Raw genomic sequence first — 57671 nt, 5'->3', positions numbered from 1 at the left:
ACGGAAGATATGCAACCGGGGGATACGACCAGCCCTTACGGCACGTCGAAGTCTATGGTGGAGCGCATTTTGACGGATATCCAAAAGGCCGATCCGCGTTGGAGCGTGATTTTGTTGCGCTATTTCAACCCTATCGGTGCGCATGAAAGCGGTTTGATCGGCGAGCAGCCAAACGGTATCCCAAACAATCTGCTGCCTTATATCTGCCAAGTGGCTTCAGGCAAGCTGCCGCAGTTGTCTGTTTTCGGCGATGACTACCCTACCCCAGACGGTACGGGCATGCGCGACTATATCCATGTGATGGATTTGGCGGAAGGCCATGTGGCGGCGATGCAAGCGAAAAGCGATGTTTCGGGCGTACATCTGTTTAATTTGGGTTCGGGACGTGCTTATTCGGTATTGGAAATCATCCGTGCCTTTGAAGCGGCCTCCGGCTTGACCATTCCGTTCCAAATCAAACCGCGTCGTGATGGCGATTTGGCCTGTTTCTACGCCGACCCTGCCTACACCAAAGCGCAGACCGGTTGGGAAACCAAGCGCAATTTGGCGCAAATGATGGAAGACTCATGGCGTTGGGTCAGCAACAACCCAAATGGCTACGACGATTAAGTTGACCTGATACAGGCCGTCTGAAAGAGATGTTTTCAGACGGCCTCTTTATCTGAAAAACACACTTTCTGTCTGCTATAATCCATTTATATTTTTTGGCTATCCTCTGAAATTTATGAAAAAAATCCTTGTTACCGGTGGCGCGGGCTTTATCGGTTCTGCCGCTGTCCGTCATATTATCCAAAACACCCAAGACTCTGTCGTCAATGTCGATAAGCTGACTTATGCCGGCAATTTGGAATCTTTGACTGAGGTAGCCAATAATCCTCGCTATGCTTTTGAGCAAGTAGATATTTGCGACCGTGCAGAACTCGACCGCGTATTCGCACAACACCAGCCAGATGCCGTGATGCACTTGGCTGCGGAAAGCCATGTCGACCGCTCTATCGATTCGGCAGGCGAATTTATCCAAACCAACATCGTCGGTACATTCAATCTGCTTGAAGCGGCCCGAGCCTACTGGCAACAAATGCCGTCTGAAAAACGCGAAGCCTTCCGTTTCCACCATATTTCTACCGATGAAGTCTATGGCGATTTGCACGGCACAGACGATTTGTTTACCGAAACCACGCCATACGCGCCGTCCAGCCCTTACTCTGCCTCTAAAGCGTCCAGCGACCACCTCGTCCGCGCATGGTTGCGTACATACGGTTTGCCAACCATCGTAACCAACTGTTCCAACAACTACGGCCCCTACCATTTCCCGGAAAAACTCATTCCTTTGATGATTCTGAACGCGCTTGACGGCAAACCGCTGCCTGTTTACGGCAACGGTATGCAAATCCGCGACTGGCTGTTTGTCGAAGATCATGCCCGCGCGCTATATCAGGTTGTTACCGAAGGTGTTGTCGGCGAAACCTATAATATCGGCGGCCACAATGAAAAAGCCAATATTGAAGTCGTCAAAACCATCTGCACCCTGCTGGAAGAGCTTGTTCCTGAAAAACCGGCCGGCGTGGCGCGTTATGAAGATTTGATTACTTTCGTACAAGACCGCCCCGGCCATGACGTGCGCTACGCCATCGACGCCGCCAAAATCGGCAGAGAGCTGGGCTGGAAACCGCAGGAAACATTCGAATCCGGCATCCGCAAAACAGTGCAATGGTATTTGGACAACAAAACCTGGTGGCAAAACGTATTGAACGGCAGCTACCGTTTAGAACGTTTAGGCACCGGAAAATAAGTTTTCAGACGGCCTGTTCCCATATTAGGCCGTCTGAAAATCACGCAAACACACACTACTCAGGAGAAAACCCATGAAAGGCATCATCCTTGCCGGCGGCAGCGGCACACGCCTCTACCCCATTACGCGCGGCGTATCCAAACAACTGCTACCCGTGTACGACAAGCCCATGATTTATTATCCCCTGTCCGTATTGATGCTGGCAGGAATCCGCGATATTTTGGTGATTACCACGCCCGAAGACAACGCCTCTTTCAAGCGCCTGCTCGGCAACGGCAGCGATTTCGGCATTTCCATCAGCTATGCCGTGCAACCCAGTCCGGACGGTTTGGCACAGGCATTTATCATCGGCGAAGAATTTATCGGCAACGACAATGTTTGCTTGGTTTTGGGCGACAATATTTTCTACGGCCAATCGTTTACGCAAACATTGAAACAGGCCGCCGCCAAGACCCACGGCGCAACCGTATTCGGTTATCAGGTCAAAGACCCAGAGCGTTTCGGCGTGGTTGAATTTGACGAAAACTTCAACGCCCTGTCTATCGAAGAGAAACCGCAACAGCCCAAATCCGATTGGGCGGTAACCGGCTTGTACTTCTACGACCGACGCGTCGTCGAGTTCGCCAAACAAATCAAACCGTCCGCCCGCGGCGAATTGGAAATTTCCGACCTCAACCAAATGTATTTGGAAGACGGTTCATTGTCGGTGCAACTTTTGGGACGCGGTTTTGCATGGCTGGACACCGGTACTCACGAGAGCCTGCACGAAGCTGCTTCATTCGTCCAAACCGTGCAAAACATCCAAGACCTGCAAATCGCCTGCCTGGAAGAAATCGCTTGGCGCAACGGTTGGCTTTCCGATGAAAAACTGGAAGAGCTGGCGCGCCCGATGGCAAAAAACCAATACGGCCAATATTTGCTGCGCCTGTTGAAAAAATAATGTTTGAGGCCGTCTGAAACTTTTCAGACGGCCTTTAGATGAAAGATAAAATGATGAACATCATTGATACCGCCATTCCTGACGTAAAACTGCTTGAGCCCCAAATCTTCGGCGACGCGCGCGGCTCTTTTATGGAAACCTTCCGCGACGAGTGGTTCAAAACCCAAGTCTGCAACCGCACCTTCGTGCAGGAAAACCATTCCAAATCCAGCAAAGGCGTATTGCGCGGCCTGCACTATCAAACTGAAAACACACAAGGCAAACTCGTGCGCGTGGTTGTTGGCGAAGTATTCGACGTGGCCGTCGATATGCGTAAAGACTCCCCTACTTTCGGCAAATGGGTAGGCGAAATTCTGTCCGCAGAAAACAAACGCCAACTGTGGGTACCCGAAGGTTTCGCACACGGCTTCTATGTACTGAGCGATGAAGCCGAGTTCGTCTATAAATGTACAGACTATTACAACCCCAAAGCCGAACACTCGCTGATTTGGAATGATCCGACCGTCGGCATCGACTGGCCGTTACAAGGCGAGCCGAACCTGTCGCCTAAAGACTTGGCAGGCAAAGTATTGGCTGAAGCAGTCACGTTTTAAGACTATTCAGGCCGTCTGAAAGAATGTTCCTCTTTTCAGACGGCCTACAATCCATTAATAACAATAATCGACGAAAACGCATTGTGAAAAACGCCTACATCCCCTCTCGCGGCATCCGCAAAATCCCCCATCTCTCCACCCTATTGCCCGAGTTTCATATCTGCAAAGATGGAAAAGGAGCAGAGGCTGTTGTCGGCTGGGGTTTGCGCCCGACGACACACAAAGCGCGTGCGTTTGCCGCCGAACACCAGCTTCCCTTTATTGCTTTGGAAGACGGCTTTTTACGATCGCTCGGACTGGGCGTCGCCGGTTATCCGCCCTACTCCATCGTCTATGACGACATCGGCATCTACTACGACACCACCCGTCCTTCGCGTTTGGAACAACTGATTCTCGCCGCCGATACCATGCCGTCTGGAACCTTGGCTCAGGCGCGACAGGCGATGAATTTCATCCTGCGACACCACCTGTCCAAATACAACCACGCGCCCGAGCTTTCAGACAATCATCCTTTACGTTCCCCATCCAAGCCTGAAACTGTCCTCATCATCGACCAAACCTTCGGCGATATGGCCATCCAGTATGGCGGCGCAGACGCCTCTACGTTTGAACTGATGTTTCAGACGGCATTGAATGAAAACCCGCAAGCCGATATCTGGGTAAAAACCCATCCCGATGTTTTGTGCGGCAAAAAACAAGGCTATCTGACACAGCTGGCGCAGCAACACCGCGTCCATCTTTTGGCAGAAGACATCAATCCGATTTCTTTGTTGCAAAACGTCGATAAAGTTTATTGCGTTACCTCGCAAATGGGTTTTGAGGCGCTTTTGTGCGGCAAACCGCTGACCACTTTCGGCCTGCCGTGGTATGCCGGATGGGGCGTAAGTGACGACCGCCATCCTGAAATCAACCGCCTTGTCCAAACCCAGCGCCGCGCTCCCCGCAACTTGCTGCAGCTCTTCGCCGCAGCCTATCTGCAATACAGCCGCTACCTCAACCCCAATACCGGCGAAGCAGGCTGCCTCTTTGATGTCATCGACTATCTGGCGACGGTCAAACGCAAAAACGACAAATTGCGTGGCGAATTGTATTGCGTCGGCATGTCTTTGTGGAAACGCGCGGTTGCCAAACCGTTCTTTAACGTACCCTCATGCCGTCTGAAATTTATCTCTTCCACCCAAAAACTGGCCGGGGTCAAACTGTCCAATGATGCACGCATCCTTGCCTGGGGCAACGGCAAAGAGGCCATCGTCCGTTTTGCCGAACAACGCCACATCCCCCTGCTGCGGATGGAAGACGGCTTTATCCGTTCGGTCGGGCTTGGTTCTAATTTAGTCCCGCCGCTGTCGCTCGTTACCGACGATATGGGTATTTATTTCAACGCCGAAACCCCGTCCCGTCTTGAACATATCCTGCAAAACCAAAACTTCGACAATCAAGACTTTCAGACGGCTTTGAAACTGCAAAAAATGCTGACCGAAAACCACATCAGCAAATACAACGTCGGCAGCTCGGACTTTACTGCTCCATCAACCGACAAAACCGTGATCCTCGTTCCCGGTCAGGTTGAAGATGATGCATCTATCCGCTACGGTTCGCCCCAAATCTACCGCAATCTGGATTTGCTCCGTACCGTACGCGAACGCCATCCCGATGCCTATATCATCTACAAACCGCATCCCGATGTCGTCAGCGGTAACCGCATCGGCCATATCTCCCCTGAAGATACGGCACGATATGCTGACCAAACCGCCGAACAAGCCGACATCCTGACTTGTCTCCAACACGCAGACGAAGTTCACACCATGACTTCGCTGACCGGTTTTGAAGCCCTGTTGCGCGGCAAAAAAGTCAGCTGCTACGGCCTGCCTTTCTATGCAGGCTGGGGGCTTACCCAAGATCTGCTCCCCATTCCGCGCCGCAGCCGCAGGCTTGAGCTTTGGCAGCTGATCGCCGGCACGCTCATCCACTATCCCGACTACATCCACCCCGAAACCCATCAGGCCATCAATGCGGAAACCGCTGCCCAAATCCTGATACGACAAAAAAATATGCAAAAAAACAACAACGGATTACATCGCGGGTACTTTGCCAAAAAATTAGGTAAAGTCAAACAACTATATCGATCTTTTAAATAAATGCCATCAAAATTAACAATGCGTCATAAACCGGCTTCAATTGCGGCATCATTGCCTTTGCATCGTTAATACGCTTGGCGTATGCTTAAAAGTTCAACCCAAAACTATTACACAAAAAACAAAATCACATTGCGACATGAAACAGCCCGTCCTCCAAAACAACCTGCAAAGCCTGCTTGAAAGCGCAGAAAACATCCTGCTGCTTCAAGGCCCTGTCGGCGATTTTTTTCAGCGCCTCGCCGACTGGCTGACCGCAAACGGCAAAACCGTGCATAAATTCAACTTTAATGCAGGCGACGACTATTTTTATCCGCCTACTCAAGCGCATACCGTTGCGTTTAACGACAGCTACGATGCCTTTCCCGAATTTTTGCAAAAATACATCATTCAACATCACATCCAGGCCGTTGTCTGCTTTGGCGACACACGTCCCTACCATCTCCTGGCCAAACGAATTGCAAACGAAAACCAAGCCAGTTTCTGGGCATTTGAAGAAGGCTATTTCCGCCCCTACTACATCACATTAGAAAAAGACGGCGTCAACGCATTTTCCCCGTTGCCGCGCCGTACCGACTTTTTTTTGGAACAATTCCCCAAGCTGGCCCAGCAAGAATACAAAGCGCCGACGCCGGTACGCGGCGGGTTTATGCCCATGGCCAAAAACGCCGTCCGTTACTATATCGAATTGTTCCGCAACCCGAACAAGTACCCGAACTACATCCACCACCGCGCATCCAATGCCGGCCATTACCTCAAACTGTGGTCGATCTCCATCCTCAAGCGTTTGAACTACTATATTGAAGACATCCAAATCGCTAAACGCGTGGAGGCGGGCAAATACGGCAAGTTTTTTATTGTTCCCTTGCAGGTATTCAACGACAGCCAAGTCCGCATCCATTGCGACTTTTCCAGCGTCCGCAGCTTCCTGCTCCATGTTTTGGCCTCCTTTGCCGCGCACGCGCCTGCCGATACCAACCTCATCATCAAGCATCATCCGATGGACCGCGGCTTTATCGACTACTCGCGCGACATTAAACGCTTTATCAAAAAACACCCCAAACTCAAAGGCCGTATCACTTACGTCCATGATGTCCCCCTGCCCGTTTTCCTGCGTCACGGCCTTGGCATGGTTACCATCAACAGCACCAGCGGCCTGTCCGGATTAATCCACAACATGCCTGTCAAAGTCCTCGGCCGTGCCTATTATGATATTCCCGGCATTACTGACCAGAATACCTTGGCAGAATTTTGGAATCATCCGACACCGCCTGACAAAGAGCTGTTCCATGCCTACCGTATGTACCACCTCAACGTGACCCAAATTAACGGCAACTTCTACAGTCAGGTGTTTTTTCCCAACAAAAACACCTCCGACTCTTCCACACCGACAACCTGATTTAGCGAAAGAAAAGTTCAGGCCGTCTGAAAACATTTCAGACGGCCTGAAACAATCAATACCTTGGCTACTGCCATGTAAATAAAACACAAAAACCTGCATTTATCATTAACAATAAATTACAAAAACAGTATAATGACCGAGCTGTCATAAGCGCATACCGACTCAATCTGGGCCCTTTGTAACGCACAAAATATGGATGTACCCCTAGGCAAAACAATATAACAAGCCAAGCATCCTAAAGATACGCCAGCAAGGCAATACACTCTGCAAAACTATGCCGAGCAATATTTTTACAAAGCCATCGACCGGCATCGCCGCCTATATGCCGCAGCATCCGTCTTCCACTTTATATCCGCCCGCAAACCATGACCGCCGCTCCTGATATCCTCTACCGGCAAGCCGCCGCCCTTTTGGAACAATCCCATACTGCCCAAGCCCTGCCCCTGTTGCAACAGGCGGCAGAGCAGGGTTATGCGGAAGCTGCTTTCGCATTGGGCAACCATCTGCTGCAAAACGGCCAACCGGAGCAGGCACTTTCATGGTTGGAAACCGCCGCGGCCCAACGCCATCCCAAGGCACTCTTTACCCTGCTGCAACAACGCGAACACAACGGCACCCCGACCGGACAGCTTCTTAACGAATACGCCTGGCTGGGTGAGCAAGGTCACCCCGAAGCCCAATTAATCCTCATGCGTTACCACGCGCAACGCAACGATCCACAATCCCTCTACTGGGCGGAGCTTGCCGCCGCCCGATATGCCGCGCCTGCGTATTACCATCTGGCACGCCATCATCAACGCCAAGGCGACGTTGCGACAGCCATCGAACAATACGAAAAAGCGGCCGCGCTCGGCGTGACTGCCGCCTGTTGGCAACTCGGTCAAATCTACTTCTACGGCACGGGTATCCATCCAAACCACGCACAAGCCGAACATTATCTCGAACAAGCCGCGCAAGCCGGCCATATCGCTGCACAAACCCTACTGGCCGACCTTCTTGCCGCCCAACGCCGACCCGAAGCCTTGGAATGGTATCGTCGTGTCGCCGATAAAGAGCAAGCGGAAGCTCAAGCCAAGCTGGCCCAATATGCCCTGACCGGCGAACTTTCCGAACGAGACCCGTTCCAAGCGGCGCGCTATGCCAAAGCCGCCGCCGAGAAAAACCATCCCGAAGCCCTGAAAATCATGGGCGACCTCTACCGCTACGGCCTCGGCATCAAAGCCGACAACCATGTCGCACATGCTTACTACCACCATGCCGCCGCGCTGGGTTCTGCCGCCGCCGCACAAAAACTCATCAGCGATGCCGCGCTGTACCATCCGCAACAATACGAACAAATCAAAACAGCCGCCCTGCAACAGCAACAAACCGAGACCGCATACCGTTTGGCTGAAGCACAAGCCCGCGCCATCGGCCGTCCTGCCGACTACAATGCCGCGCGCAAAAATTACATGGAAGCAGCCGAGTTCCATCATAAAAATGCGGCGGCAGCCTTGGGCCGCATCTACCATTACGGCCTCGGTACGGCGCAAGACCCTCGGGCGGCCGCCCACTGGTACGCCATCGCTGCCGAACAAAACCACCCTTCCGCCCAATACCACCTTGCCTGTTTCTACTATCACGGGCAAGGTGTAAGCTGCCATGTTCCGACTGCCTGCTACTGGCTGCAGGCCGCCATCGGCAACGGGCATACCTCGGCCGGGTTATTAACATCCCTCTTGGAACAATGGCGCCGCGAAGCGCATCATGCCATCGGGGAAAAGGCCGTCTGAAAAGATTTACACACGCATTTTTTGACAATCTTTAACTATTCCCCTAATATTTGCCAGTTATTTTTCACGGACAAGCCATCGTTTTCATTTCTTTCCGGAAACACCTTGTCCGCGCATCAATACCATGACACTCGGCGGATAACGCCAAGCGTTGAAACACACTGCATCCGGAAAGAAACGGATACTCGGAAAAACATTTCTAGGAGGTGAAACAACATGGAATGGGAATTCAACAGTTATTACACACTGATTGCCGCCACGCTCGTGTTGCTGGTTGGTAAATTTCTGGTTCAAAAAATCAAATTCTTAAGAGACTTCAATATTCCCGAGCCGGTCGCCGGCGGTTTGATTGCCGCTATCGTCCTGTTCGCCCTGCACGAAGCCTACGGCGTCAGCTTCAAATTTGAAAAACCGCTGCAAGATGCGTTCATGCTCATCTTCTTTACATCCATCGGTTTGAGTGCTGACTTCTCCCGTTTGAAAGCGGGCGGTTTGCCTTTGGTTATCTTTACCGCCGTAGTGGGTGCATTCATCATCGTCCAAAACTTCATCGGTGTCGGCTTGGCGAGCGCATTGGGCTTGGATCCGCTGATCGGCCTGATTACCGGTTCGATTACCCTGACCGGCGGTCACGGTACCGCCGGTGCATGGGGTCCTGACTTTGAAAGCAAATTCGGCCTGACCGGCGCAACCGGCTTAGGTATGGCTTCTGCAACATTCGGCCTGGTATTCGGCGGCCTGATCGGCGGTCCCGTTGCACGCCGTCTGATCAACAAAATGGGCCGTAAACCTATCGTCAAAACTGCCAAATCCGACGACAACGATGCTACTGACGACATCTTCGAACAAGCACAGCGTACCCGCCTGATTACGGCTGACTCCGCTGTCGAAACGCTCGCGATGTTTGCCGCATGTTTGGCTTTTGCCGAAATTGTCGACAGCTACGACAAAGCCTTCTTCGACCTGCCTAAATTCGTATGGTGTCTGTTTGCAGGCGTGGTCATCCGCAACGTCCTGACTGCCGCCTTCAAAGTCAATATGTTTGACCGTGCCATCGACGTATTCGGTAACGCCTCCCTGTCCCTCTTCCTGTCTATGGCTCTTCTGAACCTGAAACTGTGGGAATTGACCGGTCTGGCAGGCCCTGTGACCATCATCTTGGCCGTACAAACTGTCGTGATGATTCTGTACGCAACCTTCGTTACCTACGTCTTCATGGGTCGCGACTACGACTCTGCCGTATTGGCGGCAGGCCACTGCGGCTTCGGTTTGGGTGCTACCCCGACTGCCGTTGCCAACATGCAGTCCATTACCCAAACTTTCGGTCCGTCTCACAAAGCCTTCTTGATTGTGCCTATGGTGGGTGCGTTCTTCGTTGACTTGCTCAACGCCGCCATCCTCTCCGGCTTCATCAGCGTCATCAAAGGCTGATACGTCCGACATAGAAAAGCACTTGCCGCATTTACTTGCTGCAAGTGCTTTTGTTATGATAAGCACGTCAGGCCGTCTGAAAGGCCGTCATCTTCAGGAGTACCCATGTACAAAAAAACCGCTTCCGTATTGATTTTAAGCACGATTCTTCTTGCCGCATGCAGCAAAGAAGAGCCCAAAGCCGCACTTGATTGCGCCCAACCGGCCACACTGCAAAACATCCGTACCACCATCGAAGACACCCTCAAACAACAAGCGCGCTCCTTTGCCCGTAATGACAACCGCCAATTCGTCGATGCCGACAAAATCATCGCTGCCGGCCTCGAATTAGAAACCCTGCTTGAAGACCCCAAAGAAACCGAAGACGACGGCAAAGCCATCTGCCGCGCCAACCTCAAAATCCGCATTCCCGACACCATCCTCAAGACGGCCATAGACAACAGCCCGCTGATTTACGGCAGCACCCCGTTGTCCGACATGCTCGAACAAAAACTGATGGGCAGCAACCTGACTTTTGAAAACAACACGTTCAGCACCACCCTGCTCTACACCCCCGACAAAGACGGCAAACCGGTTTTCGAAGACAATACCCTGAGTTCCACCGCCCAAACCCTTTCCGCCACCCTGCTTCCTTACGGCGTGAAAAGCATCGTCATGATAGACGGCAAACCAGTATCCAAAGAGCAGGCCATCAAGCTGCTGCAAAACCAAAACACGGAAGAACCGCCGACTGTCAATCCGCAAGACATCCTTGAAAACAACGCCGCCAGCCAAGCCGTCGGTTTGACCGATGATGACGACGATTCAGACTACGAAGTCCTGCACCCTGACCGTGAAACTCCGCGCAACGAGCCGCCCGGCCTCAGCCAAAGCGAACTCGACAACGCGCGTGCGCAAAACCGTCAGGCAGACGGCGAGATCAACGACCTCTGGGGCGGCTTAGACAGCGATGTCAAACAACAAATCCTCGGCGAACAACGCGCCTGGATTCAAAGCAAAAAACTCAACTGCCAACAAGCCGCCGCGTCCGCAGACAACGCCGCACAAGCAGAATACCTGCGCCTGCAGTGTGAAACCCGCATGACCCGCGAACGTACGCAATACCTGCGCGGCTATTCCATCAACTAAAACCGATAAGGCCGTCTGAACATTCAGATGGCCTACAAGAAAGCACATCACATCATGCAATACCGAATCCACCGTGAAGGCGATGCCCAAAACACACCCTCTTCAGCCTCCACACCCGTCGACAACTGGGAGCGCAACACCCTGCGCGAAGTCCTTCTCGCCGCCTACCAAGAACAACGCCGCGCCCGTATTTGGCGCAATATCTGGCGCGGCGTCGCCGTCCTTATCTTCCTCAGCCTGATCTTCGGCCTCGCGGAAGAAGATGGAAAAACCACGAGCATCCAAGCCCGCAGCGAACACACCGCCGTTATCGACCTGACCGGCGAAATCGGCAACGACATCGACGACCAAGTCCAAATCCTGCGCGACAGTATGGAAGTCGCCTACAACAACGGCAACGCCAAAGCCATCATCATTCGCGCCAACAGCCCTGGCGGTTCGCCTGTCGTGTCCAGCATAGCCTTTAACGAAGTCCGCCGCCTCAAAGCCGAACACAAAGACATCCCTGTTTACCTCGTTGCCGAAGACATGTGCGCTTCCGGCTGCTACTACATTGCCGCCGCAGCCGACAAAATTTACGCCGACCCTTCCAGCATTGTCGGCAGCATCGGCGTGATCGGCGGCGGTTTCGATTTTACCGGCCTGATGGACAAAGCCGGTGTCAAACGCCGTCTGAGAGCCGCCGGCAGCAACAAAGGCATGGGCGACCCTTTCACGCCTGAAACACCGGCACAAACCCAAATCTGGGAAACCATGTTGGGCGATATCCACCAAGAATTTATCAAAGCCGTCAAACTCGGCCGCGGCGCAAGGTTGAAAGACAAACAGTATCCCGATGTTTTCAGCGGACGCATCTACACCGGCAAAGAAGCCAAACAGGTCGGCCTGATTGACGACTTCGGCAGCATTTACAGCGTCGCCCGCGATGTCGTCAAAGCCCCCAATCTGGTCAACTACACGCCGCAAGACGATTTCAGCAAAATGCTCAGCCGCCGCTTTGGTACGGAAGTGAAGGCCAAAGTCAAAGAAACTTTGTCTGAAATTTGGTAAACCAAAAAACTGAAAGGCCGTCTGAAACCCAAAACATGGGGCTTCAGACGGCCTTTTAATATGGTTTTTAAAATAAAACGCTGATTATTGTCCAAGCATCCATCGGCTTCATCAAATCGGCAGGCAGATGCTCCCTGATGATGCTGTTACAGGAACACATTACGCCTGCGAACGATTAAACCTTCACGCTTCAGACGGCCTGCTGCATATTGTGCGCCATATCAAGCGCGGCGAGGACGGCGGTCATCAGGCTGCCGGAGTCGGCTTTGCCCGTACCGGCCAAACCCAATGCCGTGCCATGATCGACGGAAGTGCGGATAAAGGGCAGGCCGAGGGTGATGTTCACGCCTTCGCCGAAACCGGCGTATTTGAGCACCGGCAGCCCTTGGTCGTGATACATAGCAAGGACGGCATCGGCATCTTTGAGCAGGAAGGGTTGGAACACGGTATCGGCCGGATAAGGGCCGCGTGCGTCTATGCCTTCGGCCTGCAGGGCATGAAGCGCCGGAATAATGGTGTCGATTTCTTCGTGTCCCAAATAGCCGCCTTCGCCCGCGTGGGGGTTGAGGCCGGTAACGAGGATGACCGGTTTGGCTATGCCGAACTTATGGCGCAGGTCGTGTTCAAGAATGCGGATAACCGACTCGATTAAAGGCTTTGTGATGGCGGCGGAAATGTCTTTCAGCGGCAGATGGGTGGTCACCAACGCCACGCGCAGGCCGCCGCCGGTCAACATCATGACGACCTGTTCGGTATGGCTTTTTTCGGCGAGGTATTCGGTATGGCCGCTGAAAAAGCCGTTGCCTGCGTGGGCATCGTTGATGATGCCTTTATGCAGCGGCGCGGTAACCATACCGGCAAACAGGCCGTCTGAAATGCCCTGATACGCCGTATCCAGCAGCCGGAGCACATACGCGGCATTGGCAGGATTGAGTTCGCCCGCCCGACACTCGGTATCTAAAGGAATATGCAGGACTTCGAGTTCACCCTTAGGCAACGGATCAGCCGCTTGGGCTTGGAAGTCGCGCAGGATGACGGATTTGCCGAGCTGTTCGGCCCTTTGCGCCAACAGGTTTTTGTCACACAAAACAACGGGGCGGCAAGGAAGATCGGCGAAAGCCAAATCGAGGCAGATGTCGGGGCCGATGCCGGCCGGTTCGCCGGAAGTGATGGCGAGAATGGGAGCAGTCATGGTGTTTCTCGGTACGGTTTGCAGTATTTAGACAACGTCAGGCAAAATGCCTGCCCTACTTTTGCAGATTAACACAAATACAAAAAGGCCGTCTGAAAACAGTTTCTGCTTGGTCAAACTGTTTTCAGACGGCCTTGGCTGTTTACCGTTTTACACTTAAGAACGGTGGCCGATCATGCGGTACAAAACGTCGTGGCCTTGAATGCGGTGGACGACAACCATGACGATGTGGCCGGCGACAAGTGCGAAGAGCAACCAGCCGAGTTTGCCGTGCGCCATATTGCCGAGGTTGGACATCCATTCGATTTTCTCAGGCGAACCCTGCATCACTTCGACACCGAATACTTTCAACGGGCCGCGACCGCCACCGTATTGGCGGATCATGCCGATAACGGGAACGGCGAGCATGAGGACGTAAAGGGCAAGGTGGCCTGCTTTTGCGGCAAAGCTGTCGGCGGCAGGACGTTTGGACGCATTGAGCAAAGCCCAAACAATACGCACAGCAATCACCAGCAACGTGATGAAACCGATGGATTTATGCACGCCGAAGAGCGATTTGACCCATTCTTCGCCATCGTAGACGGTCCAAACGGTAATGGTGGAGAGGATGCCGATGAAACCGAGTACGGTCAGCCAGTGCAACGCGCGCGCGACGGCATCGTAGGTTTGTGGGCGTGTAGCGGTCATAATGTTTCCTTGTTTTTGATTTGTTTGGTTTTTTGAATCGGCGGCATTGTAACAAAAATGCCCAACCAATTATGTTGCCTTTTTGAAGAGATTTCATAAATATTTGAAAAATTTGAAGAAACGGCGGTTTTATCCGTAAGGCTGCCCAGGCCGTCTGAAAACAAGGGCAGGAATACCACCTTCTATGCCGAACTCGGGCTAAAATAGGCGTTTTTATTCTCGGGTACGCATCGATGCAGGTTTGGATTCGGCGGTTTGCGCTGTTGCTTCTGCCTTTGGGTTTCTTGGCGGTCATGGTGGCCGCGCCTTTGCTGTCGTTGGCGTTTTACGACGGCGAAGGCGCTTGGGCGGAAGTGGTGGCTGATGACTATATGCGCCTGCGCTTGGGCTGGACGGTGGCGCAGGCAATTTTGACCTGCGTCTTGGTCACGGCTTTGGGCGTGCCTGCGGCGTGGGTGTTGGCTCGGATGGACTTTGCCGGACGGCGCACGGTTTTACGCCTGCTGATGCTGCCTTTTGTGATGCCGACTTTGGTGGCAGGCATGGGCGTGCTAGCCTTATTTGGCGCACACGGCATGCTGGCGGCAGGTTGGCAGGACACGCCGTGGTTGCTGATTTACGGCAACGTGTTTTTCAACCTGCCGGTTTTGGTGCGCTCGGCGTATCAAGGATTTGTACGTGTGCCGCAGGCGCGGTTGCTGTCGGCGCAATCTTTGGGCGCGGACGCGTGGCGGCGGTTTGTCTGGGTCGAATGGCCGGTGGTGCGTGCGTGGGTTGCCGGTGGCGCGTGTCTGGTGTTTTTATATTGTTTTTCAGGCTTCGGACTGGCCTTGCTGCTCGGCGGCGAACGTTTTGCAACAGTGGAAGTGGAAATCTACCGGCTGGTGGCGTATGAGTTGGACATGGCGCGTGCGTCGGTGTTGGTGTGGCTGGTGCTGGCGGTTACGGCGGCGGCAGGCGGTTTGTATGCGTATTGGAGCAGGCGCGTGGCTGTGGGTAAGTCGGTCTCGCCTTTGCCTCCGCGTGCGCCGATATGGGCTTGGGAAAAATGGCTGACGGCAACGGTATTGACCATGTTGGCAGTGTGCTGCCTGCTGCCTTTGGCGGCGGTGTGGCTCAAGGCGGTATCGGCAGGCTCTTCGTGGTCGGTTTTGTTTGAAGCGCAGACTTGGGCGGCTGTGTGGAACACCATCCGTTTCTCTGCGGCAGCGGTGGCGGCGGCGACGGTTTTGGGCGTGCTGTATGCGGCGGCGGCACGGCAAATGGCGTGGTTGCGCGCGCTGATGTTTTTGCCGTTTATGGTGTCGCCCGTGTGCATCGCGTTTGGCGTATTGTTACTTTATCCGCAGTGGACGGCTTCGCTGTGGCTGCTGACCGCGACTTACGCGCTGTTGGCGTATCCGTTTGTAGCCAAAGATGTACTGGCCGCGTGGGACGGTTTGCCCAAAGATTACGCGGCGGCGGCGCGCACTATGGGCGCAAATGGTTTTCAGACGGCCTGTTATGTCACCGCACCTTTATTGAAACCGGCTTTACGGCGCGGCCTGACTTTGGCTTCGGCAACGTGTATCGGCGAATTTGCGGCCACATTGTTCCTGTCGCGCCCCGAATGGCAGACGCTGACCACTTTGATTTACGATTATCTCGGACGCGCCGGTGCGGACAATTACGGACGGGCGATGGTGTTGACGGCGGTATTGACCGCTTTGGCTTTAACGGCATTTTTGCTGGTAGACGAAGCGGAAGGGCAAAAGGCCGTCTGAACGCGGTCGGCCCAAATTCCCTTCACTTTCACTACACTATTGCCGCGCCTTGTATCGAAAATTGATTGAATCCGCTATATAATTTGTTTTTAACCGCACTCAACACGACCCTATCATGACCGACTTAGAAACCAAACGCCTTGAAACCCAAGCTATGCTGGACAATGCCGACTTGCTGTTTGACCAAGAACAATGCCGCGCAGCCTTGCAAAAAGTTGCCGACGACATCACTCGCGACTTGGCCGACAAATACCCCCTGCTGCTGCCTGTCATGGGTGGCGCGGTGGTGTTTACAGGACAGCTGCTGCCGCTGTTGCGCTTCCCTCTGGACTTTGACTACGTCCACGTTTCCCGCTACGGCGACAAACTCGCGGGCGGCGCGTTCAACTGGAAACGCATGCCCGACCCCGAGCAAATCAAAGGCCGTCATGTCGTCGTTTTGGACGACATCTTGGACGAAGGCCACACCATGGCCGCCATTCAGGAAAAACTGTTGGAAATGGGCGCGGCGAGCTGCCGTGCGGCCGTATTTGCCAACAAGCTGATCGACAAAGAAAAACCGACCCAAGCCGACTATATCGGTTTGGACGTACCCAACCGCTACGTCTTCGGCTACGGCATGGATGCCGCCGGCTGCTGGCGCAACCTCGGCGAAATCTACGCCTTAAACAACAAATAAAACCAAGGCCGTCTGAAAGGTTTTCAGACGGCCTCAAACCAACACTAGGAACACATCATGATCGGCCTGCTTATCATCACGCACGAAACCATAGGCGAAGCCTACCAAGGGCTGACCCATCATTTCTTCCCCAACGGCTTTCCCGAAAACGTCCGTATTCTCGGCGTTCAGCCCAATGAAGACCAAAACGACATCATCAATAACGCCATCGCCGCCTTGCAGGAATTTCCCGACAACCGCGGCGTACTGATCATGACCGACATCTTCGGCGCCACCCCGTGCAACGCCGCACGCCGGCTGGTGCGCGAAAACAAATCCGCCATCCTGACCGGCCTCAACGCCCCGATGATGATTAAAGCCATCCAATACTCATCACAAGCCGAAAACCTCTCCGACTTCACCGAAACCGTCAAAGAAGCCGCCATCCGGGGCATTTTCGCCATTACATCCGCACCCGAAGACCTGGTGTGCAAAGAAAACGGCTAAGGCCGTCTGAAAACATTCACTTTACAACCATTAGGGGACATCCATGCTCAAACAAGAAATCGAAATCATCAACAAACTCGGCCTGCACGCGCGCGCCTCCAGCAAATTCACCCAAACCGCCTCCCAATTCCAAAGCGAAGTCTGGGTTACCAAAAACGGCAACCGCGTCAACGGCAAAAGCATCATGGGCCTGATGATGCTGGCCGCCGCCAAAGGCACCGTGATTGAGCTGGAAACAGACGGCACAGACGAAGCCGCCGCCATGCAGGCATTGACCGACCTCATCAACGACTACTTCGGCGAGGGCGAATAATGAGCATCGTCCTACACGGTGTGGCCGCAGGCAAAGGCATCGCCATCGGCCACGCCCACCTCATCACGCGCGGCGCGGCGGAAGTTCCCCAATACGACATCGATCCCGACAAGCTCGAGGCCGAAGTCGCCCGTTTCGACAACGCCATCAAAGCCACGCGCAAAGAATTGGAACAATTGCGCAGCGCGATTCCCGAAAACGCCCCGACCGAATTGGGCGCGTTCATTTCCCTGCACCTCATGCTGCTGACCGACGTTACCCTCTCGCGCGAACCCATCGACATTTTGCGCGAGCAGAAAATCAACGCCGAATGGGCATTGAAACAACAAAGCGACAAGCTCGCCGCCCAGTTCGACAGCATCGACGACGACTACCTGCGCGAACGCAAACAGGACATGCTCCAAGTCGTCCGCCGCATCCACAACAACCTTGTCGGCCAAAGCAACGAAATCAACCTCGCCGGCAACCTGTTTGACGACACCGTCCTCATCGCGCACGACCTCTCGCCTGCCGATACCGTACTATTCAAAGAGCAGCACATCACCGCCTTCGTAACCGATGCCGGCGGCCCGACCAGCCACACCGCCATCTTGGGCCGCAGCCTCGATATCCCGTCCGTCATCGGCCTGCACAACGCCCGCAAACTCATCACCGAAAACGAAATCGTCATCGTCGACGGCATCAACGGCGTCCTCATCATCGATCCCGACGAAGTCGTCCTCAACGAATACCGCCGCCTCGCCCGCGAATACCGCAGCCACAAGCGCGAACTCAACAAAATCAAAAAAACCGCCGCCACCACCGCCGACGGCATCAACATTGAGTTGCTCGCCAACATCGAATCCGCCGAAGACATCAAAGCCCTGCACAACTTCGGCGCAGACGGCGTCGGCCTGTTCCGCAGCGAATTCCTCTACCTCAACCGCGACAACATGCCGACCGAAGACGAACAATACGAAGTCTATGCCGGCATCGTCAAAAAACTCAAAGGCAAAAACATCACCATCCGCACCGTCGACTTGGGCGTCGACAAAAATCCGCGCTGGTTCGGCCAAAACAGCACGCCCAACGGCAGCCTCAACCCCGCACTCGGCCTGACCGGCATCCGTTTGTGTCTCGCCGAGCCGGTCATGTTCCGCACCCAAATGCGCGCCATCCTCCGCGCCGCCGCCCACGGCCCCGTGCGCATGATGTGGCCGATGATTACATCCATTTCCGAAGTGCGCCAATGCCTTATCCATCTGGACACGGCCCAACGCCAACTGACCGAACGCGGCGAAACCTTCGGCCCGGTCAGCATCGGCTGCATGATTGAAATCCCGTCCGCCGCCATGACCGTCGGCAGCATCCTCAAGCTCGTCGATTTCGTTTCCATCGGCACCAACGACCTGATTCAATACCTCCTGTCGGTCGACCGCGGCGACGACAGCGTCAGCCACCTCTACCAACCCGGCCACCCTGCCATCCTCAAAACGCTGCAACACATCATCCGCACCGCCAACCGTATGGAAAAAGGTGTCTCCATCTGCGGCGAAATGGCCGGCGATACCGTCTTTACCCGCCTGCTGCTCGGCATGGGCTTACGCCGCTTCTCCATGAACCCCAACAACCTGCTTTCGGTTAAAAACATCATCCTGCACAGCCACACCGGCCATCTCGAAAACGATGCCGCCAAAATCCTGCGCTGCGAAGACCCGGAAAAAGCCGAAAAACTGATTAAAATCCTCAACCAAAGCGAACAGAATGAAGACAAGGCCGTCTGAAATTCGCAAAATATCCGAAACCGACAAAAGGGCGTATTGAACACGCCCTTTTTATTTTTCCCCATTTTGGGTTGACACCCGATTTTCCCCAAGCCTTTCCTATTTCGTCATTTCAAAAACCAACTTTTTTCACTTTTCCCAAATACTGCTTACAGGCCGTCTGAAAAATATAGGGCGCAAGTAAAATAAAAGTTTTTATGCCCACACCAAAGGCCGTCTGAACCCTGATTGCAAGGTTTCAGACGGCCTTGTTTTCAACCGAATACCTTTTATTTTTTTGCAATAAAAAACCCTTTGCCTATCCATTCCAGCTACTGCCCACCATGGCTTTAGGCACCCCATATCATTCCTTTTTACTAGGTCTTCAGTACACCCAAGCCCTATATAAACACTATCCCTTCGTTTTAATGATGCAACTTTTTATTTCGAAATATGTCTATCCCTACATTCACTTGAAAAAAGATTCAATACCTTGTAAATTTATAAAAAGATAGTAATTATCATCATATTTTAAAGGAATGATTCATGAGATTTACGCAACTTTCTGCTTTGATTGCCGCCGCAGCTTTATCAATCGGCTCCGTATCCGCTTTTGCCAAACCCGTTCAGCTGACCGATACCGTCGGCCGTAAGGTAACTGTCGACCTGCCTGCCAAGCGCGTGGTGTTGGGCTTCTACTACCAAGACTACATGGCCATCGGCGGTAAAACCGCGCTGGACAACGTCGTCGGTTTCTCCAAAGCAGTTTGGGCCGACTGGGCGCCGCCAAGCTGGGCGGCATTCAGCAAAGCCGTGCCTAAACTGAATCAGCTGACCGACGTGGGCGAAGTGGAAGTCGGCACGTTCTCGATTGAGAAAGTATTGGCACTGAAACCCGATTTGCTGGTTTTGGCCGAATGGCAATACAAGGCTTTGGGTTCCGATCTCGACCGCATCAACAAAGCCGGCATCCCCATCGTCGTATTGGACTACAACGCGCAAACAGTGGCCAAACACGTTCAATCGACCAAACTCATCGGCACATTGACCGGCCAGCAGCAAAAAGCCGACAAACTGGCGGCGGATTACAAACGCGTTGCCGACACCATCCAGGCGCGCGTGCAAAAAGCCAACCTGCCCAAGCCTAAAGTCTATGTCGAGTTCGGCAACAAAGGCCCTGCGGAACACAGCGTTACCTTCGGCAAGAGCATGTGGGGTTCGATGGCGACGCTGGTCGGCGGCAACAATATCGCCGCTTCTTCGGTCGAATTCTACGGCCCGATCAATCCTGAAAAAGTCCTCGCCGCCAAACCCGACGTGATCGTGATTACCGGCCGCGAAACCGAATTGAAGAAAAACCCTGCCGCCATGGTGATGGGCTGGGGCATTCCGAAAGCCGAAGCGGAAAAACGCTTGGCAGGCTTTGCCAAACGCGCCGGCTGGGCGAACCTGCCTGCGATTAAAAACAACCGCCTCTACGCCGCCTACCATGCCAACTCACGCACACTGTCCGACAGCGCGTCGATTCAGTTTATGGCCAAAGCGATTTATCCGCAGTTGTTTAAGGATTTCAACCCTGAGAAAACCTATCTGGACTTCTACCGCCAAAACCTGCCCGTCGTACCGAGCGGTACGTTCTACCTCTACCCCAAAGGACAATAAGGTAGTTTAGATTTTCAGACGGCCTTTTAAATCGGAAGGCCGTCTGAAATTTTTGCGGAAGAAAAAGGCAAACCCGTTCTCCCCTTTATCAACATTCTTTTTTAAAGGTTTGAAACATGAATGATTCGGTTGTCGCCGAGATTGTGAGAAACCAGCGCAAGTTGGAAGGCAAGCGTTGGTTGATTGTGTTGATGTTTTTAATCATCGCGGCGGTCAGTTTTTTATTCGACATCGCCACCGGCCCGGCGATGACGGACACGCTGCCGGTCGGCGAAGTGGTCAATGTTTTGCTGGGCAAACCCGAAGTCGATGAAATGAACCGCCTGATTGTGATGGATTTGCGCCTGCCGATCGCGGTGATGGCACTGGTGGTCGGTGCGGCTTTGGGTGTCGGCGGTGCGGAGATTCAGACGCTCTTGAACAATCCGATGGCCAGCCCTTATACACTGGGCTTGGCGGCGGCGGCAGGTTTGGGCGCGTCGGTGGTGATTGCGTTCGGCGGTTTCGGGCTGCCTGAAACGGTCGCCGTCCCCATCGGGGCGTTTGTAATGACCATGCTGGCTTCAGGCATCTTGTTTCTGTTTGCTTCGGCGCGCCGCTTCAACTCGGCGATGTTGGTGCTGGTGGGGATTGCGCTGTTGTTTCTGTTTCAGTCGATTTTGTCGCTGATTCAATTTATCGCCGCGCCTGAGATTTCGCAGCAGATTCTGTTTTGGCTGTTCGGCAGTTTGAACAAGGCAACTTGGGAAACAGTCATCGTTACGGCGGCGGTTACGGCGGTATGCGTGTTTCTGCTTTCGCGCGATGTGTGGAAGCTGACTGCGCTGCGCTTGGGCGAGGAACGCGCCGTCGGGCTGGGCATCAATCTGCAATTTTTGCGCCTGAAAACGCTGGTGTTGGTGGCGGTAATGACGGCGACGGCCATCAGTTTTGTCGGCGTGATCGGCTTTATCGGCTTGGTTGCGCCGCATGTGGCGCGGATTCTTTTGGGCGAAGACCAACGTTTCTTCCTGCCCGGCGCGATGCTGGCAGGGGCGGCGTTTTTATCAGTGGCGAGCGTGTTGTCCAAGGTGATTATCCCCGGCGCGCTGTTTCCGGTGGGGATTGTTACGTCGTTTGTCGGCGTGCCGTTCTTCTTCTGGATTGTATTAACGAAACGATAGGCCGTCTGAAATGTTGAAACTTGAAAACGTACACATCCGGCGCGGCGATTATGTGGTCGCCGACAATATCGATTTGACGCTGGAACAAGGCAAAGTCTATTCCGTGCTCGGCCCCAACGGCACGGGCAAATCCTCGCTGATGAAAACGATTTTCGGCGAAGTGGCACACAAAGGCACCATCCGCTACGGCGACGAAGTGTTGAGCAAAATCCACCTGCAAAGCTGGCGCAAACGCATAGGCTATATGCCGCAGGACACTGCCGCCGAAGCCTCGCTGACCGCGCTGGAAGTCGTGTTGCTCGGCCGCATGGACGCGCTACACATGCACGTCGGCGACGAGCTACTGCACGAAGCCGCAAGTATCATGGCGGAGCTGGGCATCGGCCATCTGGCGCACCGCGACGTCATGCGGCTTTCCGGCGGACAGCGGCAGCTCGTCATGTTTGCCCAAGTTATGCTGCGCCGCCCCGAAATCCTGATGCTGGACGAACCGGTCAGCGCGCTGGATATGCACCATCAGCTCAATCTTTTGGAGCGCGTGGTGCAATACACGCACGAACACAATCTGGTTACGCTGATGGTGTTGCACGATTTGAGCCTCGCCGCGCAGTTTTCAGACGGCGTGATTCTGCTCGGCGAAGGCAAAGTACAGGCGCAGGGCGCGCCACAGGATGTGTTGCAGGCGGACATGATCGGCAGATTGTACAAAGTGGACATCGAGCTTTTGTACGACAGCAAAGGCCTGCCCGTTATCCGCCCGATGCGGAAGAGTGCGTAACTTAACCGCTCCTGCAAATGTCGGATTTGAGCATCCGGCCTGCAAACTCCCTGCAACTTATCCCCTCTCCTGCGGGAGAGGGTTAGGGAGAGGGCGGTAAGCCCAAGGCTTGCCTCTCCGACTCATCAGCCCGCCCCATATTTTTTTATCCTTAGAAAGGACTTTCTCCATGAAAAAATCCCTCTTCCTCCTGATGCTGACCGCTTCCCTTAGCGCATACGCCGCCAACCACGAAGTCAAAATGCTCGACAACGGCAAAGACGGCAGCATGGTGTTCGAGCCCGGCTACGTCAACGCCAAAGTCGGCGACACTGTTACCTTCAAAGCCGCCAACAGCGGCCACTGGGTACAAAGCAAAGCCCTGCCCGACGGCGTTGCCGACTTCCTTTCCGAAGACGGCAAAGACTTCACCCTCAAACTCGACAAAGAAGGCGTGTATGTCTATACCTGCCCGCCACACCGCATGATGAACATGAGCGGCGTGATTCAGGTCGGCAAACCGGTGAACAAAGCCAAAGCGCAAGCCGTTGTCGATGAAATGGAAAGCCGCGCCATGCAAAGCAAAGGCCGTCTGAAAAAATACATGGCGCAAGTGAAATAAACGCGTTTATACCTGTATTAAAGGCCGTCTGAAACCTTTCAGACGGCCTGTTTCCTTTGCGTAAAACACGCATCAAAGCTATATCTTCCGTTTCAGTTTCCGATAAAATAGGCCTATTCCGACACAAGACCCGTAAGCATGATACGCCGCCTTTACGCCACGTTGTGGCACCTCGCCCCCTTCCTGATCCGCCGCCACCTGCGTCGCCGCGCCCTCAAATCCCCAGCCTATCTCGAGCATTGGGACGAGCGTTTCGGGCAGGCGTATCCCAATTCCGTGCAACGCCCGATTTGGATACACGCCGTATCCGTCGGCGAAACGCGTGCGGCCGAACCCTTAGTCCAGGCATTGCGCCGCCATTTTCCCGACTCGCCGTTTCTGATTACCCAAATGACGCCGACCGGCCGCGCCACCGCGAAATCCTTGTTTCCCGATGCGCAATGCCGTTACCTGCCCTACGACAAATCCGAATGGGTCGCCCGATTTTTAGCCGAACACCGCCCCATCTGCGGCATTTTGATGGAAACCGAAATCTGGCCCAACCTGATGCACGGCTGCCAAGAAGCAGGCATTCCCCTCTTTTTGGCCAACGCGCGCCTCTCCGAAAAATCCCAACGCGGCTACCTTAAAATCCGCAAGTTGGTCGAGCCTGCCATGCAGAGCCTCTCCGGCTGCTTTGCCCAAACCGCCGCCGATGCCGAACGCCTGCACCTCATCGGCGCGTCCAACGTCCACGTTTGCGGCAACACCAAATACGACATCGCGCCCCCCGACGACTCGCGCCCGCTTGCCGTCGCCTTTAAAGAACGCATCGGCGCACGCCCCGTCGTCGTCTGCGCCAGCACGCGCGTGTACAAAGGCACAGACGAAGCCGAGCTGCTCCTCAAAGCATGGCAGGGCTACCGCGGCAATGCCTTGCTGGTCATCGTCCCGCGCCACCCCGAAAATTTTCAGACGGCCTACGATACCGCCAAATCGCTTGGTTATACCGTGCAAAAACGCAGTGACGGACAACCCGTTTCCCCCGATACACAGGTTTGGATAGGCGACAGCATGGGCGAACTTGCCGCCTACTACCTCAGCGCAGACATTGCCTTCGTCGGCGGCAGCCTCGTCGATGCCGGCTGCCAAAACATCATCGAACCCATCTCCTGCCGCGTCCCTACCCTCTTCGGCTACTCCAACTACAACTTTGCCCAAGCCTGCAAAGGTGCAGTCGAAGCCAAAGCCGCCGTCCGCGTCGAAACCGCCGAAGCCTGGTACAGAACCACGCGCCAATACCTCGACGATGAAACGCTGCGCCAACAGCTGATCAGCCACACCGAGCAATTCATTTCACAACATCAAGGCGCCAGTGCCAAAATTGCCAAAGCAATTGCAGATTGTTTGAATCAGCATTAAACAATAAAAAACCGCCTGTTCATGACAAACAGGCGGAAACTGAAAAACAGTTTTTTGTTTTCAGCCGTTTAATTGACTAAGAGCAGGAACAGGGTTAAGATAATCTTAACGACTGTTCGCAGTCTCAGCCATGAACGACCTTTCGGCTTGGTTCGTTTCATGTTGAAACTCTCCTTTCTAGGGAGGTTCAAATAAAACAGCCCCACTGCCATGGGGCTGTTTCACTACCTAGCCCCGCAACAATTATACCCAAACTTCCTAAAATCATTCCAAACAAATTTCCACTAAAAAGGCCGTCTGAAACCCCAATTTTTTGAGTTTCAGACGGCCTTTTCTCAACCTACAAACTTAACGTCCTGCTTTCAACACGCGGCGTGCAAACACAAACATACCGAAAACAAAAAACACCAAGCCCAGCCATTTGGCGGCCGTATCCCAGTTTTCCAGGTTCAGGGCCAAAGGCGCATCCGAACCGCCGTTGGTTACCGAGAAGGCAATGATAAACGCCATAATCACACCGATCAGGCTCTCGCCGACAATCAAACCGGCGGAGAACAGCGTACCGATACGTTCCGCATTTTTCAGACGGCCTTCACGGTTTTCCTGACGGCGGGCGATGACGGATTTCAACACCGCCGCCAATACCGCACCGATCACAATCGGCATATTCACAGACGGCGGCAGGTAAATACCCATGCCCACGGCCAATACCGGCAAAGCACGCTTGCCGCCGGAGGATTTGCGCAATGTGAAATCGACCGCGATCAACGCCACGCCGATGGCCACGCCGGTGAAAATATAATCCCATTGCAGATTGTGTGAGAAAATACCTTGGGCGATGGTGGTCATCAAAGTTGCCTGAGGCGCGGCAAGGGCTTGGGCCGCATCCATGCCTTCACGCGGCATCGCGCCGGTAAAGCCGTAGGCTTCATACAAAAGCTCCAACACAGGCGAAATCACCAATGCACCGACAACGCAGCCGATAATCAGCGCAACCTGCTGTTTCCAAGGCGTCGCTTTTACCAGATAACCCGTTTTCAAATCCTGCAGGTTGTCATTGGAAATCGAAGCCACACAAATCACAGACGCGCCGCAAAACAGCGTCAACGCCAGCAGGAATTTGCGGTTTGCCTCATCAGCCATCAAGCCGCCGGATTCGCCGACCAGCAGCAACACCAGCGAAATAATGACGATAGAGACGATGCCCACACCCGAAATCGGGCTAGAAGACGAACCGACCAAACCTGCCATATAACCGCAAGCAGCCGCCACCAAAAAGCCGATAATCGAAGCCAGCAACGTACATACGACCACCAACAGCCAAGCCAAACCGCCTGAAATATGCGAGTCGCCGATAAAGTGGAAGAAGGACACGCCCAACACCAGCATCATCGCCAACACCCAGGCAATCATCGCCTTAGGCGACAAATCCTGTTCCGTGCGTTCGGTCATCTGCACGCCGCCGAAATTGCGGAAAGACAGGCGCATACCCTCGACCATCGGTTTCATCAAAGTCAACAGCGTCCAAATAGCCGCAATACCGATCGTACCCGCGCCGATAAAACGGACTTTTTCCTTCCACAAAGACATCGCAAAAGGAATCATCTCCATATCGGCAGGTTGCGGAATATGCGCCGACAGATAAGGCACGGCCACACCCCAGGCAATCGAAATACCCAGCAAAATCGCGATACCGCCGGTCAGGCCGACCAAATAGCCCGCGCCCAGCAAGGCCAAAGAAAAGCCCATCGGCACTTGGAACACCGACGCGCCGCCTTTAAACCAAAAGCTCGCGCTGTCCGCCACCACGCGCAAACCGCTTGCGCAAAAGCTCATCAAACCAGCCAATGCGCCGCCCGACACCAATTCCTTGATACCGCTGCCGCCTTCCTGTTGGTCCGCATCATGGTCGCCAACCTTCAAAATCTCGGCCGCCGCCACACCTTCCGGATAAGGCAAATCGCTCTTCACCACCATCGCATAACGCAAAGGCACAGTGAAAATCACGCCCAAAATACCGCCGGACATACACAGCAGCGTAGTCTGCCAAAACGGAAAGCCAGCCCAATAACCGGCCATCAACAAACCCGGCAAAATAAAAATAATACTAGAGAGCGTACCCGCGGCCGAAGCCTGAGTCTGCACCATATTATTTTCCAGAATATTGCTGCCTTTAAAAAACTTCAAAACCGCCATCGAAATTACCGCAGCCGGAATCGAAGATGCAAAAGTCAAGCCCACCTTCAAGCCCAAATACACATTGGATGCCGTAAAAATCACCGTAATCAACGCGCCGAGTATCATCCCCCGCAGCGTCAGTTCACGGAAACTCGCATAAGGATCAACCGCCTGTTTCATAAAAATCTTCCTGTATCAGGTAAACAATCAAATCAAAACTTTTCAGACGGCCTTTTGATACATCCATCAGGCCGTCTGAAAAGCCTCTCTTTTACCATTTTAATGAACTATCCGACTACACGCAAAAACCCTATTTATTTTCATTTGACACCAAACAATAAAATCATATCGATACAGACGTTTGGGGCAGTTTATCGGTTTCAGGTAAAATAACGCCAAATTCATCAACCGTTCAGAAAGCCGCCGCCATGTATTCACTCGTCCGCCCCATCCTATTTCGTTTCGATGCAGAAAAGGCCCATCATTTCACGCTCAACAGTTTGCGTACCGCCGATAAACTCGGCCTGCTGCCCAAGGTGGACAGCCACACCCGGCCAACCGAGCTGATGGGTTTGCAGCTGCCCAATCCGGTCGGCTTGGCGGCAGGTTTGGACAAAAACGGCGAGTGTATCGATGCGTTTGCCGCTTTGGGTTTCGGCTTTGTCGAAATCGGCACGGTCACGCCCAAGCCGCAGCCGGGCAATCCGCAGCCGCGCCTTTTCCGTGTTCCCGAACACCAAGGCATCATCAACCGCATGGGTTTCAACAACCACGGCATCGACGCGATGATCCGCAACATTGAAAACAGCCGCTTTAAAGGCATTTTGGGCATCAACATCGGTAAAAATGCCGTTACGCCGATTGAAAACGCGGCCGACGATTATCTGATTTGCTTGGAAAAAGCCTACGCCCACGCGAGCTATATCACGGTCAATATTTCCTCCCCCAATACGAAAAACCTGCGCGCTTTGCAAGGCGGCGACGAATTGAGCGCATTGTTGGAAGCCTTGAAAAACAAACAGGCGCAACTGGCGGCCGCGCATGGCAAATATGTGCCGCTGGCGGTCAAAATCGCGCCGGATTTGGACGAAGCGCAAATCGACGACATCGCCCATGTGGTCAAATCTGTGGAAATGGACGGCATCATCGCCACCAACACGACCATCGACAAATCAAGCTTGGGCAACCATCCGCTCGCAGGCGAACAAGGCGGCTTGAGCGGCTTGCCCGTACGCGAGAAAAGCAATCAGGTGTTGAAACTTTTGGCAGAACGCATTGACGGCAAGCTGCCGATTATCGGCGTCGGCGGCATTATGAACGGCGCAGACGCGGCAGAAAAAATCCGTTTGGGCGCCAGTGCGATTCAAGTGTACAGCGGTTTGATTTATCGCGGCCCTGAGTTGATTAAAGAGTGTTTGGCTGCGTTGAAATAATACTTTCCTAAAAAATAAGGCCGTCTGAAATCTTTCAGACGGCCTTTTGCTATGGTTTCATTCTTCAAACAGATTACCTTGTGCCAATAAGGTTTTGACTGGTGCGAAATCGCGGCGGTGTTCCGGCAATACGCCGTATTGTTTCAATGCGGCCAAATGTTGCGCCGTGCCGTAGCCTTTGTGGCGGTCAAACCCGTATTGCGGATAGCGTTTCGCCAATTCATACATTTCTGCATCACGCGCGGTTTTAGCCAAAACCGAAGCGGCGGAAATCTCGATGATTTTGCTGTCGCCTTTGACCACGGCTTCGGCAGGGACATTCAAATCTTTCGGCACGCGGTTGCCGTCTATCCACACTTTGTCGGGAGTAACCGACAGCCCCTCGATGGCGCGCTTCATCGCGGCCATGGTTGCGTGCAGGATGTTCAGTTGCAGGATTTCGTCGGGGTCGGCAAAGGCAATGCTCCACGCAACCGCCTGTTCCTTAATCATCTGCGCCAACATATCGCGCTTTTTTTCGCTCAGTTTTTTTGAGTCGGTCAAACCCGGCAGGTCAAAATGTTCCGGCAAAATCACTGCCGCCGCAAATACGCTGCCGACCAAAGGGCCGCGTCCCGCTTCGTCCACGCCTGCGCTTAAAACCGTCGCCATTTCTTCACCGCCTGTCTGATTCAAAGCCGCCATTATATCCGCTTGCGGCAGATAAAATCCGCAATAGGACAAGCCGTTTGGGAGCAGTTCAAATTTCATCTGCTTTACCAATCAGTTATAATTTACATCCCCACATACCGATACGTCTTACAACATGCCTGCCCAATCCGAACGCCTCCATTTTTCCGAACGCTGGCTCAACGCCTACGAACGCTACCGCTATCGCCGCCATATCCATGCCTTCCGCCTCGGCTTGGCAATCGTGTTTTCCACCCTGTTGGCCAAAGTCTTCCACCTGCAACACGGCGAGTGGATCGGCATGACCGTCTTTGTCGTCCTCGGTATGCTGCAATTCCAAGGCGCGATTTACTCCAAAGCGGTCGAACGAATGCTCGGCACGGCCATCGGTTTGGGTGTTGGGTTGGCCGTTTTATGGTTGAATCAGCATTATTTGCAAGACGGCGTTTTCTTCTATCTGATTATCGGTGCCGCCAGCGCGGTGGCCGGTTGGTTGGCAGTCGGCAAAAACGGCTATGTCGCCATGCTTGCCGGTTTGACCATGTGCATGCTCATCGGCGACAGCAGCCACCATTGGCTCGACAGCGGCCTGATGCGCGCCATGAACGTTTTGATTGGTGCCGCCATCGCCATTGCCGCCGCCAAACTCCTGCCCCTACGCTCCACCCTGATGTGGCGCTTCATGCTTGCCGACAACCTCACCGACTGCGCCAAAATGATTGCCGAAATCAGCAACGGCAAACGCATGACGCGCGAGCGTTTGGAACAAAACATGATTAAAATGCGCCAAATCAACGCCCGTATGGTCAAAAGCCGCAGCCATCTGGCCGCCACATCCGGCGAAAGCCACATCAGCAACAATATGATGGAAGCCATGCAGCATGCCCACCGCAAAATCGTCACCACCACCGAGCTGCTCCTGACCACCGCCGCCAAACTGCGCGCGCCCACGCTCAACGAAAGCGAAATCCGCCTGCTCGACCGCCATTTCAACCAACTCCAACGCGAGCTTCGGCTGACCGTCCGCCTCATCAAAGGCCACTACGCCCGCCGTATCCGCATCGATACTTCGCTCAATACGGAACTGAGCAAACCTGCCGCCCGCCTGCATTACGACTGGCAAGGCTTCCTCTGGCTCAGTACCAATATGCGTAACGAAATCGCCGCATTGGTGATCCTGTTGCAACGTTCGCGCAATAAATGGTTGGACAAAAAAGAGTTGCAACGCCTCAAAGAACACCTGCGCAACGATACCGATCCAGAGCAACAATAGGCCGTCTGAAAAACACAAACTCAAAATAAAAGACAAAAACGAATTAGCCGCCGATAACATCGGCCAATAAAAAGGCCGTCTGAAACTCAATGGTTCAGACGGCCTTTCAATCAATCCAAGCAACAATAAATGCCGCATAAAGCAAAATCCCCTGCGATTGCAGGGGATTTTTATATTTGGTTGCGGGAGCAGGATTCGAACCTACGACCTTCGGGTTATGAGCCCGACGAGCTACCATGCTGCTCCATCCCGCGTCAGAAGTTGTAACTATACGGAAAGACGTAATCGCTGTCAAGCGTTTTTGACAGAAAATGCGAAAAACGCCGCTTTACAAAAAACCATCCGCATGGTTTAATTTTTCGTTAATAAAGAAACAGGGGTGCTGCTTTCAAATCGAGCGGCTGAGAAATACCCTTTACACCCGAACAGGATAATACCTGCGTGGGGAGTTTCGGCAAAGGTATTTTTAGACGGTTGATTGAAGATATCCAAAGGCCGTCTGAAAAAAAGCAATGCTCCTGTTTCCATTTCATAACCGAGAAACAGGAGCAATTTTTTATGACTACCGCTAAAAAAACCGGCGATGAGGCACGCCGTCTTTCCGACTTGAGCGAAGACATCGGCATCCGCTTCCAATATCCCAATTCCTACCGCGTCTATATCCCGGGCAGCCGCGCCGACATCCGCGTGCCTTTGCGCGAAATCCGTCAGGACGACACCTACACGGCGCAAGGTACGGAAGCCAATCCGCCGATTCCAGTGTACGACACCAGCGGCGCATACGGCGATCCGGTGGCACACATCGATCTAAAACAGGGTCTGCCGCACGTCCGCACCGCATGGCTGGATGAACGCGGCGATACCGAAATCCTGCCCAAGCTTTCCAGCGAATACGGCACCGAACGCGCGCACGATCCGAAAACCGCCCATCTGCGCTTCAACCAAATCACCCGCCCGCGCCGCGCCAAAGCAGGCCGCAATGTAACCCAGCTCCACTACGCCCGCCAAGGCATCATTACGCCGGAAATGGAGTTTGTCGCCATACGCGAACGCATGAAGCTGGACGAGCTTTTCAGACGGCCTGAATACGCCAAGCTCTTGAAACAACATGCAGGGCAAAGTTTCGGTGCGAATATCCCGACCCATCCCGACCAAATCACGCCCGAATTCGTGCGTCAAGAAATCGCCGCCGGACGCGCGATCATCCCTGCCAACATCAACCATCCCGAACTCGAACCGATGATTATCGGCCGCAACTTCCGCGTCAAAATCAACGGCAACTTGGGCAACTCCGCCGTCACTTCCAGCCTGACCGAAGAAGTCGAAAAAATGGTGTGGTCGCTGCGTTGGGGCGCGGACACGATTATGGACTTATCCACAGGCGCGCACATCCACGAAACGCGCGAATGGATTATCCGCAACGCGCCCGTCCCCATCGGTACCGTGCCGATTTACCAGGCCTTGGAAAAAACCGGCGGCATCGCCGAAGACCTGACTTGGGATTTGGTGCGCGACACCTTAATCGAGCAGGCAGAACAAGGTGTGGACTATTTCACCCTGCACGCAGGCGTATTGCTGCGTTATGTACCGATGACGGCCGACCGCCTCACCGGCATCGTATCACGCGGCGGCTCCATCATGGCGAAATGGTGTCTCGCCCATCATCAGGAAAACTTCCTCTACACGCATTTCGACGAAATCTGCGAAATCATGAAAGCCTACGACGTATCGTTCAGCCTCGGCGACGGCCTTCGTCCCGGCTGCATTGCCGATGCCAACGACGAATCCCAATTTGCCGAGCTGCACACCTTGGGCGAATTGACCGCCAAAGCGTGGGAGCATGATGTCCAAGTCATGATTGAAGGCCCGGGCCATGTACCGTTGCAACGCGTGAAAGAAAACATGACCGAAGAGCTGCAACATTGTTTTGAAGCGCCTTTCTACACCCTCGGCCCGCTCGTTACCGACATCGCCCCCGGCTACGACCACATCACCTCGGGCATAGGCGCAACCAATATCGGCTGGTACGGCACAGCCATGCTCTGCTACGTTACCCCGAAAGAGCATCTCGGCCTGCCCGATAAAGAAGACGTGCGCACCGGCATCATCACCTACAAACTCGCCGCCCATGCCGCCGACCTCGCCAAAGGCTGGCCGGGTGCACAATTACGCGACAACGCCCTGAGCAAGGCGCGTTTTGAGTTCCGCTGGCGCGACCAATTCCGCTTAAGCCTCGACCCCGAACGCGCCGAGAGCTTCCACGACGAAACCCTGCCTGCCGAAGGCGCGAAAATCGCCCACTTCTGCTCAATGTGCGGTCCCAAATTCTGCTCGATGAAAATCACACAGGAAGTGCGCGACTACGCCGACAAGCAAAAAGCCCAACAGCAAGGCATGGAAGAAAAAGCGATTGAGTTCGTCAAAAAAGGAGCGAAGCTTTACAGTTAAAACGTAAAACAAGAAAAGGCCGTCTGAAAATGTTTCAGACGGCCTTTTTAGCGAATAGTCTTGAAGCCAAGCAATACGCCCTGCGGCTGCTTATTTTTCCACCCTGCGGAAATGGTGCGGACGGAAGCCGAGCGCGGCGAGGGAAACGAAGTAGAGGCCGCCACCCAAGGCAATCAGGACGCAGAGTTGGCCTGCTTTTTTAAAGCCGCCGACGTGCACCCATTCAAACGGCAGATAATATTGCGCCAGCCATAAACCGCCGCCCATGACGACCAAAGAGATGACCATTTTGACCAAAAACGCTGCCCAACCTTTTCCGGGACGGTAGATGCCGTGTTTGCGTAAAAGGAAAAACAGCAAACCTGCATTCAGACACGCACCCAAACCGATAGCGAGGGACAGGCCGACGTGTTTGAGCGGAGAAATGAAGGCAAGGTTCATCAACTGCGTGCAAATCAGCGTGAAAATAGCGACTTTAACGGGGGTTTTGATGTTTTGGCGGGCGTAGAAACCGGGAGCCAACACTTTAATCATAATCAGGCCGATCAAGCCGAAGGAATAGGCAATCAGCGCGTGTTGGGTCATTTGCGCGTCGTGCAGCGTAAATTCACGGTACATGAACAAGGTCGTAACCAGAGGGAAAGACAACACGGCAAGGCCGACGGCGGCAGGCAAGGTCAGCAGCATGCACAGGCGCAAACCCCAGTCGAGCAGGCCGGAAAACCGCTCGGTATCCTGACTGGCTGCGTGTTTGGACAAGGTAGGCAACAAAATTGTACCGAGTGCCACGCCCAAAACGCCGGTCGGCAATTCCATCAACCGGTCGGCGTAATACATCCACGACACGCTGCCGGACTGCAAAAACGAGGCAAAAATGGTGTTGATAACCAAGGAAATCTGCGCCACGCTCACGCCCAAAATAGCCGGCCCCATCTGTTTCATTACGCGGTTGACTGCCGCATCTTTAAAGCTGAGTTTGGGCATTTTCAAGAAGCCCAGTTTCGCCAGCCAAGGCAGTTGGAACACCAGCTGCAACACACCGCCGACAAATACCGCCCACGCCAACGCCATAACAGGCGGATCAAAATACGGTACAAAAAACAGGGAAAAGACGATAAAGGAAATGTTCAAAAATGTCGGCGTAAAGGCGGGAATACCGAATTTATGATAGGAATTGAGTATCGAGCCGACAAAAGACGACAAGGAAATCAAAAAGATATAAGGAAACGTCACCCGCAGCAAGTCGATGGAGAGCTGAAACTTATCGGCTTCTTTGGCAAAACCGGGTGCAGAAACATAAATCACCCACGGCGCGGCAAGTATGCCCAGCGCAGTAACGATGACCAGCACAAACGACAACATACCGGCCACATGACGCACAAACGCCTGCGTGGCTTCGGGCGAGCGGGTTTCTTTGTATTCCGCCAAAATCGGTACGAAGGCTTGGGCAAATGCGCCCTCTGCAAACACGCGCCGCAGCAGGTTGGGCAGTTTGAACGCGACAAAAAACGCATCTGTCGCCATGCCTGCACCAAACGCACGGGCGATAATCGTATCGCGCACAAAACCTAAAATGCGCGACACCATCGTCAGGCTGCCAACCTTGGCCAATGCTCCCAATAAATTCATGTATTTTCCTTACTTGTCTTTCAGGCCGTCTGAAAATCCGGCTTCTTCCAATACTGCCGCCGCAGCCAATGCCGCCGTATCTTTTTTCAACAGCAGATGCAAGGCGTAGAAATCCTGTTCCAACGCGGCTACGGCTTCAGGGCAGTCATACCAGTCTGCCACGGCCTGCGCCAGTTTTTCAGGGACGGCATCATGTTGCAGCAACTCGGGAACGGCGGCTTTACCCAACAGAATATTGGGCAAACCGACATGCGGCACTTTGATTTTGTTTTTCACATACGCATAAGTCAGCGGCGAAATTTTGTAGCTGATGACCATAGGCCGCTTACACAAGGCCACTTCCAAAGTCGCCGTACCGCTGGTGACCAATACCACGTCGGCAGCGGTGCAAACCGTATCCGACTGCTTGTCAGTCAGCGTGATGGGAAGGGCGGCAAATTCAGGTTGCGTCAAAATTTCACTAATACGTTTGCGCGTTGCGACCGTCGCCACAGGCAGCAAAAACTGTGCCTGCGGATAACGTTTCAGCAGCAATAAGGCCGTCTGAAAAAACACCGCCGCCATGTAATCGATTTCGCTCACGCGGCTGCCGGGCAAGATGGCAAACACGGGCACGTCCGCAGGCACGCCCAGCTTCTGCCGAGCCGCTTCCCTATCCGCTTCCACGGGCATGGTTTGCGCCATCGGATGGCCGACAAATTCGGCCTTGCCGCCGGCATCGATATAAAGCTGGGGCTCCATCGGAAACAGGCACAACACGCGGTTGACCTGATGCACGATTTTATTGACCCGTTCGCGCCGCCACGCCCAAACCGACGGGCTGACGTAATGTATGGTATGAATGCCTGCCTGCTTGAGTTTTTCCGCCACGCCGAGATTAAAGTCCGGCGCATCGATGCCGATAAACACATCCGGCTTGAGGCGGATTAAATCGTTCACCAGCCCTTTGCGGATTCTCAAAATCTGCGGCAGGCGTTTGATGACCTCAACAAAACCGCGTACCGCCAGCTTTTCCTGATCGTACAAACTCTCGAAACCCTCCGCCTTCATGCGCTCGCCGCCGATGCCGGTAAACCGCGCGTTCGGACAGCGCGCCTTAATGGCACGGATTAAGTGTGCGCCGAGCAAGTCGCCGGAAGCTTCGCCGACGCTGATGGCGATAAGGGGGGAAGGATTGGAATTCATGTATTGAGGTTTAAACGCTAAAAGATTTTGGGCAGACATTTGCCTACCCGTTTTCAGACGGCATCTGCGGTAAACGGACAGGAAACCTGCCCTACTGCGCGGATTTTTGCAATCCAAAGGCCGTCTGAAAAGGTTTCAGACGGCCTTCAATCCATCCATCAACGGATAATGCCGCGTGTGGATTGTGCAAAAAATTCTTTAAATACCGCCAATTCGCTTTGTGTTTCGGCGCGTTTCAGAATCTCTGCCTTAGCCTCTTCAAACGGAATGCCGCGATGGTAAATGGTTTTATACGCATCTTTGACGGAGGCAATCTGTTCGGCAGTGAAACCATTGCGGCGCATACCTTCGCTGTTGAGGCCGGCCGGTTCGGCGCGGTAGCCTGCGGCCATAAAGTATGGCGGTACGTCTTTGTGTACCCCGGCGGCAAACGCGGTCATGGCGTAGTCACCGATTTGGCAGAATTGGAACACCAGCGTGTAGCCGCCCAAGACGACGTAGTCGCCGATGGTAACGTGACCTGCGAGTGAGGCGTTGTTGGCGAAGATGGTATGGTTGCCGACCACGCAGTCATGGGCGAGGTGGCAGTAGGCCATAATCCAGTTGTCGTCGCCGATACGGGTTTCGCCGATGCCGGTGACCGTACCAAGGTTGAACGTCGTAAATTCGCGGATGGTGTTGCCGTTGCCGATAATCAGCTTGGTCGGCTCGTCGCGGTATTTTTTGTCCTGCGGAATTTCGCCGAGGCTGGCAAATTGGAAAATGCGGTTGTTTTCACCGATGGTCGTATGGCCGTTGATGACGACGTGCGGGCCGATTTCGGTATTCGCACCGATTTGGACATTGGAGCCGATGATGCTGTACGGGCCGACTTTGACGCTGGAGTCGAGTTCGGCTTTAGGGTCGATGACGGCGGTCGGATGAATAAGGGTCATGCTGTCTCCTTGCTGTCTGATACAGGTATTGCCTGCAAGATGCCGTCTGAACTTTCAGACGACCTGTCCCATTCTTACACCACGCGTTTGGCGCACATAATCACGGCTTCAACGGCAACTTGGCCGTCGACTTTGGCAACGGCGTTGAATTTGCCGATACCGCGTTTGTTGGTCAACAGCTCGACTTCAAAAACCAGTTGGTCGCCAGGGATAACTTGGCGTTTGAAACGGGCGTCATCGATACCGGCGAAGAAGAAGAATTCGTTTTCTTTGCGGCCGCCTTCGCTGAGGATGGCCAGTGTGCCGCACGCTTGCGCCATGGCTTCGATGATCAGCACGCCTGGCATCACGGGCAGGTCGGGAAAGTGGCCTTGGAACTGCGGCTCGTTCATGGTGACGTTTTTAATTGCAGTCAGGGTTTTCATCGGTTCGAACGCAGTAATGCGGTCGAGTTGCAAAAACGGATAACGGTGTGGGATAAGTTTTTGAATGTCTTTGGCTTCGATCGGGAGTTGTACGTCCATGATGTTCGTCTTTCCTTGTTTGTATTGGGTTTAAACGTATTCGGATGCGGGGGCGGACTGTTTGCGCCGCCTTTAGGCTTCGCCGCTGTCGGCAAGCTGTTTTTCCAGCGTTTTGAGGCGTTTGTTCATTTCGCTCAAACGGTGGATATAAACGGCATTGCGCGCCCAGTCTTTGTAGCTCGACATCGGGAAAATACCGGCCAAATGCTGGCCGCTTTCGGTAATGCTGTGGGTGACGGATGTACCGCCGCCGATGGTGGTTTTATCGGCGATTTCGATGTGTCCGACCGTACCGACGCCGCCGCCGATAATACAATAATTGCCGATGGTGACGCTGCCGGAAATGCCGGTCTTGGCGGCGATAACGGTGTGCGAACCGATTTTGCAGTTGTGACCGATTTGGACTTGGTTGTCGATTTTGGTACCGTTGCCGACGGTCGTGTCGCTCATTGCGCCACGGTCAATGTTGGTATTTGAACCGATTTCCACATCATCGCCCAGCGTGACTGCGCCGGTTTGCGGAATTTTAAACCATGAATCGCCGGCAAAGGCCAAGCCGAAACCGTCTGCGCCGATGACGGCGCCGCTGTGGATTTCAACACGGTTGCCCAAAGTGCAGCCGTAATAGATGACAGAGTTGGGATGCAGCACGACTTCATCGCCCAACGTGCAATCGTGTTGGACAACAGCATTGGCCAAAATACGGCAGCCTTCGCCCAATACGGCATTCGCGCCGATATAGGCATTCGCGCCGATTTCGCAGCTTGCCGGTACTTTGGCACTGGCTTCGACAACGGCAGTCGGATGTACGCCACCCTGTGCTTTGACAATCGGCGAGAACAATCGTGCCACTTTGGCAAAATAAAGATAAGGGTCGGCAGCTACAATCAGGTTGCGGCCCGCAAATTCATCTGCGGCTTTCGGCGACACAATCACTGCGCCTGCCTGACTGTCGTGCACTTCGGCTTTGTATTTCGGGTTGGCCAAAAAGCTGATGTGTTCTGCCTGCGCCTGATCCAACGGATGGACGGCGGTAATGGCGATGTCTTCGCCTTTCCATTCGCCGCCGAGTTGGGAAACGATTTGGGACAGGGTGTATGCTTGTGAAGTCATGATAATCTGCCGTCAAGATGTCAGGCCGTCTGAAAGTTGCCGGTTTGGGTTTCAGACGGCCTTAGGTTTGTCTGTATGGTTACATTCGCTGCCGAGCAGGGTCAGTGAGCATTTAGGGCTTTGATAACGCTGTCGGTAATGTCGTAGCGGCCGTTGACGTAAATCACGTCCTGCAAGATGAAGTCGTAACCTTCGCGTTTGGCCAAATCGACGATGACGCGGTTGGCATTTTGCTGGAGCGCGGCGAATTCTTCATTGCGGCGCAGGTTGTAGTCTTCTGCCAACTCGGCCTGCTGCTTGCGGAATTTCTGTACCAGATCGCGCCATTTTTGGGTTTCCGCTTCCCTTTGGCTGTCGCTGAGCTTGTCGCCGCTCAGTTTTCGCTCCAAAGCCTCGCCTTCCTGTTGCAACTTTTGCAAGGCGGTTTGACGGCTTTTGAACTCTTTTTCCAAAGTCATCTGAATGTTTTGCGCCTGCTTGGATTCCTGATAAACGCGCTCGGTATTGATAAAACCGATTTTCTGTACGCCATCCGCCGCCGCTTGCGGCAACAGCACGAAACCCGGCAGGGCTACGGCGAGGACACGGAGGGTATCGGCTATTTTACTCATGATAAAAATCCTTGCTTGAAAACAAACGGGCGGTTTGCAATAAGCTTGCCGCCAATCTGCCATGAGGCCGTCTGAAACGGACAAACCCGGTTTCAGACGGCCTAAACATCATCAGAATGTCGTACCGAGTTGGAATTGGAAGCGTTGGATTTCGTCGCCTTCTTTTTTCTTAATCGGATAAGCATAACTGAACTTCATCGGACCCAGCGGAGAGAGCCAGGTCACGGCAGCACCGGCAGAGTAACGCAATTCGTTTTTGAATGTCGATTTGTGCGTTGTGCCTACGCCATACACGTTTTGAAGCGCGCCATTGGTGTAATAAGAATTGCTGCTGCTGTCATTGTAGGTTTTGTCATCCCACACGCTGCCCGCATCGGCAAACAGGCTCAGACGGACGGTACGAGAGTCTTTAATGCCCGGCATCGGGAAGAGCAACTCTGCGGAAACGTTGGCTTTTTTGTTACCGCCGTAGCTGATTTTCTCGCCGTATTCGTCATAAACTTTCGGGCCCAGCGTACCGCTTTCAAAGCCGCGGACAGAGCCTAAGCCGCCGCCGTAGAAGTTTTCAAAGAACGGCATGGTTTTGGTTTTGCCGTAGCCGTTGCCATAACCGACTTCACCACCCAACATTAATGTGAAATCTTTGCTCAACGGGAAGAACCAAGTTTGGTTGTGGGTCAGAGTGTAGTATTGCAGGTCGCTGCCCGGCAAGGCGATTTCGCCGTTTACGCCGGTCAGGTAACCGCGGGTCGGCCACAAGGCATTGTCGGTTTTGTTACGGCCCCAGCCGATGGTACCTTTGTACAACCAGCCTTTGAAGTTACCCACGCCGCTGCCATCGCCTTTACCGTATTGGTTGATAAAGTCGGCATAGCGTTTAGGCGCGCCTTTGTAGGTGTTAACAGTCAGACGCTCTGCGGCCAAACCGAAGTTCACACGGTCATATTCGGTAACCGGAATACCGATACGCAAACCGCCGCCGAAAGTTGTGGTTTTATATTGTTTCGCGCTGGAAGAAGCTTTACGCGGGTCGTAAGTCTTACCATAAAGGTCGTAGCCCAAGCTTACGCCGTCAGGTGTGAAGTATGGGTCGGTAAACGACAACGAGCCGTTTACTGTGGTTTTACTGCGGGAAGCGCGCAGTGCAACGGATTTACCCGTACCGAACAGGTTGTCTTGAGCCACACCGGCAGACATCACCAAACCGGTATCCTGAACCCAACCTGCGCTCAAGTCGAGCGAGCCGGTAGAACGTTCGGTCAGACTCATGTTCAGGTCAACTTGGTCAGGCGTATTGGCCACAGGAACCGCATCAAATTGAACGTTATCGAAATAGCCCAACAACTCAACGCGCTCTTTAGAACGTTGCAGTTTGGCAGAGTCGTAAGGCGCCGATTCCATTTGGCGCAACTCGCGGCGGATGACTTCGTCACGGGTTTTGTTGTTGCCGGTAATGTTGATTTCGTTCACATAGATTTTGCGGCCCGGTTGAACGGTCAGCACAAAATCAACGGTATGTGTTTCGGCATTTGGAATCGGTTGGACATTGATCTCGCTGAATGCGTAACCTGCCTGACCCATGCGGTTTTGAATGGCTTCGAGCGAATTGGACATTTGCGCTCGCTCGTACCATTTGCCCGGCTTCATGGTCAGCAGTTTTTCCAAATCTTCTTTCGGCACTTCCAGCGTATCGCCTTCGATGCGTACATTGCCCCAGCGGAAGCGGTCGCCTTCGCTGACAGTTACTTTAATGGTTTGCTTGGTTTTGTCTTCGTTGGTTTGGATATCAGTATCCAAAATACGGAAGTTGAAGTAGCCGTTGTTTTGGTAGTAATTGGTAATTTTTTCCATGTCCTGAGCAAATTTTTGCTCATTGAACTGGTTGCTCTTGGTGATCCAAGTCCACATGCCGCCTTCGCTCAGGGACATTTGTTTCAGCAGGCGGCGGTCGGAATAAACTTCGTTGCCTTCAAATGAAATATCGGTAATCTTGGTAGATTTGCCCTCTTCGATGGCAATATCGATAGACACGCGGTTGCGGGCGAGTTTGGTTACGGTCGGAGTGATTTGGACAGACTGTTTGCCACGGCTCAAATACTCTTCTTTCAAACCGGCAACGGCTTGGTTCAGCGTTGCTTGGTTGAAGTATTGGGATTGCGCCAAACCGAAGGCTTCAAGGTTTTTCTTGATGGCATCGTTTTGCAACATTTTTGCGCCGGTAATATTGAGCGAGCTGATGGTCGGACGCTCAATCACGGTCAGCAGGACTTGATTGTCCATAGTCTCGACGCGTACGTCGTCAAAGAAACCGGTTGCATAGAGTTTTTTGATGATTTCTTCACTGCGCGCATCATTGAAATTATCACCGACTTTAACGGGTAGGTAGTTGAAGACGGTACTCGGCTCGGTGCGTTGCAGGCCTTCGACGCGGATGTCCTGAATGGTAAAGTCAGCCAATGCCAAGGGAGACAGGCTCAATACCATTAAAGCGGAAGCAATCTGGTTCAGTTTCATAAATTATCCAAACAAACGGTTGATGTCATTAAAGAAAGCCACAGCCATCATCAAAAGCATGGCTGCCAGTCCGAAGCGCAGGCCGACTGCCTGTATGCGCTCGCTCAAAGGCTTTCCGCGTATCCATTCGGCGGTATAGAAAACCAAATGTCCGCCGTCTAAAACGGGTACGGGCAAAAGGTTCAACACGCCTAAGCTGATGCTGACCAAGGCCAGAAATTCGAGGTAGCTCTGCAATCCGAGTTTGGCGGACTGTCCGGCGACATCGGCAATGGTCAGGGGGCCGGAAATATGGTTCAAAGAGGCATTGCCTGTAACCAGTTTTCCGAAAAATTTGAGGGTCGTCCACGAATAGTTGACGGTTTTGTTCCAACCCAATTCAAAGGCTTGGGCAACGGAAGGCGTATAACGGTAGCGGATGGTTTTATCCCACTCTTTATCCGCCTGAGCGGCAAGCCCTGCCCGACCCACCAACACGCCCGCCGACTGCTCGACGCTGTCCGGCCGGATAGCGGTCGCCAGTATTTTACCGTCGCGCTCGTAAGTCAGCTCGATTCGTTTGCCGGGGCTGGCGCGGAAGAGTTCCGTCCATGCTTGCCAGCTTTCGATGGGCTTCCCATCGGCGGTCAGCAGTTTGTCGTTTTCCTTCAAACCTGCTTTTTCGGCGGGACTATTGGCCAAGACTTTGCCGATGCGGTTAGTAATTCTAAAAGGCAAAAGGCCGATGTTGCCTTGGTTTTTCGCAACTTTACCTGCTTCAGGCGTGCCGGCGGCATCAATTATGCGGATGGCTTGGGTATTTGAGGCCGTCTGAACAGCAACTTTTACAGGGCCGGCTTCAAGGTTCAGCACCATCTCGGTTTGCGCATCACTCCAGTCTTTAACGGCAATTCCGTTGACCGAAACAATCTTATCGCCTGCCTGAAAACCTGCTTTGGCGGCAATACTGGCAGGCTCGACCATGCCGACATAGGGGCGCAACTCGGTTACGCCGAAGGAAAAGCTCAAACCGTAAAGCAAAACGGCCAAAATCAAATTGGTCAAAGGGCCGGCAGCGACAATGGCGATGCGCTTGGCCGGATGCTGCTTGTCAAAGGCGTACGGCAAATCTGCCTCTGCCACTTCGCCTTCGCGCGTATCGACCATTTTAACGTAACCGCCCAGCGGAATCGGGGCAAGACACCACTCGGTATCGCCGCGTTTTCGGGTGAAAAAGGGCTTACCGAAGCCGACGGAAAAGCGCACGACTTTAACGCCGCACCAGCGGGCAACAATATAGTGTCCGAACTCATGCAGGCTGACCAAAATCAGAATGGCGACGATAAAGGCTAAAAAGGTTTGCAAAAAAATCCCCTGAGTGGAATGTGATAATCAACGGATAAGGCCGTCTGAAAACCGATTATAAAGGCAGTTGTTCCATTTTGTCTGCCTAAATGCCAAGCGGTTGACGTTTCAGACGGTCTGTCATTGAAGCTTTAATATTTACCGATAAAGGCTTCTGCCTGTCTGCGTGTTTGCGCGTCTTGCGCCAGCAGGCTTTCAATATCATGACGGCCGTCTGAAAAATCTTGGGCAAGGCAGTGGGCAACAACTTGGGCAATATCGGTAAACTTGATGCGTTTATCTAAAAAAGCGGCCACGGCAACTTCGTTGGCGGCGTTCAACACGCAAGGCGCGGCACTGCCTGCATTCATGGCCTGATAGGCAAGTTTCAGACATGGGAAACGGTCAAAGTCAGGCTTTTGGAAGGTCAGCGCGGACAATGCGCTGAAATCCAGCTCGCCTACGCCGGAATCGATGCGTTCGGGCAGGCCCAAACAATAAGCAATCGGCGTACGCATATCGGGATTGCCCAACTGCGCCAATACCGAACCATCGCGATAACGCACCATGCTGTGAATCACGGATTGCGGATGAATGACGACTTCCAGTTTTTCCGGCGGACAGTTAAACAGCCAATGCGCCTCAATCAATTCCAAGCCCTTATTCATCATTGACGCGGAATCAACGGAAATTTTGCGCCCCATGCTCCAATTCGGATGCTTGACCGCCTGCTCGGGCGTAATGCTGTCAAATGTACTTAAATCGGTGTTAAGGAATGGGCCACCCGATGCGGTCAGGATAATCGAATTGATACCGTGCTCATTCAGACGGCCTGTGTAATCCCTTGGCAATACTTGGAAAATGGCGTTGTGTTCGCTGTCAATCGGCAAGACGGTGGCGCCGTTTTGACGGGCGGTTTCCATAAACAATGCGCCGGAAACCACCAGCGTTTCTTTGTTTGCCAGATAAATGGTTTTGCCTTTTTGAGCGGCGGCCAAAGCCGACGGCAAGCCGGCCGCACCGACAATGGCACACATCACGCCGCTGACTTCATCGGCAGAGGCGACATCAATCAGGGCTTGAGCACCATATAAAACCTGCGTATTGATGCCTTCTTGTTTGAGTTTCTTTTCCAGCTCGGCCGCATGACCGGCATCGCCGACAACGGCATATTCTGGACGGAACTGTTTGCATTGCGCCGCCAGCTTGTCCACCTGTCTATGCCCTGCCAGCGCGAACATGCGGAATTTTTCGGGATGACGGGAGACAACGTCTAAAGTGCTTTCGCCTATGCTGCCGGTACTGCCTAATATGGTCAGAACTTGTTGTGTCATGGTGTGTTCTTTGTGTGCTGTGCAAACGGTATTCATTGTGTTTGAAATAAATTTCTTTGCCGTTTCCAATTTTCAGACGGCCTTTTGCCTCCCAGCTGAAAAGGCCGTCTGAACGAATTACTCAATGCCGTATTCGATGGTAACAACCAGTCGGACTTGTTTGCCGACGGTGCTTTTATCGTAAGAACCGCCGTACTCGTCGTCCTCGCTGCTGCCGGTGTCGGCATAGATGTTGAACGAGCCTTGCGAAGCAGAACGCATGGCACCCACTTTGCCGCCGCCGGTTTTGGCAAATTCGGCCGCGCGTTTCTGCGCATCCTCAGTCGCCTGCGTAATCAAATCGCGTTTGATGGTTTCCAAATTGCCCAGCAAATATTGCGGATTATCGAAGCGGATAAATTCGTTTTGCGCACGGAAATTCAAAATGGCGCGCTGTGCTGCTTGGATTTTGTCCAATTTTTTGGTGTTAACCACAATATTGAGGTCGCCATCGTAGCCGTTGGGCGTGCGGGTTACGTTGCCCAGTTCGTCTCGGGTTTCATTGAAAACGCGCGACACTTCAGGCAGGCCCACTTTCATTTCAGCCGCCGTAAAGCCTTGCTCACCCAAAAACTTAGACAGCTTCTTGCGTCTTGCCGTCAACAGATCCAAAACTTCCTGATAGCTCTCGCCGTGTGCATTTACGCCCGTATTCCACGTTGCGCTGTCGGATTGAAAGTTTTTCTCTGCCAAACCTTTTACGGTGATTGTCCCCGGTTGGCGCAGATTCTTAAACTGCACGCCTAAAATAAACGCCGCAGCCATCAATCCCAGTGCCAACAATACGCCCAATATCGATAAAGATGAAATCTGTTTTTGTTCGGACATAATCAGCTCCCCCAATCATATAAGACAGGCGGTTTAAAACAAATATACAAAGGCGGCATAAATGCTGATAACGGCAATCAGGCTGTCCACACGATCGAACACGCCGCCGTGTCCCGGCAACAGATTGCTGCTGTCTTTGATACCGGCCGCACGTTTGAGCCAGCTTTCCAGCAAATCGCCGCACACGCTGACAACGGTCAGAATCAAGCCGATCAAAATCGTTTTGAACCAACCGGCTTCAAAGGCCAGCCAACCGGCTTTCCATACGCTGGTCATGTACACGGCAACGCATAATGCGCCGCCGATCGCACCTTCCCAGCTTTTACCCGGGCTAATGGTCGGCGCAATTTTGCGCTTGCCAAACGACTTGCCGCAGAAATATGCACCAATATCGGCCACCCACACCAAACCCATAATTGCCAATAAAGACAGCGCGTCTTCAGGCTGAGGGCGCAGGTAAACCAGTGCGAACCAAAACGGCATCACCAACAACCAACCGACCGTATAAGCCTGCCAGCCGCCGTTTAACTTCCATTTCGCTTTCAGCCACCAAGGCATGACAATCAGCCAAAACGCCAATACGACATACCAAACTAAATCAGGCAACTGCCAACCGCCGGCATAGGCAATCACGCCAAACACCAGCGTTGAAGCCAAATAATGATTGATTTTCAGCTTGTCCAAGCCGCTCATACGGGCATATTCCCACAAAGTCAGCATGGCAATCAGGCCGCAAAACGCCGCCCACAGCCACATAGGCGCATAAAACAGCATACCCAGCATCAGCGGCAAAAGCCACAGCGCCGTCAAAATCCGTTGTTTCAACATAGTTCTCAACCCCGTTGCTGCTCAACCGGCAGCTGTTCGGAAGTCCGCCCGAAGCGGCGCTCCCGTTTTTGGAACGAAGCAATCGCCTCGTTCAACGATTTCTCATTAAAGTCAGGCCACAGCGTATCCGTAAAATACAATTCCGCATACGCCATCTGCCACAGAAGGAAATTGCTGATGCGCGTCTCGCCGCCGGTTCGGATAAACAAATCCGGCTCGGGTGCATCGCCCAACATCAAATAGCGCGACAACGCCTCTTCCGTAATCTCAGTGACACCCTCGGCAATCAACTGATTTGCCGCCTGCAAAATATCCCAGCGGCCGCCATAATCGGCGGCAATGCTCAAAGTCAAACCGGTATTGTTTGCCGTCAACGCTTCTGCCGCCTCAATCCCCTTCAGGATTTCAGCATTAAACCGCTCGCGGCTGCCGATGACTCTCAAGCGCATATTGTTATCGTGCAAACGGCGCACCTGCTTTTGCAAAGCCTGCAAAAACAGCCCCATCAGAAAAGAAACCTCTTCCTCGGGGCGTCGCCAGTTTTCAGTCGAAAAAGCAAACACGGTCAAATACTGCACACCCAGTTCAGCACAATGCTTCACCATGTTCTCCAGCGCATCCAAGCCGCGCTTATGCCCCATCACACGGGGAAGAAAACGCTTCTTTGCCCAACGTCCGTTGCCGTCCATAATCACAGCAATATGTCGGGGGATGGCAGAGTGTTCCAAAATCGTCTGCGTACTGCTTTTCATGTCTGCCTTTCAGGGAGCAAACCGTCCAAAGGCCGTCTGAACGGTTTGCACACAGGATTAAATCGCCATCAAATCTTCTTCTTTGGCAGCCAAGAGCTTGTCTGCCTCAGCAATGTATTTGTCGGTCAACTTCTGAACCGCTTCCTCGCCACGACGTGCTTCATCTTCAGAAATCTCTTTGTCTTTCAACAGTTTTTTGATGTGGTCGTTTGCATCACGGCGTACATTGCGGATAGACACACGGCCTTCTTCTGCCTCACCGCGTACCACTTTAATCAAATCTTTACGGCGTTCCTCAGTCAACATAGGCATAGGGACACGGATCAAATCGCCGACAGAAGCAGGGTTCAGGCCCAAGTTGGAATCACGGATCGCTTTCTCGACTTTTGCAGCCATATTGCTCTCGAAAGGTTTCACACCAATCGTACGCGCATCCAAAAGCGTTACGTTTGCCACTTGGCTCACAGGCACCATGCTGCCCCAGTATTCCACTTCCACTTGGTCAAGCAGGCCGGTATGCGCACGGCCGGTACGCACTTTAGCCAGATTGTCTTTCAATACTTCCAGAGAACGCTGCATTTTGCCTTCAGCTGTCTTTTGAATATCATTAATCATCTTATACTTTCAATTTCATAGGAATAAAACAGGATTAACCGAGAATAGTACCGTTAAACCGCCCTCACGACAAGGCTTTACGCCCCAACAGCCTTGTTTTCTAACCGATATTTAACATCAAACAAAATAAAGGCCGTCTGAAAGATTTTCAGACGGCCTTTTCCTTATTCAAATCCAATTCCTACTCTCTATTTCGCTCATTCCAAAAGTAACGCCATACGAAGCATGGGAAAGCAAAAATCAGGTAGAGGCAGACAACGGTCGCGTAAAACTCCCAATCTTGAGCATGCACGGCACCGGCGCGTGATTCGAGAATATAGGCGAGGATCGCGGTAAGAAGGAAACCTGCCAGCAATTCGATCAAGTGATGGCCGATGTGTTTGCGTTTCAGGGCGATGATGCCGAAGAATTTGGTAGTAATAAATGGTGCGTTGGCAAAGATAAGTACCAACAGCAAAAGAATGTACATGGATGCGGTCATGATGGTCTTTCTGTTTTCAGACGGCCTGTGTGTGATTTTAACATGTTAAATGGGCATTATTGCCCATCATTATCCGTGGAATATTCAATATCTTGATGATACCTGCTTGATGATTGTTCAAAGGCTTGAGGTCGTCTGAACTTTGGGTATATTTCATCCGAATGCGAATCCTAACAAAAACGGCGGCTTTGGAACAGCCGCCGTTGGTTTTGTTTGAAGCTTACAGGGTATTTTCCAATGCTTTGGCACACCAGTCGATAACGGTTTGCGGCATGATACCCCACAAGAGCAGCAAGAAGGCATTGACCGTCAGGACAAATTTGGCGGCATAGTTACTGCCGACCGGCTGGTCATGATCAGGCGCATCGAAGTAGATGACTTTGACCACGCGCAGGTAGTAGAAGGCGCCAATCAGCGACATGATGACGGCAAATACGGACAACCAAACATGGCCTTGTTTCAAGAGTGCCATAATCACGCCGAATTTGGCGTAAAAACCCATCAGCGGCGGAATACCCGCCATGGAGAACATAGACAGCAGCATCAGGAAGGCAAACCATGCATGGCGGTGGTTGAGGCCTGCGAGGTCTTTGATGTCTTCACACTCAATATCTTTGGTAGACAATACCATCAAAACACCGAAGCTGACTGCCGCCATCACAGCATAGGTAATGGCGTAATACAAACCTGCGGTAAAGCCAACTGCGCCTGCCATAAACGCCAACAGGATAAAGCCCATGTGCGATACGGTGGAGTAGGCAAGCATACGTTTGATATTGGTTTGTATGATAGCGGCAAGGTTACCGACCACCAAAGATGCAACGGCAAGGATGGCCAACATCAGCGCCCAGTCTGAATGTATGGTACCCATACCGGTAACAAGGATACGGAACGCAAAGACAACGGCGGCAATTTTTGGAGCCGTGCCCACAAAGGCGGTAACAGAGGTCGGCGCGCCATCGTACACATCGGGTACCCACATATGGAATGGAACCGCACCCAATTTAAATGCAATGGCAACCACAATAAATACCACGCCTAATTTCAGCAGCCATTCATTGGCCTGCTTATTAGCCGCAGAAGCCAAGACTGAAGCAAAATCAAGGGAACCGGTGGCACCGTAAACCATGGAAATACCATAGAGCAACAAGCCGGAAGCCAATGCGCCCAATACAAAGTATTTCAGCGCGGCCTCAGCAGAACGACCGGAATCGCGACGTAGGGCAATCATGGCATACAGCGATAAAGACAACAATTCCAAACCGATATACGCAGTCAGGAAATGTGCCGAGCTGACCATGACGCTCATACCCAACAGGGCAAACAGCGACAAAGTGTAAAACTCACCTTTAAAAATTTGGCGGTCTTGGTTGTACGGTTTACTGTAAATAAACAGACTGAATGTCAGTGCATACAACACTAGCTTCGCCAAACGGGACATGCCGTCTGCAATATACATTCCATTAAACGTAAGCAGACTGCCCTGCTCCCATACTGCCAATTGGGTGACGGCCACAATAATGACCGTTCCCAAACTCATCAGATGGGTCAAATAGCGGTTTTTATCGCAAATCCACAAGTCTGCCAGCAATACGACACCTAATAGCGCAAGCAGCACGATTTCGGGCATGGCGGGCATTAAATTCAAATCAGACCAGTTCATTTACACACCTCAAATCTTGCTTTGTGCCACATGGGCAATCAAATCGTTTGCCGCTTGATGCACCACTTCGATAAACGCTTGCGGATACAGACCCATGCCCAAAACAGCAACCGCCAAAATTGCCAAAATCGCAAATTCGCGGCAATTGATGTCTTTCATTTCGGCAACGTGCGGATTGTGGATCGCACCAAAAATAACGCGTTTGTACATCCACAGGGTATAAGATGCACCGTAAATCAGGGTCATAGCAGCCAACGCGCCTACCCAGAAATTCACTTTAACCGCACCCATAATCACCATAAACTCGCCCACGAAGCCGGAAGTCGCAGGCAGACCGGCATTGGCCATACCGAACAACATCATAAACGCCGCAAACTTAGGCATTACATTGACCACGCCGCCATAATCGGCAATATTGCGGGTATGCAGGCGGTCGTACATCACGCCGATACACATAAACATCGCGGCGGACACAAAACCGTGGGAAATCATTTGAATGATTGCACCTTTCAATGCCCAGTCATTCAATTGGCCGTTCACAAACAAGAACATGCCCAAAGTGACAAAACCCATGTGGCTGATGGAAGAGTATGCCACCAGTTTTTTCATATCGGTTTGCACCAAAGCCACCATACCGATGTAAATCACGGCAATCAGGCTCAATACGATGATCACAGGGGCAAAATAGCGTGCCGCATCCGGCATAATCGGCAGGATAAAGCGCAAGAAACCATATGCACCCAGCTTCAGCGTAATGGCAGCCAACACCATCGAACCGCCGGTCGGCGCTTCAACGTGGGCATCCGGCAACCAAGTGTGCACAGGGAACATCGGCACTTTTACGGCGAATGACAAGAAGAACGCCGCAAACAAAAGCTGTTGCACGCCCAACGGAATCTGTTTGATGTTTTGGAAATCGACAATAGAGAAGCTGTTTGTCTGATAGTGCAGGTAAACCATGGCAACCAGCATCAAGAGCGAACCCATCAGCGTATAGAGGAACAGCTTGACCGACGCATAGACGCGGCGCGGACCGCCCCATACACCGATAATCAGGTACAGCGGAATCAGCATACCCTCGAAGAACACATAAAACAGAATCGCATCCTGCGCGGCAAACGCGCCATTAATCAAACCCGACATCATCAGGAATGCCGCCATATACTGCGCCGGACGTTTCTGAATGACTTCCCAACCGGCCAATACCACCAACAGCGTAATAAACGCATTCAAGATGATAAAGAGCACTGAAATACCGTCTACACCCAATTGGTAGTTGATTTTCAGAAGCGGAATCCACTCGTGGAACTCGGTAAACTGATAGCCTCCGCTCAAACGGTCGAAACCGGTAAACAGGGGCAGCGTTACCAAGAAACCGGCAAGCGCACCCATGAAGGCAAGCACACGCGCCAGCGGCGCACGGCTGTCCTTACCGGTCGCCAAAACCAGCACACCTGCGGCGATGGGTATCCATATTGCCAAGCTGAGTAGGTAGTTGGAAAACATAGTGGTTAACCTGTGGTTAAAATAAAAATGTGTTTATGTGGATATTTCTTCGTTTCAGACGGCCTGAAGGTTTAAGGCCGTCTGAAACCTTATTCTTATCGGAACAATCCCCAGAAGGTCATGCCGAGCAGTACCAATACGCCAAATACCATAGCGGCGGCGTAGGTGTAGATAAAGCCGGTTTGGGCTTTACGCACTTGCGCGGCAATCGCGCCGACCAGTTTGGCAGAGCCGTTGACGATACCGTTGTCGATAATGGCGGTATCGCCGACTTTCCAGAAGAAAGTACCCAATGCGCGTGTGCCTTTAGCGAAGACGTTGAAATACAGGGCGTCGAGGTAGTATTTGTTTTCAAACAAAACGTAAATCGGACGGAACGCCTGTGCAATTTTCGCAGGCAGGTGCGGCAGTTTGACGTACAGAAGCCATGCGCTCAAGACACCTGCGATAGCGAGGTAGAGTACAGGCGAATGCAGGCTGTGCGACACCATTGCCAATGCGCCGTGGAACTCTTCCTTCATGATGTACATGGTCGGATGCGCGTCGGCATTGACGAAAATCACATCTTTGAAGAAATCGCCGTAAAGCATAGGCTCGATGGCAACATAGCCGATGATGACGGACGGAATGGCAAGCAAAATCAAAGGCAGGGTAACGACCAGCGGGCTTTCGTGCGGATTGTCGTTTTTACCCAAGCCGTGATGCTCTTCGCCATGATGATCGTCATGATGTTCAGGCAGGCTGCGCCATTTTTCTTCGCCGTGGAACACCATAAAGTATTGGCGGAACGCGTAAAACGCGGTAACGAACACGCTGGCGAGGACGGCAAAATAGGCAAAGCCGCTGCCCGGCAGGGTGCTGTATTTCGCTGCTTCGATAATCGAATCTTTGGAATAGAAGCCGGAGAAGAACGGCGTACCGATCAGCGACAAGTTACCGATCAGCATGGTCAGCCAAGTAATCGGCATGTATTTTTTCAGGTTACCCATGTGGCGCATATCTTGGTCGTGGTGCATACCGATAATCGCGCTACCTGCGGCCAAGAACAACAAGGCTTTAAAGAAAGCGTGGGTCATCACATGGAACATCGCCACGGAATAGGCGGACGCACCTAGAGCCACGGTCATGTAGCCCAGTTGCGACAGGGTAGAATACGCAACCACACGTTTAATGTCGTTTTGAATCACGCCCAAGAAACCCATAAACAGGGCAGTAATCGCACCGATTACCATGATGACAGACAGCGCAGTGCTGCTCATCTCATAAATCGGCGACATACGCGATACCATGAACAAACCAGCGGTAACCATGGTTGCGGCGTGAATCAATGCAGAAATCGGAGTCGGGCCTTCCATCGAATCAGGCAGCCAGACATGCAGCGGGAATTGTGCAGATTTACCCATCGCACCGACAAACAGGAGTAAACAGGTTACAGTAATCAAAGACCATTCCACACCGGGGAACAGTTGGATAGTGGCCGTCTGAACATTAGGCAGATAAGCGAATACATCTTGATAGCGCAGGCTGCCGCCGAAATAGGCAAGCACCAAGCCGATACCGAGCAAAAAGCCGAAGTCGCCGACACGGTTGATCAAAAAGGCTTTCAGGTTGGCAAATGTTGCGCTTGGACGTTTGAAATAGAAACCGATCAAAAGGTACGACACCAAGCCCACAGCCTCCCAGCCGAAGAAGAGCTGGATGAAGTTGTTGCTCATAATCAGCATCAACATGCTGAAAGTAAACAAAGAAATATAGCTGAAGAAGCGTTGGTAGCCGACTTTTTCATCGTGCATATAACCGATGGTATAGATATGTACCATCAACGATACGCCGGTGACCACGACCATCATCATCGCCGTCATCGTATCGACCAAGAAGCCGACGGAGAAATCCAAGCCGCCCATTGTCAGCCAGGTATAGACGTTTTCGTCAAACTTGGCACGGCTGCCATTGAGGAATCCCCACAGCACATAAGCCGACAGCACGGCAGACACCGCTACGCCGAGTATCGTCACAGTATGCGCGCCGGCACGTCCGATTTTGTTGCCAAACAAACCCGCAATCAGCGAGCCTGCCAACGGAACAAGGGCAATTATCAAATATAAAGTCATATCGTTCATGATTACCCTTTCAACTCGTCCAAATCAGCAACATTAATCGTTTGTCGGTTGCGGTACACCAGCACCATAATCGCTAAACCGATGGCAGATTCGGCAGCGGCAACGGTCAGTACGAAGAATACGAAAATCTGTCCGGCAGTATCGCCCAAATATTGCGAGAAGGCGATAAAGTTGAAGTTCACCGCCAAAAGCATCAGCTCGATGGACATCAGCAATACCAGCACGTTTTTGCGGTTCATAAAGATACCCATTGCGCTGATACCGAACAGGAGCGCACCCAATACCAGATAATGCGTCAAGGTAATCATGCTTTGCCCTCCCCTTCCGGCTTGAGGCCGTCTGAAACTTCGCTTTCTTCGGCAGATTCGACTTGCGGTTTGACCGCTTCCATTTTCACCAGACGCATACGGCCTTGATCGGCGCGTACTTTAACTTGGTCGGCAGGATCCATACGTTTCGGATTGGTGGTTTTACGGTGAACCAGCGCAATCGCGGCCACCATACCCAACAGCAGCAATACCGCCGCCAATTCAAACGGCAACAAGTAGTCGGTATAAATACGGCTGCCCAAATCGCGGATATTGTTGTAATCGGCGGGAATGTCTTTCATCAGACCAAATGCGGCCAGATCGGTTTTCGGATTGACCAAAATCAGGATCAGGGCAACCGCCAACAATGTGCCGACCACACCGGCAACAGGCGCATGACGCCAGAAACCGGCGCGCATTTCTTCGATGTCGATGTTCAACATCATCACAACGAACAGGAACAACACCATCACGGCGCCGACGTAAACCACCACCAGCGTCACGCCCAAAAATTCGGCCTGCATCAGCATCCAAAGCATCGCGCTCACGCAGAAGGTCAGCACCAGATGCAAAGCGGCGTGCACGGGGTTTTTAGCGGTAACGGTACGAACCGCACCGTACAAAACGATGGCGGCAAGGATATAGAACAGAATCGCGGAAAAAGTCATTCGTCTGCTCCTTAACGATACGGCGCGTCAGCGGCTTTGCGTTTGGCAATTTCGGGTTCGTATTTGTCGCCAATAGCCAAAAGAATCGGCTTGGTCATGTGCAAGTCGCCTTTTTTCTCGCCGTGGTATTCGAAAATATGGGTTTCCACAATCGCATCGGTCGGGCAGGCCTCTTCGCAGAAACCGCAGAAGATGCACTTGGTCAGGTCGATGTCGTAACGCTTGGTGCGGCGCGTGCCGTCTTCGCGTTCTTCCGATTCTATGTTAATCGCCATTGCCGGACACACCGCCTCACACAATTTGCACGCAATACAGCGCTCTTCGCCGTTCGGATAACGACGTTGCGCGTGCAGGCCGCGGAAACGCACGGATTGCGGCGTTTTCTCTTCGGGAAAATAAATTGTGTCTTTGCGGGCAAAAAAGTTTTTGAGCGTTACGCCCATGCCTTTCACCAATTCGCCCAGCAGGAAGGTTTTTACTAAATTAGCCATTTTCGGATGCTCTTTTCGGATTGTTCTGTTTACAGGCCGTCTAAAAGCGGTTTTTTTAACCTGCCGCGCCCACCATTTCTAAAAACTCGGCTTCGGTCAGCTTCGGGGTATCGTTGGCCAAGTCATAATACGGAGCTTTGCAATCAATAAAGATTTGTGAGGTAGTTTCAAAGCCCGCGTTGTCGGCAAACAGCCCGGCGTTGATGTAATAATCGTTGCCAACCTGCACAAACAGGTGTGTGCCGCAGTGTTTGCAAAAACAGCGTTGCGCCCATTCGGACGACTGATAATGCGCGATGTGCTCGCTGCCTGTGATTTCGGGCGACCGGGCGGCCAAAGTAAAAGACGCGCCGCTGCCCCATGTGCGGCATTTCCCGCAATGGCAGGCGTGGAGTTCGCGGTTTTCGGCGGTTTCCAGTGATACTGCGCCGCACAGGCATTGAGCTTTCATCGGTTTCTCTCGGTTTGAAACGGTTAAAAATTTGGGGTTCAGGCTACCTGAAAACTTTCAGACGGCCTCCCTGCCCTATTTCCATAAATTCAGCGGTGAAATCATCCACACGCCCAAAATCACGATGTAGGCGAAGCCGATCGGAATCAGCACTTTCCAGCCCAAACGCATGATTTGGTCGTAACGGTAGCGTGGGAAGGTTGCACGGATCCACAGATACCAGTACAAAACCGCCGCCATTTTCACGAACATCCAGAATGCAGAAGGCGTACCGATAAAGCCCCAGCTTTGCGGGAACGGAGACAACCAGCCGCCAAGGAACATCAGCGATGTCAGCGCGGCAATCAGAATCATGAAAATGTATTCGGCAAGGAAGAACAGTGCGAATGCGAAGCCGGAGTATTCAACGTGGTGACCGGCAACGATTTCGGACTCACCCTCTGCTACGTCAAACGGCGCGCGGTTGGTTTCGGCAACGGCGGAAATCAGATAGACGATGAAGATGGGGAAGAGCGGCAGCCAGTTCCAAGAGAATACCGAACCGCCGGCAATACCTTTGGCTTGAGCGGCAACGATGTCGGAGAAGTTCATGCTGCCCGACACCATCACGACGCACACCAGCGCGGCACTCATGGCAATCTCGTAGGAAATGCTTTGCGCGGAAGCACGCATTGCGCCCAAGAACGAATATTTGGAATTGGAAGCCCAGCCCGCGATGATCACGCCGTAAACCGACAGCGAGGTAATCATCAGGATGTACAAAAGGCCGATATTGATGTTGGTCAGCACCCATTCTTCGTTGAACGGAATCACTGCCCACGCCGCGAAAGACGGGGCGAGCGACATAATCGGGCCGATATAGAATAGGGCTTTGTTTGACAGCTTCGGACGGGTTACCTCTTTAAACAAGAGTTTGAACACGTCGGCAAACGGCTGGATCAGACCCCACGGGCCAGTTACGTTCGGGCCGACACGAAGCTGCATAAAGCCGATGACTTTACGTTCGAAATACGTCAGGTAGGCAACGGTCAGAATCAGCGGAATCAGGATAATCACGATTTTGACGATGACGGATACCACCAAGCCTACGGTGATACCCAAATCGCCCAGACCGAGCGTTGCGGCAAAGAGGTTTTGGAACCATTCTTGCATGATCAAGCTCCCGCCAGTTCAATAGTATCCATCAACGCACCCAGCGCGGCATTTTCGGTATGCAGCGGCAGATGCACCACGTTTTCAGGCAAACCGGCATCGGCTTTGACGGCAACCGATACGCTTGCGCCGTTTTGTTTGGCGACAGCGGTTTGTCCATCTTGCAGGCCCAAGCGTGCCAATGTGTTTGGATTTACACGCGCGGCAGGCACGGCGGCATGGCTGGTTTCTTGCAACGGTGCGGAACGGCGCACGATAGAATCAGTGTGATAAATACCGACGCCGCCGACACGGACGAGGCGTTCTGAGGCCGTCTGAACACCCTCCCCTGTCCATGTGCTGCGGTTATCCAGTTTGGGCGGCAGGCTTTCCGCATCCAGCGCATCTTTCAAAATCGCAACGGTATCGTGGTATTCAAAACCTTTTAGGTCAAACAGGTTGCCCAATACGCGCAATACTTTCCACATCGGACGCGAATCGCCGAAGCCTTGTACCACGCCGTGGAAAGATTGCAGACGGCCTTCCATATTGATGAAGCTGCCTGATGTTTCGGTAAACGGCGCAATCGGCAACAATACGTCGCACACGTCCAGCAGCGTTTCGCTGACAAACGGTGTAAACGCCATCACGCTTTTCGCCTGTTTCAACGCGGCTACGGCTTTTGCACCGTCAACCGTATCGATTTCAGGCTCGACATTGAGCAGCAAGACTGCCTGTTTCGGCGCATTTGCCATTTCGGCAACGCTCTCGCCGGAGTTTACATTCAAGACATCCGCACCAACGCTGTTGGCGGCTTGCGGCAGAATGCCCAGCACCGCGCCGGTCGCGTCCGCCAGCTCTTGCGCGGCTGCATAAATCGCGGCGTAATCGGGATGGTTTTGCACTTCCGCGCCCAAAATCACCGCTGCTTTTTCAGCGTTTTTCAGGCTGGCGGTAACGGCGTGTTCCGCATTGGCAGACAGGTTTTTCAGACGGCCTGCCCACTCGTCGGGATGTGCGGCTTCTTGAGACAGAAGCGGCATAAACAATTCTTCTTTACTGCTGGCCAATACGCTCAAGGCCATACGGTCTTTGGCGGCGCGGCGCAGGCGGGCGGTCAGGAGCGGCTGCTCTTTGCGCAAGTTCGCGCCGACTACCAATACGGCATCGTTGTCAGCCAAAGATTCAATGCTTTGTCCCAACCATTGCGCACCTTTAAGGCCGTCTGAAAGACGTTTGTCTTGTTGGCGCAAACGGGTTGCAAAGTTTTTAACACCCAAACCATTGGCAAGCTTTTTGGCCAGATACAGCTCTTCAACCGTATTCATCGGATTGGCCCAAACGCCGACTTGGTTTTGGTTGCCGTCTTTGGCGATACATTCAATCGCGCTGCGGACATATTCCAACGCGGTTTTCCAATCCACGTCCATCCACTCGCCGCCCTGTTTGATTTTCGGGTTTTTCAGACGGCTTTCGTGATACAGGCCTTCGTAGGCAAAACGGTCGCGGTCGGACAGCCAGCATTCGTTGATGGCTTCGTTTTCCAACGGCAACACGCGGCGGACGGTATGGTCTTTGGTTTGCACAATCAGGTTGCTGCCCAAAGCATCATGGGCGGAAACGGATTTACGGCGGTTCAATTCCCAAGTACGCGCGTTGAAGCGGAACGGTTTGCTGGTCAATGCGCCGACAGGACACAAATCGATGACGTTGCCTGACAATTCGGTTTCCACTGCTTTTCCGATAAAAGGCATGATCTCGGAATGTTCGCCACGGTTGGCCATAGCGATTTCTTGCACGCCGGCGATTTCTTCAGTGAAACGAACGCAACGGGTACAGTGGATACAACGGCTCATTTCCTCGGCGGAAATCAAAGGACCCATGTCTTTGCCGATGACAGAACGTTTTTCT

General features: G+C 52.9%; 50 protein-coding genes, 1 tRNA gene and 1 riboswitch (2 of these 52 cut by a window edge). Of the genes, 23 read left to right on the top strand and 28 right to left on the bottom strand.

Going from position 1 to position 57671, the window contains the following annotated elements; all coding sequences use genetic code 11:
• From galE to O3661_RS00775, 10 genes are all read left to right on the top strand, one after another.
• A protein-coding gene (gene galE, locus O3661_RS00820) for a UDP-glucose 4-epimerase GalE (protein ID WP_371491973.1) crosses the window boundary here: on the top strand, nt 1-609 show its 3' portion. It extends 408 nt beyond the left edge of the window; the window shows 609 of its 1017 coding nt (coding positions 409-1017); its start codon lies beyond the left edge, outside the window; the stop codon is at nt 607-609.
• Between the two features lie 115 nt (nt 610-724).
• On the top strand, nt 725-1792 hold the full coding sequence (gene rffG, locus O3661_RS00815; RefSeq protein WP_371491972.1) for a dTDP-glucose 4,6-dehydratase: 1068 nt from the start codon (nt 725-727) through the stop codon (nt 1790-1792).
• 73 nt (nt 1793-1865) lie between these two features.
• A complete protein-coding gene (gene rfbA, locus O3661_RS00810) occupies nt 1866-2732 on the top strand; it encodes a glucose-1-phosphate thymidylyltransferase RfbA (protein ID WP_371491971.1) in 867 nt (288 codons plus the stop codon).
• Between the two features lie 53 nt (nt 2733-2785).
• Nucleotides 2786-3325 carry a dTDP-4-dehydrorhamnose 3,5-epimerase gene (gene rfbC, locus O3661_RS00805; protein WP_371492062.1) on the top strand — a complete coding sequence of 180 codons (540 nt, stop codon included), beginning with the start codon at nt 2786-2788 and terminating at the stop codon, nt 3323-3325.
• Between the two features lie 23 nt (nt 3326-3348).
• Nucleotides 3349-5463 (top strand): capsular polysaccharide biosynthesis protein, encoded by a 2115-nt coding sequence (locus tag O3661_RS00800; protein ID WP_371491970.1) that lies wholly within the window; start codon nt 3349-3351, stop codon nt 5461-5463.
• Between the two features lie 136 nt (nt 5464-5599).
• Nucleotides 5600-6859: a capsule biosynthesis protein gene (locus O3661_RS00795; RefSeq protein WP_371491969.1), complete on the top strand. Its 1260-nt coding sequence runs from the start codon at nt 5600-5602 to the stop codon at nt 6857-6859.
• A gap of 368 nt (nt 6860-7227) precedes the next feature.
• Nucleotides 7228-8634 (top strand): tetratricopeptide repeat protein, encoded by a 1407-nt coding sequence (locus tag O3661_RS00790; RefSeq protein WP_371491968.1) that lies wholly within the window; start codon nt 7228-7230, stop codon nt 8632-8634.
• Between the two features lie 216 nt (nt 8635-8850).
• Nucleotides 8851-10065, top strand: a complete 1215-nt coding sequence (gene gltS / locus O3661_RS00785; protein WP_371491966.1) for a sodium/glutamate symporter — start codon at nt 8851-8853, stop codon at nt 10063-10065.
• 105 nt (nt 10066-10170) lie between these two features.
• The gene (locus tag O3661_RS00780; protein WP_371491965.1) at nt 10171-11193 is read left to right on the top strand and encodes a lysozyme inhibitor LprI family protein; all 1023 of its coding nucleotides are present in this window, start codon (nt 10171-10173) and stop codon (nt 11191-11193) included.
• Between the two features lie 54 nt (nt 11194-11247).
• Nucleotides 11248-12243, top strand: coding sequence for a S49 family peptidase (locus O3661_RS00775; RefSeq protein ID WP_371491963.1), 996 nt, complete (start codon nt 11248-11250; stop codon nt 12241-12243).
• A 190-nt stretch (nt 12244-12433) separates the two neighbouring features.
• Here the strand turns inward: O3661_RS00775 and pdxA are convergent, their stop codons facing one another.
• On the bottom strand, nt 12434-13435 hold the full coding sequence (pdxA, locus tag O3661_RS00770) for a 4-hydroxythreonine-4-phosphate dehydrogenase PdxA (protein ID WP_371491962.1): 1002 nt from the start codon (nt 13433-13435) through the stop codon (nt 12434-12436).
• A 156-nt stretch (nt 13436-13591) separates the two neighbouring features.
• Complete coding sequence (locus tag O3661_RS00765) at nt 13592-14122, bottom strand: cytochrome b (RefSeq protein WP_371491961.1); 531 nt, start codon at nt 14120-14122, stop codon at nt 13592-13594.
• 233 nt (nt 14123-14355) lie between these two features.
• Between O3661_RS00765 and O3661_RS00760 the strand changes: the two genes are divergently transcribed.
• The 10 genes from O3661_RS00760 to waaA all read left to right on the top strand — a co-directional run bounded on the left by O3661_RS00760 (nt 14356) and on the right by waaA (nt 24710).
• Nucleotides 14356-15885, top strand: a complete 1530-nt coding sequence (locus O3661_RS00760; protein WP_371491959.1) for an ABC transporter permease — start codon at nt 14356-14358, stop codon at nt 15883-15885.
• A 115-nt stretch (nt 15886-16000) separates the two neighbouring features.
• A complete protein-coding gene (locus O3661_RS00755; protein ID WP_003747943.1) occupies nt 16001-16564 on the top strand; it encodes a hypoxanthine-guanine phosphoribosyltransferase in 564 nt (187 codons plus the stop codon).
• A gap of 57 nt (nt 16565-16621) precedes the next feature.
• On the top strand, nt 16622-17050 hold the full coding sequence (locus tag O3661_RS00750) for a PTS sugar transporter subunit IIA (protein ID WP_003747942.1): 429 nt from the start codon (nt 16622-16624) through the stop codon (nt 17048-17050).
• 43 nt (nt 17051-17093) lie between these two features.
• Nucleotides 17094-17363, top strand: coding sequence for an HPr family phosphocarrier protein (locus O3661_RS00745; protein WP_188212848.1), 270 nt, complete (start codon nt 17094-17096; stop codon nt 17361-17363).
• Entirely contained in the window at nt 17363-19126 is a 1764-nt protein-coding gene (gene ptsP, locus O3661_RS00740; RefSeq protein ID WP_371491957.1) for a phosphoenolpyruvate--protein phosphotransferase, read from the top strand. The genes O3661_RS00745 and ptsP overlap by 1 nt, the downstream gene beginning before the upstream one ends.
• 525 nt (nt 19127-19651) lie before the next feature.
• Complete coding sequence (locus O3661_RS00735; RefSeq protein WP_371491955.1) at nt 19652-20767, top strand: ABC transporter substrate-binding protein; 1116 nt, start codon at nt 19652-19654, stop codon at nt 20765-20767.
• Nucleotides 20768-20883: 116 nt separating this feature from the next.
• The gene (locus O3661_RS00730; protein ID WP_371491954.1) at nt 20884-21930 is read left to right on the top strand and encodes a FecCD family ABC transporter permease; all 1047 of its coding nucleotides are present in this window, start codon (nt 20884-20886) and stop codon (nt 21928-21930) included.
• Between the two features lie 10 nt (nt 21931-21940).
• On the top strand, nt 21941-22708 hold the full coding sequence (locus O3661_RS00725; protein ID WP_063068539.1) for an ABC transporter ATP-binding protein: 768 nt from the start codon (nt 21941-21943) through the stop codon (nt 22706-22708).
• A gap of 169 nt (nt 22709-22877) precedes the next feature.
• Nucleotides 22878-23309 (top strand): plastocyanin/azurin family copper-binding protein, encoded by a 432-nt coding sequence (locus O3661_RS00720; RefSeq protein ID WP_371491953.1) that lies wholly within the window; start codon nt 22878-22880, stop codon nt 23307-23309.
• Between the two features lie 138 nt (nt 23310-23447).
• Nucleotides 23448-24710: a lipid IV(A) 3-deoxy-D-manno-octulosonic acid transferase gene (gene waaA, locus O3661_RS00715; RefSeq protein ID WP_371491951.1), complete on the top strand. Its 1263-nt coding sequence runs from the start codon at nt 23448-23450 to the stop codon at nt 24708-24710.
• A 348-nt stretch (nt 24711-25058) separates the two neighbouring features.
• Here the strand turns inward: waaA and O3661_RS00710 are convergent, their stop codons facing one another.
• A complete protein-coding gene (locus O3661_RS00710; protein WP_371491950.1) occupies nt 25059-27068 on the bottom strand; it encodes an OPT family oligopeptide transporter in 2010 nt (669 codons plus the stop codon).
• Nucleotides 27069-27316: 248 nt separating this feature from the next.
• Here O3661_RS00710 and O3661_RS00705 point away from each other — a divergent pair, with 248 nt between their 5' ends.
• Entirely contained in the window at nt 27317-28321 is a 1005-nt protein-coding gene (locus tag O3661_RS00705; protein ID WP_371491949.1) for a quinone-dependent dihydroorotate dehydrogenase, read from the top strand.
• Nucleotides 28322-28378: 57 nt separating this feature from the next.
• Here O3661_RS00705 and rnhB read toward each other — a convergent pair whose 3' ends face one another.
• Nucleotides 28379-28972, bottom strand: coding sequence for a ribonuclease HII (rnhB, locus tag O3661_RS00700; RefSeq protein ID WP_371492061.1), 594 nt, complete (start codon nt 28970-28972; stop codon nt 28379-28381).
• Between the two features lie 154 nt (nt 28973-29126).
• Between rnhB and O3661_RS00695 the strand changes: the two genes are divergently transcribed.
• A complete protein-coding gene (locus O3661_RS00695) occupies nt 29127-30263 on the top strand; it encodes an FUSC family protein (protein WP_371491947.1) in 1137 nt (378 codons plus the stop codon).
• A gap of 177 nt (nt 30264-30440) precedes the next feature.
• Here O3661_RS00695 and O3661_RS00690 read toward each other — a convergent pair.
• Nucleotides 30441-30517, bottom strand: a tRNA-Met gene (locus tag O3661_RS00690).
• A gap of 111 nt (nt 30518-30628) precedes the next feature.
• A riboswitch (TPP riboswitch) is annotated at nt 30629-30728 on the top strand.
• A gap of 93 nt (nt 30729-30821) precedes the next feature.
• Between O3661_RS00690 and thiC the strand changes: the two genes are divergently transcribed.
• Entirely contained in the window at nt 30822-32711 is a 1890-nt protein-coding gene (gene thiC, locus O3661_RS00685) for a phosphomethylpyrimidine synthase ThiC (RefSeq protein WP_371491946.1), read from the top strand.
• 90 nt (nt 32712-32801) lie between these two features.
• Here thiC and murJ read toward each other — a convergent pair whose 3' ends face one another.
• The 23 genes from murJ to nuoG all read right to left on the bottom strand — a co-directional run.
• Nucleotides 32802-34340 carry a murein biosynthesis integral membrane protein MurJ gene (murJ, locus tag O3661_RS00680; protein ID WP_371491945.1) on the bottom strand — a complete coding sequence of 513 codons (1539 nt, stop codon included), beginning with the start codon at nt 34338-34340 and terminating at the stop codon, nt 32802-32804.
• A 9-nt stretch (nt 34341-34349) separates the two neighbouring features.
• Nucleotides 34350-35525, bottom strand: a complete 1176-nt coding sequence (gene lpxB / locus O3661_RS00675; protein WP_371492060.1) for a lipid-A-disaccharide synthase — start codon at nt 35523-35525, stop codon at nt 34350-34352.
• A gap of 158 nt (nt 35526-35683) precedes the next feature.
• Nucleotides 35684-36460 (bottom strand): acyl-ACP--UDP-N-acetylglucosamine O-acyltransferase, encoded by a 777-nt coding sequence (lpxA, locus tag O3661_RS00670; protein WP_371491943.1) that lies wholly within the window; start codon nt 36458-36460, stop codon nt 35684-35686.
• A 74-nt stretch (nt 36461-36534) separates the two neighbouring features.
• Nucleotides 36535-36984: a 3-hydroxyacyl-ACP dehydratase FabZ gene (fabZ, locus tag O3661_RS00665; protein WP_003681704.1), complete on the bottom strand. Its 450-nt coding sequence runs from the start codon at nt 36982-36984 to the stop codon at nt 36535-36537.
• Between the two features lie 72 nt (nt 36985-37056).
• Nucleotides 37057-38097 (bottom strand): UDP-3-O-(3-hydroxymyristoyl)glucosamine N-acyltransferase, encoded by a 1041-nt coding sequence (gene lpxD / locus O3661_RS00660; RefSeq protein WP_371491942.1) that lies wholly within the window; start codon nt 38095-38097, stop codon nt 37057-37059.
• A 101-nt stretch (nt 38098-38198) separates the two neighbouring features.
• Entirely contained in the window at nt 38199-38708 is a 510-nt protein-coding gene (locus tag O3661_RS00655) for an OmpH family outer membrane protein (RefSeq protein ID WP_371491941.1), read from the bottom strand.
• A 111-nt stretch (nt 38709-38819) separates the two neighbouring features.
• A complete protein-coding gene (gene bamA, locus O3661_RS00650) occupies nt 38820-41222 on the bottom strand; it encodes an outer membrane protein assembly factor BamA (protein WP_371491939.1) in 2403 nt (800 codons plus the stop codon).
• A 3-nt stretch (nt 41223-41225) separates the two neighbouring features.
• Nucleotides 41226-42566, bottom strand: a complete 1341-nt coding sequence (rseP, locus tag O3661_RS00645) for an RIP metalloprotease RseP (RefSeq protein ID WP_049328734.1) — start codon at nt 42564-42566, stop codon at nt 41226-41228.
• 131 nt (nt 42567-42697) lie between these two features.
• A complete protein-coding gene (gene ispC / locus O3661_RS00640; protein WP_371491938.1) occupies nt 42698-43879 on the bottom strand; it encodes a 1-deoxy-D-xylulose-5-phosphate reductoisomerase in 1182 nt (393 codons plus the stop codon).
• A gap of 117 nt (nt 43880-43996) precedes the next feature.
• Nucleotides 43997-44746, bottom strand: a complete 750-nt coding sequence (locus tag O3661_RS00635; RefSeq protein WP_003747899.1) for an SIMPL domain-containing protein — start codon at nt 44744-44746, stop codon at nt 43997-43999.
• A 33-nt stretch (nt 44747-44779) separates the two neighbouring features.
• Nucleotides 44780-45574, bottom strand: coding sequence for a phosphatidate cytidylyltransferase (locus tag O3661_RS00630; protein WP_371491936.1), 795 nt, complete (start codon nt 45572-45574; stop codon nt 44780-44782).
• Between the two features lie 5 nt (nt 45575-45579).
• Nucleotides 45580-46326 carry an isoprenyl transferase gene (locus O3661_RS00625; RefSeq protein WP_049328737.1) on the bottom strand — a complete coding sequence of 249 codons (747 nt, stop codon included), beginning with the start codon at nt 46324-46326 and terminating at the stop codon, nt 45580-45582.
• A gap of 57 nt (nt 46327-46383) precedes the next feature.
• Nucleotides 46384-46941 (bottom strand): ribosome recycling factor, encoded by a 558-nt coding sequence (gene frr / locus O3661_RS00620; protein WP_003686718.1) that lies wholly within the window; start codon nt 46939-46941, stop codon nt 46384-46386.
• A gap of 181 nt (nt 46942-47122) precedes the next feature.
• Nucleotides 47123-47422, bottom strand: a complete 300-nt coding sequence (locus tag O3661_RS00615; RefSeq protein WP_371491935.1) for a DUF2818 family protein — start codon at nt 47420-47422, stop codon at nt 47123-47125.
• 220 nt (nt 47423-47642) lie between these two features.
• Complete coding sequence (gene nuoN, locus O3661_RS00610) at nt 47643-49085, bottom strand: NADH-quinone oxidoreductase subunit NuoN (protein ID WP_371491934.1); 1443 nt, start codon at nt 49083-49085, stop codon at nt 47643-47645.
• Between the two features lie 9 nt (nt 49086-49094).
• Nucleotides 49095-50591, bottom strand: coding sequence for an NADH-quinone oxidoreductase subunit M (locus tag O3661_RS00605; RefSeq protein WP_371491933.1), 1497 nt, complete (start codon nt 50589-50591; stop codon nt 49095-49097).
• 95 nt (nt 50592-50686) lie between these two features.
• A complete protein-coding gene (nuoL, locus tag O3661_RS00600) occupies nt 50687-52711 on the bottom strand; it encodes an NADH-quinone oxidoreductase subunit L (protein WP_371491932.1) in 2025 nt (674 codons plus the stop codon).
• 2 nt (nt 52712-52713) lie between these two features.
• Nucleotides 52714-53019: an NADH-quinone oxidoreductase subunit NuoK gene (gene nuoK, locus O3661_RS00595; protein ID WP_004519135.1), complete on the bottom strand. Its 306-nt coding sequence runs from the start codon at nt 53017-53019 to the stop codon at nt 52714-52716.
• A complete protein-coding gene (locus O3661_RS00590) occupies nt 53016-53687 on the bottom strand; it encodes an NADH-quinone oxidoreductase subunit J (protein ID WP_003750564.1) in 672 nt (223 codons plus the stop codon). The genes nuoK and O3661_RS00590 overlap by 4 nt, the downstream gene beginning before the upstream one ends.
• A gap of 11 nt (nt 53688-53698) precedes the next feature.
• Nucleotides 53699-54178: an NADH-quinone oxidoreductase subunit NuoI gene (gene nuoI / locus O3661_RS00585; RefSeq protein WP_003747878.1), complete on the bottom strand. Its 480-nt coding sequence runs from the start codon at nt 54176-54178 to the stop codon at nt 53699-53701.
• A gap of 55 nt (nt 54179-54233) precedes the next feature.
• On the bottom strand, nt 54234-54629 hold the full coding sequence (locus tag O3661_RS00580) for a GFA family protein (RefSeq protein WP_003676990.1): 396 nt from the start codon (nt 54627-54629) through the stop codon (nt 54234-54236).
• A gap of 75 nt (nt 54630-54704) precedes the next feature.
• Nucleotides 54705-55781, bottom strand: a complete 1077-nt coding sequence (gene nuoH / locus O3661_RS00575) for an NADH-quinone oxidoreductase subunit NuoH (protein WP_002216340.1) — start codon at nt 55779-55781, stop codon at nt 54705-54707.
• 2 nt (nt 55782-55783) lie between these two features.
• On the bottom strand, nt 55784-57671 hold the 3' portion of the coding sequence (gene nuoG, locus O3661_RS00570; protein ID WP_371491931.1) for an NADH-quinone oxidoreductase subunit NuoG. It continues 374 nt past the right edge of the window; the window shows 1888 of its 2262 coding nt (coding positions 375-2262); its start codon lies off the right edge, out of view; the stop codon is at nt 55784-55786.

Origin of the sequence: Neisseria sp. 20925_1_37 (genome assembly GCF_041433255.1) — a bacterium.
In the GTDB taxonomy this organism is placed as follows: Bacteria; Pseudomonadota; Gammaproteobacteria; order Burkholderiales; family Neisseriaceae; genus Neisseria; species Neisseria flavescens_D.
This window is presented reverse-complemented; position numbering and strand designations above follow the sequence as displayed.

Excerpts from the sequence above, each read along its gene's own strand:
- fabZ (WP_003681704.1), bottom strand. The coding sequence starts at position 36,984 with ATGGACGTACAACTCCCGATCGAAGCCAAAGACATTCAAAAACTTATC.
- nuoL (WP_371491932.1), bottom strand. The coding sequence starts at position 52,711 with ATGAACGATATGACTTTATATTTGATAATTGCCCTTGTTCCGTTGGCA.
- O3661_RS00800 (WP_371491970.1), top strand. The coding sequence starts at position 3,349 with ATGTTCCTCTTTTCAGACGGCCTACAATCCATTAATAACAATAATCGA.
- O3661_RS00775 (WP_371491963.1), top strand. The coding sequence starts at position 11,248 with ATGCAATACCGAATCCACCGTGAAGGCGATGCCCAAAACACACCCTCT.
- O3661_RS00745 (WP_188212848.1), top strand. The coding sequence starts at position 17,094 with ATGCTCAAACAAGAAATCGAAATCATCAACAAACTCGGCCTGCACGCG.
- O3661_RS00750 (WP_003747942.1), top strand. The coding sequence starts at position 16,622 with ATGATCGGCCTGCTTATCATCACGCACGAAACCATAGGCGAAGCCTAC.
- O3661_RS00720 (WP_371491953.1), top strand. The coding sequence starts at position 22,878 with ATGAAAAAATCCCTCTTCCTCCTGATGCTGACCGCTTCCCTTAGCGCA.
- gltS (WP_371491966.1), top strand. The coding sequence starts at position 8,851 with ATGGAATGGGAATTCAACAGTTATTACACACTGATTGCCGCCACGCTC.
- pdxA (WP_371491962.1), bottom strand. The coding sequence starts at position 13,435 with ATGACTGCTCCCATTCTCGCCATCACTTCCGGCGAACCGGCCGGCATC.
- nuoK (WP_004519135.1), bottom strand. The coding sequence starts at position 53,019 with ATGATTACCTTGACGCATTATCTGGTATTGGGTGCGCTCCTGTTCGGT.
- nuoI (WP_003747878.1), bottom strand. The coding sequence starts at position 54,178 with ATGGCTAATTTAGTAAAAACCTTCCTGCTGGGCGAATTGGTGAAAGGC.
- lpxA (WP_371491943.1), bottom strand. The coding sequence starts at position 36,460 with ATGACCCTTATTCATCCGACCGCCGTCATCGACCCTAAAGCCGAACTC.
- O3661_RS00790 (WP_371491968.1), top strand. The coding sequence starts at position 7,228 with ATGACCGCCGCTCCTGATATCCTCTACCGGCAAGCCGCCGCCCTTTTG.
- rfbA (WP_371491971.1), top strand. The coding sequence starts at position 1,866 with ATGAAAGGCATCATCCTTGCCGGCGGCAGCGGCACACGCCTCTACCCC.
- O3661_RS00735 (WP_371491955.1), top strand. The coding sequence starts at position 19,652 with ATGAGATTTACGCAACTTTCTGCTTTGATTGCCGCCGCAGCTTTATCA.
- O3661_RS00725 (WP_063068539.1), top strand. The coding sequence starts at position 21,941 with ATGTTGAAACTTGAAAACGTACACATCCGGCGCGGCGATTATGTGGTC.
- lpxD (WP_371491942.1), bottom strand. The coding sequence starts at position 38,097 with ATGACTTCACAAGCATACACCCTGTCCCAAATCGTTTCCCAACTCGGC.
- rfbC (WP_371492062.1), top strand. The coding sequence starts at position 2,786 with ATGAACATCATTGATACCGCCATTCCTGACGTAAAACTGCTTGAGCCC.
- ispC (WP_371491938.1), bottom strand. The coding sequence starts at position 43,879 with ATGACACAACAAGTTCTGACCATATTAGGCAGTACCGGCAGCATAGGC.
- O3661_RS00625 (WP_049328737.1), bottom strand. The coding sequence starts at position 46,326 with ATGAAAAGCAGTACGCAGACGATTTTGGAACACTCTGCCATCCCCCGA.
- O3661_RS00590 (WP_003750564.1), bottom strand. The coding sequence starts at position 53,687 with ATGACTTTTTCCGCGATTCTGTTCTATATCCTTGCCGCCATCGTTTTG.
- O3661_RS00760 (WP_371491959.1), top strand. The coding sequence starts at position 14,356 with ATGCAGGTTTGGATTCGGCGGTTTGCGCTGTTGCTTCTGCCTTTGGGT.
- O3661_RS00615 (WP_371491935.1), bottom strand. The coding sequence starts at position 47,422 with ATGACCGCATCCATGTACATTCTTTTGCTGTTGGTACTTATCTTTGCC.
- frr (WP_003686718.1), bottom strand. The coding sequence starts at position 46,941 with ATGATTAATGATATTCAAAAGACAGCTGAAGGCAAAATGCAGCGTTCT.
- O3661_RS00710 (WP_371491950.1), bottom strand. The coding sequence starts at position 27,068 with ATGAAACAGGCGGTTGATCCTTATGCGAGTTTCCGTGAACTGACGCTG.
- O3661_RS00795 (WP_371491969.1), top strand. The coding sequence starts at position 5,600 with ATGAAACAGCCCGTCCTCCAAAACAACCTGCAAAGCCTGCTTGAAAGC.
- O3661_RS00635 (WP_003747899.1), bottom strand. The coding sequence starts at position 44,746 with ATGTCCGAACAAAAACAGATTTCATCTTTATCGATATTGGGCGTATTG.
- bamA (WP_371491939.1), bottom strand. The coding sequence starts at position 41,222 with ATGAAACTGAACCAGATTGCTTCCGCTTTAATGGTATTGAGCCTGTCT.
- O3661_RS00655 (WP_371491941.1), bottom strand. The coding sequence starts at position 38,708 with ATGAGTAAAATAGCCGATACCCTCCGTGTCCTCGCCGTAGCCCTGCCG.
- nuoH (WP_002216340.1), bottom strand. The coding sequence starts at position 55,781 with ATGCAAGAATGGTTCCAAAACCTCTTTGCCGCAACGCTCGGTCTGGGC.
- ptsP (WP_371491957.1), top strand. The coding sequence starts at position 17,363 with ATGAGCATCGTCCTACACGGTGTGGCCGCAGGCAAAGGCATCGCCATC.
- nuoN (WP_371491934.1), bottom strand. The coding sequence starts at position 49,085 with ATGAACTGGTCTGATTTGAATTTAATGCCCGCCATGCCCGAAATCGTG.
- rffG (WP_371491972.1), top strand. The coding sequence starts at position 725 with ATGAAAAAAATCCTTGTTACCGGTGGCGCGGGCTTTATCGGTTCTGCC.
- O3661_RS00705 (WP_371491949.1), top strand. The coding sequence starts at position 27,317 with ATGTATTCACTCGTCCGCCCCATCCTATTTCGTTTCGATGCAGAAAAG.
- O3661_RS00630 (WP_371491936.1), bottom strand. The coding sequence starts at position 45,574 with ATGTTGAAACAACGGATTTTGACGGCGCTGTGGCTTTTGCCGCTGATG.
- O3661_RS00780 (WP_371491965.1), top strand. The coding sequence starts at position 10,171 with ATGTACAAAAAAACCGCTTCCGTATTGATTTTAAGCACGATTCTTCTT.
- thiC (WP_371491946.1), top strand. The coding sequence starts at position 30,822 with ATGACTACCGCTAAAAAAACCGGCGATGAGGCACGCCGTCTTTCCGAC.
- rnhB (WP_371492061.1), bottom strand. The coding sequence starts at position 28,972 with ATGGCGACGGTTTTAAGCGCAGGCGTGGACGAAGCGGGACGCGGCCCT.
- O3661_RS00580 (WP_003676990.1), bottom strand. The coding sequence starts at position 54,629 with ATGAAAGCTCAATGCCTGTGCGGCGCAGTATCACTGGAAACCGCCGAA.
- murJ (WP_371491945.1), bottom strand. The coding sequence starts at position 34,340 with ATGAATTTATTGGGAGCATTGGCCAAGGTTGGCAGCCTGACGATGGTG.
- lpxB (WP_371492060.1), bottom strand. The coding sequence starts at position 35,525 with ATGAATTCCAATCCTTCCCCCCTTATCGCCATCAGCGTCGGCGAAGCT.
- waaA (WP_371491951.1), top strand. The coding sequence starts at position 23,448 with ATGATACGCCGCCTTTACGCCACGTTGTGGCACCTCGCCCCCTTCCTG.
- O3661_RS00755 (WP_003747943.1), top strand. The coding sequence starts at position 16,001 with ATGACCGACTTAGAAACCAAACGCCTTGAAACCCAAGCTATGCTGGAC.
- O3661_RS00730 (WP_371491954.1), top strand. The coding sequence starts at position 20,884 with ATGAATGATTCGGTTGTCGCCGAGATTGTGAGAAACCAGCGCAAGTTG.
- O3661_RS00695 (WP_371491947.1), top strand. The coding sequence starts at position 29,127 with ATGCCTGCCCAATCCGAACGCCTCCATTTTTCCGAACGCTGGCTCAAC.
- O3661_RS00605 (WP_371491933.1), bottom strand. The coding sequence starts at position 50,591 with ATGTTTTCCAACTACCTACTCAGCTTGGCAATATGGATACCCATCGCC.
- O3661_RS00765 (WP_371491961.1), bottom strand. The coding sequence starts at position 14,122 with ATGACCGCTACACGCCCACAAACCTACGATGCCGTCGCGCGCGCGTTG.